The 54,549-nt window shown below is 70.3% G+C and carries 52 protein-coding genes, 1 tRNA gene and 2 pseudogenes; 25 read left to right on the forward strand and 30 right to left on the reverse strand.

Translation table 11 applies throughout. The features are described from left to right. Positions 1–218 precede the first annotated feature (218 nt). A complete protein-coding gene (locus tag ACZ6KY_RS31470) occupies positions 219–512 on the reverse strand; it encodes a hypothetical protein (RefSeq protein WP_469313662.1) in 294 nt (97 codons plus the stop codon). A 72-nt stretch (positions 513–584) separates the two neighbouring features. Then, positions 585–1,205 (reverse strand): hypothetical protein, encoded by a 621-nt coding sequence (locus tag ACZ6KY_RS31475; RefSeq protein ID WP_469313663.1) that lies wholly within the window; start codon positions 1,203–1,205, stop codon positions 585–587. Positions 1,206–1,669: 464 nt separating this feature from the next. Between ACZ6KY_RS31475 and ACZ6KY_RS31480 the strand changes: the two genes are divergently transcribed. From ACZ6KY_RS31480 to ACZ6KY_RS31490, 3 genes are all read left to right on the forward strand, one after another. Further along, positions 1,670–2,140: a hypothetical protein gene (locus tag ACZ6KY_RS31480; RefSeq protein WP_469313664.1), complete on the forward strand. Its 471-nt coding sequence runs from the start codon at positions 1,670–1,672 to the stop codon at positions 2,138–2,140. A gap of 191 nt (positions 2,141–2,331) precedes the next feature. Further along, on the forward strand, positions 2,332–2,610 hold the full coding sequence (locus tag ACZ6KY_RS31485; RefSeq protein ID WP_469313665.1) for a hypothetical protein: 279 nt from the start codon (positions 2,332–2,334) through the stop codon (positions 2,608–2,610). A gap of 223 nt (positions 2,611–2,833) precedes the next feature. Beyond that, a complete protein-coding gene (locus ACZ6KY_RS31490) occupies positions 2,834–3,121 on the forward strand; it encodes a hypothetical protein (RefSeq protein WP_469313666.1) in 288 nt (95 codons plus the stop codon). 352 nt (positions 3,122–3,473) lie between these two features. Here ACZ6KY_RS31490 and ACZ6KY_RS31495 read toward each other — a convergent pair whose 3' ends face one another. From ACZ6KY_RS31495 to ACZ6KY_RS31505, 3 genes are all read right to left on the reverse strand, one after another. Further along, on the reverse strand, positions 3,474–3,818 hold the full coding sequence (locus ACZ6KY_RS31495) for a hypothetical protein (protein ID WP_469313667.1): 345 nt from the start codon (positions 3,816–3,818) through the stop codon (positions 3,474–3,476). 230 nt (positions 3,819–4,048) lie between these two features. Next, positions 4,049–4,546: a hypothetical protein gene (locus ACZ6KY_RS31500; RefSeq protein WP_469313668.1), complete on the reverse strand. Its 498-nt coding sequence runs from the start codon at positions 4,544–4,546 to the stop codon at positions 4,049–4,051. Positions 4,547–4,712: 166 nt separating this feature from the next. After that, the gene (locus tag ACZ6KY_RS31505; RefSeq protein ID WP_469313669.1) at positions 4,713–5,054 is read right to left on the reverse strand and encodes a hypothetical protein; all 342 of its coding nucleotides are present in this window, start codon (positions 5,052–5,054) and stop codon (positions 4,713–4,715) included. A 146-nt stretch (positions 5,055–5,200) separates the two neighbouring features. On the opposite strand from ACZ6KY_RS31505, the pseudogene ACZ6KY_RS31510 reads away from it, so the two are divergent. Continuing rightward, positions 5,201–5,575: pseudogene (locus ACZ6KY_RS31510) on the forward strand (transposase family protein); the annotation flags it as partial. 96 nt (positions 5,576–5,671) lie between these two features. Here ACZ6KY_RS31510 and ACZ6KY_RS31515 read toward each other — a convergent pair. From ACZ6KY_RS31515 to ACZ6KY_RS31540, 6 genes and pseudogenes are all read right to left on the reverse strand, one after another. Then, on the reverse strand, positions 5,672–5,917 hold the full coding sequence (locus ACZ6KY_RS31515) for a hypothetical protein (protein WP_469313670.1): 246 nt from the start codon (positions 5,915–5,917) through the stop codon (positions 5,672–5,674). A gap of 353 nt (positions 5,918–6,270) precedes the next feature. Then, positions 6,271–6,483, reverse strand: a pseudogene (locus ACZ6KY_RS31520) (transposase); the annotation flags it as partial. A 25-nt stretch (positions 6,484–6,508) separates the two neighbouring features. Then, entirely contained in the window at positions 6,509–7,039 is a 531-nt protein-coding gene (locus ACZ6KY_RS31525) for a YbaK/EbsC family protein (RefSeq protein ID WP_469313671.1), read from the reverse strand. A 109-nt stretch (positions 7,040–7,148) separates the two neighbouring features. Further along, positions 7,149–8,819, reverse strand: coding sequence for a penicillin-binding transpeptidase domain-containing protein (locus ACZ6KY_RS31530; RefSeq protein ID WP_469313672.1), 1,671 nt, complete (start codon positions 8,817–8,819; stop codon positions 7,149–7,151). A 104-nt stretch (positions 8,820–8,923) separates the two neighbouring features. Then, complete coding sequence (locus ACZ6KY_RS31535; protein ID WP_469313673.1) at positions 8,924–10,555, reverse strand: penicillin-binding transpeptidase domain-containing protein; 1,632 nt, start codon at positions 10,553–10,555, stop codon at positions 8,924–8,926. Positions 10,556–10,863: 308 nt separating this feature from the next. Then, positions 10,864–12,603 (reverse strand): dolichyl-phosphate-mannose--protein mannosyltransferase, encoded by a 1,740-nt coding sequence (locus tag ACZ6KY_RS31540; RefSeq protein WP_469313674.1) that lies wholly within the window; start codon positions 12,601–12,603, stop codon positions 10,864–10,866. A gap of 96 nt (positions 12,604–12,699) precedes the next feature. On the opposite strand from ACZ6KY_RS31540, the gene rsmI reads away from it, so the two are divergent. The 10 genes from rsmI to ACZ6KY_RS31590 all read left to right on the forward strand — a co-directional run bounded on the left by rsmI (position 12,700) and on the right by ACZ6KY_RS31590 (position 26,432). Continuing rightward, on the forward strand, positions 12,700–13,557 hold the full coding sequence (gene rsmI, locus ACZ6KY_RS31545) for a 16S rRNA (cytidine(1402)-2'-O)-methyltransferase (RefSeq protein WP_261703927.1): 858 nt from the start codon (positions 12,700–12,702) through the stop codon (positions 13,555–13,557). A 228-nt stretch (positions 13,558–13,785) separates the two neighbouring features. Beyond that, positions 13,786–14,256: a hypothetical protein gene (locus tag ACZ6KY_RS31550; protein WP_469313675.1), complete on the forward strand. Its 471-nt coding sequence runs from the start codon at positions 13,786–13,788 to the stop codon at positions 14,254–14,256. Between the two features lie 82 nt (positions 14,257–14,338). Further along, entirely contained in the window at positions 14,339–15,229 is an 891-nt protein-coding gene (locus ACZ6KY_RS31555) for a TatD family hydrolase (RefSeq protein ID WP_469313676.1), read from the forward strand. A 742-nt stretch (positions 15,230–15,971) separates the two neighbouring features. Beyond that, the gene (locus ACZ6KY_RS31560) at positions 15,972–17,288 is read left to right on the forward strand and encodes a ubiquitin-like domain-containing protein (RefSeq protein WP_469313743.1); all 1,317 of its coding nucleotides are present in this window, start codon (positions 15,972–15,974) and stop codon (positions 17,286–17,288) included. Positions 17,289–17,314: 26 nt separating this feature from the next. Continuing rightward, entirely contained in the window at positions 17,315–18,268 is a 954-nt protein-coding gene (gene rsmA / locus ACZ6KY_RS31565) for a 16S rRNA (adenine(1518)-N(6)/adenine(1519)-N(6))-dimethyltransferase RsmA (RefSeq protein WP_469313677.1), read from the forward strand. Further along, positions 18,265–19,164 carry a 4-(cytidine 5'-diphospho)-2-C-methyl-D-erythritol kinase gene (locus ACZ6KY_RS31570; RefSeq protein WP_469313678.1) on the forward strand — a complete coding sequence of 300 codons (900 nt, stop codon included), beginning with the start codon at positions 18,265–18,267 and terminating at the stop codon, positions 19,162–19,164. Before rsmA ends, ACZ6KY_RS31570 begins: the two co-directional genes overlap by 4 nt. A gap of 197 nt (positions 19,165–19,361) precedes the next feature. Further along, positions 19,362–21,167: an ABC-F family ATP-binding cassette domain-containing protein gene (locus tag ACZ6KY_RS31575; RefSeq protein WP_469313679.1), complete on the forward strand. Its 1,806-nt coding sequence runs from the start codon at positions 19,362–19,364 to the stop codon at positions 21,165–21,167. A gap of 391 nt (positions 21,168–21,558) precedes the next feature. After that, the gene (locus tag ACZ6KY_RS31580) at positions 21,559–23,496 is read left to right on the forward strand and encodes an outer membrane protein assembly factor BamB family protein (RefSeq protein WP_469313680.1); all 1,938 of its coding nucleotides are present in this window, start codon (positions 21,559–21,561) and stop codon (positions 23,494–23,496) included. Positions 23,497–23,575: 79 nt separating this feature from the next. Next, positions 23,576–25,453: an outer membrane protein assembly factor BamB family protein gene (locus ACZ6KY_RS31585; protein ID WP_469313681.1), complete on the forward strand. Its 1,878-nt coding sequence runs from the start codon at positions 23,576–23,578 to the stop codon at positions 25,451–25,453. 277 nt (positions 25,454–25,730) lie between these two features. Next, positions 25,731–26,432: a helix-turn-helix transcriptional regulator gene (locus ACZ6KY_RS31590; RefSeq protein ID WP_469313682.1), complete on the forward strand. Its 702-nt coding sequence runs from the start codon at positions 25,731–25,733 to the stop codon at positions 26,430–26,432. 62 nt (positions 26,433–26,494) lie between these two features. On the opposite strand, the gene ACZ6KY_RS31595 is transcribed toward ACZ6KY_RS31590, so the two are convergent. The 4 genes from ACZ6KY_RS31595 to ACZ6KY_RS31610 form a co-directional block, all read right to left on the reverse strand. Then, positions 26,495–27,391, reverse strand: a complete 897-nt coding sequence (locus ACZ6KY_RS31595) for an NAD(P)-dependent oxidoreductase (RefSeq protein WP_469313683.1) — start codon at positions 27,389–27,391, stop codon at positions 26,495–26,497. A 38-nt stretch (positions 27,392–27,429) separates the two neighbouring features. Then, on the reverse strand, positions 27,430–28,707 hold the full coding sequence (locus ACZ6KY_RS31600; RefSeq protein WP_469313684.1) for an ATP-binding protein: 1,278 nt from the start codon (positions 28,705–28,707) through the stop codon (positions 27,430–27,432). A gap of 102 nt (positions 28,708–28,809) precedes the next feature. Beyond that, positions 28,810–29,013: a DUF397 domain-containing protein gene (locus ACZ6KY_RS31605; protein WP_469313685.1), complete on the reverse strand. Its 204-nt coding sequence runs from the start codon at positions 29,011–29,013 to the stop codon at positions 28,810–28,812. An 8-nt stretch (positions 29,014–29,021) separates the two neighbouring features. Continuing rightward, positions 29,022–29,873, reverse strand: a complete 852-nt coding sequence (locus ACZ6KY_RS31610; RefSeq protein ID WP_469313686.1) for a helix-turn-helix domain-containing protein — start codon at positions 29,871–29,873, stop codon at positions 29,022–29,024. A 235-nt stretch (positions 29,874–30,108) separates the two neighbouring features. Here ACZ6KY_RS31610 and ACZ6KY_RS31615 point away from each other — a divergent pair, with 235 nt between their 5' ends. After that, positions 30,109–30,510: an ATP-binding protein gene (locus ACZ6KY_RS31615; protein ID WP_469313687.1), complete on the forward strand. Its 402-nt coding sequence runs from the start codon at positions 30,109–30,111 to the stop codon at positions 30,508–30,510. A gap of 61 nt (positions 30,511–30,571) precedes the next feature. Beyond that, positions 30,572–30,826, forward strand: coding sequence for a hypothetical protein (locus tag ACZ6KY_RS31620; protein ID WP_469313688.1), 255 nt, complete (start codon positions 30,572–30,574; stop codon positions 30,824–30,826). A gap of 59 nt (positions 30,827–30,885) precedes the next feature. Here the strand turns inward: ACZ6KY_RS31620 and ACZ6KY_RS31625 are convergent, their stop codons facing one another. Continuing rightward, positions 30,886–31,200, reverse strand: a complete 315-nt coding sequence (locus ACZ6KY_RS31625; RefSeq protein WP_469313689.1) for a hypothetical protein — start codon at positions 31,198–31,200, stop codon at positions 30,886–30,888. Positions 31,201–31,240: 40 nt separating this feature from the next. After that, the gene (locus ACZ6KY_RS31630; RefSeq protein ID WP_469313690.1) at positions 31,241–32,947 is read right to left on the reverse strand and encodes a sodium:solute symporter family protein; all 1,707 of its coding nucleotides are present in this window, start codon (positions 32,945–32,947) and stop codon (positions 31,241–31,243) included. Positions 32,948–33,126: 179 nt separating this feature from the next. On the opposite strand from ACZ6KY_RS31630, the gene galT reads away from it, so the two are divergent. The 3 genes from galT to galK are packed head-to-tail and all read left to right on the forward strand — an operon-like array spanning position 33,127 to position 36,358. Then, positions 33,127–34,242 (forward strand): galactose-1-phosphate uridylyltransferase, encoded by a 1,116-nt coding sequence (galT, locus tag ACZ6KY_RS31635; protein ID WP_469313691.1) that lies wholly within the window; start codon positions 33,127–33,129, stop codon positions 34,240–34,242. Then, on the forward strand, positions 34,239–35,204 hold the full coding sequence (gene galE / locus ACZ6KY_RS31640; RefSeq protein ID WP_469313692.1) for a UDP-glucose 4-epimerase GalE: 966 nt from the start codon (positions 34,239–34,241) through the stop codon (positions 35,202–35,204). The genes galT and galE overlap by 4 nt, the downstream gene beginning before the upstream one ends. A gap of 11 nt (positions 35,205–35,215) precedes the next feature. Beyond that, entirely contained in the window at positions 35,216–36,358 is a 1,143-nt protein-coding gene (gene galK, locus ACZ6KY_RS31645; RefSeq protein ID WP_469313744.1) for a galactokinase, read from the forward strand. 114 nt (positions 36,359–36,472) lie between these two features. On the opposite strand, the gene ACZ6KY_RS31650 is transcribed toward galK, so the two are convergent. Beyond that, positions 36,473–36,925 (reverse strand): GNAT family N-acetyltransferase, encoded by a 453-nt coding sequence (locus tag ACZ6KY_RS31650; RefSeq protein WP_469313745.1) that lies wholly within the window; start codon positions 36,923–36,925, stop codon positions 36,473–36,475. A gap of 256 nt (positions 36,926–37,181) precedes the next feature. On the opposite strand from ACZ6KY_RS31650, the gene ACZ6KY_RS31655 reads away from it, so the two are divergent. Then, positions 37,182–37,949, forward strand: coding sequence for a response regulator transcription factor (locus ACZ6KY_RS31655; protein WP_351859695.1), 768 nt, complete (start codon positions 37,182–37,184; stop codon positions 37,947–37,949). Here ACZ6KY_RS31655 and ACZ6KY_RS31660 read toward each other — a convergent pair. Continuing rightward, entirely contained in the window at positions 37,908–38,405 is a 498-nt protein-coding gene (locus tag ACZ6KY_RS31660; RefSeq protein ID WP_261703948.1) for a MarR family winged helix-turn-helix transcriptional regulator, read from the reverse strand. The genes ACZ6KY_RS31655 and ACZ6KY_RS31660 overlap by 42 nt on opposite strands. 175 nt (positions 38,406–38,580) lie before the next feature. On the opposite strand from ACZ6KY_RS31660, the gene ACZ6KY_RS31665 reads away from it, so the two are divergent. Beyond that, positions 38,581–39,396, forward strand: a complete 816-nt coding sequence (locus ACZ6KY_RS31665) for a trans-aconitate 2-methyltransferase (protein ID WP_469313693.1) — start codon at positions 38,581–38,583, stop codon at positions 39,394–39,396. Further along, positions 39,396–39,764 carry a VOC family protein gene (locus ACZ6KY_RS31670; RefSeq protein WP_469313694.1) on the forward strand — a complete coding sequence of 123 codons (369 nt, stop codon included), beginning with the start codon at positions 39,396–39,398 and terminating at the stop codon, positions 39,762–39,764. Before ACZ6KY_RS31665 ends, ACZ6KY_RS31670 begins: the two co-directional genes overlap by 1 nt. A gap of 69 nt (positions 39,765–39,833) precedes the next feature. Here the strand turns inward: ACZ6KY_RS31670 and ACZ6KY_RS31675 are convergent, their stop codons facing one another. Beyond that, positions 39,834–40,514 (reverse strand): TetR/AcrR family transcriptional regulator, encoded by a 681-nt coding sequence (locus ACZ6KY_RS31675; protein ID WP_469313695.1) that lies wholly within the window; start codon positions 40,512–40,514, stop codon positions 39,834–39,836. Continuing rightward, positions 40,511–41,524: an acyl-CoA desaturase gene (locus ACZ6KY_RS31680; protein WP_469313696.1), complete on the reverse strand. Its 1,014-nt coding sequence runs from the start codon at positions 41,522–41,524 to the stop codon at positions 40,511–40,513. The genes ACZ6KY_RS31675 and ACZ6KY_RS31680 overlap by 4 nt, the downstream gene beginning before the upstream one ends. Positions 41,525–41,874: 350 nt before the next feature. Between ACZ6KY_RS31680 and ppc the strand changes: the two genes are divergently transcribed. Next, positions 41,875–44,607, forward strand: coding sequence for a phosphoenolpyruvate carboxylase (gene ppc, locus ACZ6KY_RS31685; protein ID WP_469313697.1), 2,733 nt, complete (start codon positions 41,875–41,877; stop codon positions 44,605–44,607). A gap of 119 nt (positions 44,608–44,726) precedes the next feature. Here ppc and ACZ6KY_RS31690 read toward each other — a convergent pair whose 3' ends face one another. The 7 genes from ACZ6KY_RS31690 to ACZ6KY_RS31720 form a co-directional block, all read right to left on the reverse strand. Then, on the reverse strand, positions 44,727–45,224 hold the full coding sequence (locus ACZ6KY_RS31690) for a hypothetical protein (RefSeq protein ID WP_469313698.1): 498 nt from the start codon (positions 45,222–45,224) through the stop codon (positions 44,727–44,729). Positions 45,225–45,327: 103 nt separating this feature from the next. Beyond that, positions 45,328–45,939: an aminoacyl-tRNA hydrolase gene (gene pth, locus ACZ6KY_RS31695; protein ID WP_469313699.1), complete on the reverse strand. Its 612-nt coding sequence runs from the start codon at positions 45,937–45,939 to the stop codon at positions 45,328–45,330. 72 nt (positions 45,940–46,011) lie between these two features. Further along, positions 46,012–46,596 carry a 50S ribosomal protein L25/general stress protein Ctc gene (locus ACZ6KY_RS31700; protein WP_469313700.1) on the reverse strand — a complete coding sequence of 195 codons (585 nt, stop codon included), beginning with the start codon at positions 46,594–46,596 and terminating at the stop codon, positions 46,012–46,014. A gap of 186 nt (positions 46,597–46,782) precedes the next feature. Continuing rightward, positions 46,783–47,757: a ribose-phosphate diphosphokinase gene (locus ACZ6KY_RS31705; protein ID WP_469313701.1), complete on the reverse strand. Its 975-nt coding sequence runs from the start codon at positions 47,755–47,757 to the stop codon at positions 46,783–46,785. Positions 47,758–47,887: 130 nt separating this feature from the next. Then, positions 47,888–49,336: a bifunctional UDP-N-acetylglucosamine diphosphorylase/glucosamine-1-phosphate N-acetyltransferase GlmU gene (glmU, locus tag ACZ6KY_RS31710; RefSeq protein WP_469313702.1), complete on the reverse strand. Its 1,449-nt coding sequence runs from the start codon at positions 49,334–49,336 to the stop codon at positions 47,888–47,890. 118 nt (positions 49,337–49,454) lie between these two features. Beyond that, positions 49,455–49,526, reverse strand: a tRNA-Gln gene (locus ACZ6KY_RS31715). Between the two features lie 14 nt (positions 49,527–49,540). Next, positions 49,541–50,401, reverse strand: coding sequence for a helix-turn-helix domain-containing protein (locus ACZ6KY_RS31720; RefSeq protein WP_469313703.1), 861 nt, complete (start codon positions 50,399–50,401; stop codon positions 49,541–49,543). Between the two features lie 167 nt (positions 50,402–50,568). On the opposite strand from ACZ6KY_RS31720, the gene ACZ6KY_RS31725 reads away from it, so the two are divergent. Further along, positions 50,569–51,876 (forward strand): sensor histidine kinase, encoded by a 1,308-nt coding sequence (locus ACZ6KY_RS31725; RefSeq protein ID WP_469313704.1) that lies wholly within the window; start codon positions 50,569–50,571, stop codon positions 51,874–51,876. Between the two features lie 297 nt (positions 51,877–52,173). Here ACZ6KY_RS31725 and ACZ6KY_RS31730 read toward each other — a convergent pair whose 3' ends face one another. Together ACZ6KY_RS31730 and ACZ6KY_RS31735 are read right to left on the reverse strand one after the other, a co-directional pair. Then, complete coding sequence (locus tag ACZ6KY_RS31730; protein WP_469313705.1) at positions 52,174–52,704, reverse strand: SUKH-3 domain-containing protein; 531 nt, start codon at positions 52,702–52,704, stop codon at positions 52,174–52,176. A 78-nt stretch (positions 52,705–52,782) separates the two neighbouring features. Then, positions 52,783–53,286, reverse strand: a complete 504-nt coding sequence (locus ACZ6KY_RS31735; protein ID WP_469313706.1) for a YwqJ-related putative deaminase — start codon at positions 53,284–53,286, stop codon at positions 52,783–52,785. A 229-nt stretch (positions 53,287–53,515) separates the two neighbouring features. Here ACZ6KY_RS31735 and ACZ6KY_RS31740 point away from each other — a divergent pair. After that, a partial coding sequence (locus ACZ6KY_RS31740) for an SMI1/KNR4 family protein (protein WP_469313707.1) occupies positions 53,516–54,549 on the forward strand: 1,034 nt, incomplete at its 3' end.

Below are 54,549 nucleotides of genomic sequence, written 5' to 3' on the forward strand. Positions count from 1 at the left end.
CCCCCCCCCCCCCCCCCCCCCCCCCCCCCCCCCCCCCCCCCCCCCCCCCCCCCCCCCCCCCCCCCCCCCCCCCCCCCCCCCCCCCCCCCCCCTCCGGGCAACCCGATGCGGAGATGGTGCCGACCGAATCGGAAGGGTATGCGGGTAAAAGGCCTCGCGCCGCCCGTGACCGCGGTGGCATTGCGGCGACGGAACGGTGGGGGCGAGTGGGCGGTCGGTCAGAGCGCCCGGCTGTTGCAGCCCATTTCGGAACCGAGGTGGCTCTTCTGCGCGCCCGCGGCCCCTTCTCCGTTCAGCAGGTTGCCGGCCAGGCCGGTGAGGGCGCCGACGCTGCCGAGCACCTCGATGTTCATGTCGTGCGAGCGGCACTCGACGCCCTGCGTGACGCCGATGTTGTCGCTGCCGCCGCCGTCGTGGCCCTCATCGCCGTACGCGAAAGCGGTGTTGGCGCCCAAGGAGCCGACACTGCAGAGGAGGGCGCTCAGAAGTACTGCCTTGTGCAACTTGCGCATGTGAAGCTCCAGGGGGGAAGTGCGGGGATCCGGCCTGTTGAGTCAGGACGGCGGATGTGCGGGGGCGGGCTGTCAGCCGAGTCGGGGAAGTCCCAGCTGCCCGACGGGAGGTGCCGCGATCTGCCCGAGGGCGACCGGAGCCAGTTGCGGTGCGCTCTCGGGCGTGATCGTCGGGTTGACGAGCGGGTTCACCTGAGGGTTGAGCTGAGGGTTCACCTGGGGGGCGACAACCATCGGGGCCGCTGAGTCGACTACCGGGGGTACTGCTACCTGCGGGGCCACTTGGGGCATGACCTGGGGCATGACCTGAGGCACGATCTGCGCCGGGGCGGCCTGCGCCGGGGCGGCCTGCGCCGGGGCGGCCTGCGCCGGGGCGGCCTGCGCCGGCTGTGCGGGTGCGGCCTGCGCGAACCGCTCGGGTGCGGCCTGTTGCGGGTTCGACGAGCTGGAGGCCTGGGCCGTTCCCTGTGATGAGGCCGAGGCCGAGGCGTATCCGGTCTGCTGTGGTCCTGACGGGGCGGCCTGTGCGGCCGGTTGGGGAGCCGCGGCCGGGGCAGCCGGCTGATCCGGAACCGATGCCGGGGTGGTACCGGGGCGCCCCTCCGGCGAGTTGGCATAGCTGCCGCCGGCGCCGATGCCGGCCAAACCGCTGGCCGCCGCGACGACGAGCGCGGCCTTGTGAAGCTTCCGCATGAAACCCTCGGCCCTTCGTTAACCTGAGAAGTGAGTCCATTGCATTCAATGCGGTCACGCGTGCAGTTGGTGCGTCACTCGCATCGCGCCGGAGGCTACGGTTGTCTCGAGGAGCACGCGGACTTCGTATCGGAGCTGGCAGCGGATCCTCTACCTGTCAATGGTTTACGGTCGCTGCCCGCACCTCCGGGGAACGAGATTTCGGCGCCGTGGTCACGGCACTCGACGGGCCGTCACCCATTTGCCGTCTACCGGCCCCGGCGTCACGGCTCGCACGCCGCACCGAATGGGTGACCACGCCCCCGCACCCGTTTCGAGCCCGTGTTTTTTTCGTTCCCCACGGGGCGATAGGGATGGCCCATCGCGGCCGAATGGAGCAGCGAGGACAGCGAAGACTGCGCTGCCGTATCGGCACAACAGCTCCCGTGCACAGGTCAATTGAAGAGCCGAGGAAACTCATGCGTATGCTCCACAAGATCGCGCTCGTCGCCGCAACGGCCGGCGGCCTGGCCGGCGTAGGCGCCGGCACAAGCTCCGCCGTCACCTCGTTGGCGCCCAACGGCGTTGCGCCGCACCCGGTTTCGCAGCCCGACGCCCAGGCGGCCTCGGCGTCCTCCGCTCAGGCGACCACGCAGACCTATGGCTCGCCGGCTTCGCAGCAACTGGCACCGTCGCGTGGCGCCCAGGTTTCCCCGCAGCTCAGCCCGCAGCTGAATCCGCAGCTCAGCCCGCACATCTCTCCTGAAGCGCCGCAGAAGGACCAGGGCGCTTCGGCGGGGCAGGCCAACCTGTTCCGTCCGTACCAGGAGTGCAGCCCGCAGAGCCTGCTCGATGCGAACGTCCCGGTTGCACTGCTGGCCTCATCCCAGACCCATGGCATCGAGTGCACCCAGGCCAACAGTCAGACGAACTCTTTCGCCAACGTGCAGCACTGACGGACGACCACGTCGATGCCGGGCACGGGCGGCGGCCGGACCCGGACCTGCTCGCCCCGTAATACGGCTTTCGGTGGGTCTTCGGCGACATGAAGCCAAAGAGTTGTTCTTTTCAGGGCTTTTGTCGCTAATGTTCCACCTGTAACCGCGATCCAACGGATCGCAAAAACTCACCCCCACACGGAGATGAAATGCGCAAGCTTCGCAACGTTGCGGTCCTGGTCGCTGCCATCGGCAGCATCGGGCTCGTTGGCGGCACGGCCTACGCCGGCGGCGGTCACGGCGGCGGCGACCAGTTCAGCGTCACGCAGAGCTCCAACTGCAAGTCGCACGACCTGAACCTCGACGTCCTCGGCCAGGTCGGCGTGCTGAACGGCCTGCTGGGCAACGCCCTCAACGGCGAAGGCAACCCGGGCGCCCAGTCGACCTCCCTCGGCTCCACGATGGGCTGTAACAACAGCGCCTTCTGAAGTCCCCTCAGGCGTAAGTAAAGACGCCGAACCATGAACGGTCCCGGCACTGGGCCTCAGGCAAAGTGCCGGGACCGTTTCACGTGCGCCAAACCACTTCCGAGGCGGCACAGCGAAGCGCTGGACCTTTCCGGACACTCCGTTCTGGCGCCGTTGAACTCTTCGCGTCACACAGAGGCGATCCCTCGCGGATCGCATTCACCTGACTTCTTCTGGAGATGACATGCGCAAGCTCCGTACGGCCGCTGTCCTGCTGGCCGTCCTCGGAAACGTCGGACTTCTGGGCGCCAGCGTCGCCCACGCGGATGAGGGCTGGGACCGGGGCGGCGACAGCTTCACCATCTCGCAGCACAGCTCCTGTGAGTCGCACGACCTGAACCTCGACGTCCTCGGTCAGGTCGGCATCGGCAACGGACTGGGCGGCAACCTGCTGGGCGGCGAGGGCAACCCGGGAGCCCAGAAGACGTCGCTGGGCTCGTCCGCGGGCTGCAGCAACCGCTCCAACGGCTAAGAGCTCACCACGAACAACCTGTGGGCGAGTGACTCATTGACCTGCAAGGTCAAGTCTCAAGGCCCACAGATCGGCTGTCCGCAAGCCCTGAGCCTGGCGTTTCGGGCCTGTCGTCGAACGGCCCCGAACATGCCCATGGGTTTGCCTGAGTTCCGCACACAGCAGCGGCCTTCGCCTGATCCTGTGCTCCGTCACGGAAGCATGGGATCAACGCGAAGGCCGTAGCCGTGAGGCTGTCGCGGGTCCGCGAGCGGGAAACCCGGGCGGGTCACGTCGTAGCCGGCATCAAAGACGACCAAAACGAAATGCTGGTCCGGGAACCCTTCCCCGGACCAGCATTTTCCGTGAGCGCTCAGTTGCCGAAGTGCGGCTTCTTGAACCCCGCAGGCAGCTTGGCCGTGTTGGAGCACTCCACGACCGGCCCCACTTTCGCAGGTGCGCTTTCGCTTCCCAGGAGCTGGTCCTGCTGCGTGACGACGTGCGGCTGGTCCTTTGTCGAGCACTTCTGGTCCTGCTTGATGACGTGTGTGCCGTCCTTGTCGATGTACGTCTCATTTTTCTGAACGCACACGACGTCGTTCTGCGCGCTGGTGGGACAGGCGCCTGGGTTTCCCTCGGCATGTGCGGTGCCGAGGCAGATGGCGGCGAGGCTTCCGGCGAATGCGGCGACGGCCGCAGTCTTCTGCGAAAAGAGCATGTGCTGCATTCCTTTGTGGTGAAGAATCGGACATTCTTTTATCGGTCGGCGTTGCCCGCGCCGATAAATCATGCAATTAAATCTCTGTCCGCTCACGGGATGGTTGTAGCCCGGACGCGAAATCGGCGTCCGGGCTACCTGCGCCACGGCGTATCACTCAGCGCACCGCTCGGTCCGTATCCCCGACGCTGGGTGAGGCCGCGGCGGGCCTTGACTCGGAGCTCTCGCTCTCAGCCGTTACCGCCCTGGTCCTGCGCCTGGGGCTGAGCCTGGTCCTGGGGCTGGTCCTGCGTCTGGGGCTGCGCCTGGTCCTGTGCCACGGGCTGAGCCTGGTCCTGCGTCTGGGGCTGAGCCTGGTCCTGCACCTGCGGCTGGGCCTGGTCCTGCACCTGCGGCTGGGCCTGCGCCTGGTCCTGCATCTGGGGCTGGGCCTGGGGCTGAGCCTGGTCCTGGGGCTGAGCCTGGTCCTGCACCTGCGGCTGCACCTGGGGCTGAGCCTGCTCCTGCGCCTGCTTCTGCGCCTGGCCCTGCTCGTCCGCCTGGCCCTGCTCCTGCGGCTGGGAGTAGTAGCCACCCCCGAAGGCCACGGCGTTGGCGGACGAGTTGGCGACGGCGCTGAACGGTACGGGCACGCCGCCGCTACCGTCGGCGAAGCTGATGCCGGCGCCGAGGGCGGACAGCCCCGCGATGGCCGCCGCTACGACCACGGCACGCTGAAACTTACGCATGGATGACCCTTTCCTGATCCGGGCATACCACCCGGAATGACCACTTGCGTAAACGTAAGCACGCCCGTTGCGGTCAATAGGGGATTTGTACCCTTATGTCGCTCCGGAGCCCCGTACGGGGTAGAGCGCCATTACGGCCATATGGCACGGTTCAGCCGTCGCGCCCTCAGGGGAGGAGGGTGGGCAGTTCCCGCTTCTCGTCGATCGGTCGAGGTGCTCCGGACGTGGTGGGCGAACAGGTCACCTGAGGGCCGATTTGTGTCGTGCCGTTGCCCGTGGCGGCGGGCACCGTCACGGCCTGCACCGGCATGCAGGTCTCCTGGTGAGGAATGGCGCCGTGCTCCGCGCTCCCACCTTCGATGTGCTGCACGCAGGTGACGTCCCCCTGGGGGCTCCGAGTGCAATTTGTCGGGCCTCCCGCGGCGTGCGCATGGGTGATGCCCATGGATGTCAGGGCGAGTCCGCCGATGAGCCCCGAGAGGGCCGCGATCTTTTTCCTGCTGAACATGTGATGCGTGTCCTTAGTACGGGCGCCCCGGGCGCCGCTCCCTCACGATCGGCCGCGCCGCAGGCGTGGTCTGCGGCACTGGGCCTTCCAACTTTCCGCGTCGGCTGGACAGTTGGCCTGACAGGCGGATGAAGCTGCTGGTAACGGTGAACGTGCAGGGCGCAGCCGACCCGAAAGGCCGTCCCTCTGGGCTTCACCGGCCCTGGCCGGCGCCGTCATGGCGCTGGGGCAGCACGCGAGCACGGCGTCATCGACGCCCTCGCCGAGACCGGCATCACCTGCCGGTCGGACACGGGCTACCACGGTGCGGGCGGCTCAGTCCTCTCCCCTGCCGTGGTCGACGGGACGCCCTCGCGGCCGGTCGGCAGGCCGTCAACCTGTCCCGTGCGAGGTCCGGGCGCTGGTCGAACGAGCCATCGCCACCCTCGAATCCTGGCTTGCCTCTCCGTAAACTCCGCTGCTCGACGGCCGGGGTCACCGGTCTCGTCCAAGCGGTCCTCGCCCTCCATCCGGCCGGCTCGCACCGAGATCGAGGCAGCCGGCTGCCGGCATTCGATCCCTTCGGGTCAACCCGAAGGGATCCCGTACCGACCGTCGCGATGATGACGTCGCTGACCTCAGCCCGTGAAGGCGCGGTTGTGCTGGCCGCAGGTGGTGTCCAGGGTCTGACCGAAACCGAGCACTCCGATCGGGATGTCGTTCTCCGACACCGTCTGCGGGCTGCACTCCTGGTAGGGGCGGTAAACGTCCACCGCCCGCGGTCCGTTGTCATGGGTGTCGGCGACAGCCGTTCCGGCGCCGACGGCGGACAGGCCACCGGCCGCCGCCACTGCTGCGATCACGATCTGCTGAAACTTGCGCATGGAACCCTCGGTTCTGCATTGCTTGCACATGATGGCTAGTTGCCTAGCGTGACTGGATGAACACTAGCAGTAGCGTCTGGTGGTCGGCGCACGGAGGTCGTACGTGTTCTACGGAGGGGCCGGACTCGGCGTGGACGCCAACTGGCTCTGCGGAAGGACGCTTTGCCATTCGGCATACGGTATGGGTGCGCCGCGGGCGAGGGCCCGCCCCGGCGTGCCGTCGCATCAACTCAATTGCCTGGAGCTGGAGTTGGGGCATGCGGACTGTTGACCCGCTGTCCCGCGTCTTTGGCGGCAGGGTGATGCCGAGGCGGGGGCTGCCAAACGAGCGGTGCAACTGGGGGTAGTTGGGGTTACTGACGGGCCGCTGGGAGGTGTCCCTCGAAGGTGATGCCGAAGGCGTTCGGCGCGGTCTTCCAGCGCATGGTCCAGCGAGCCTGGTCCTTGCCGGTGGGATCGCGCGAAATGATCGCCATGTAGACATACTTCAACGCTGCTTGCTCGCTCGGAAAGCGCCCTCTGGCCCTGACCGCCCGGCGGATCCGCGCGTTCACCGACCGGCGAGCAGCACGGCCGTGGTGACGGGCGGTGTCACGCGATCGGCTCGCGCACATCCACCAGCGTGCCGTCCGCGTGGGCGATCAGGCTCTTCGGGTCCATCGGGAAGACGGTGAACGGGGTGCCCGCCGAGGTCCACACCGTGTCGTGGCCGAGCAGCGAACGGTCCACCAGGACACGGGTCTTCGTACGGTGCCCGAAAGGCGGCACGGCGCCGGGCCCGTACCCGGTCGATTCCCGTACGAGGTGGGCCCCGGCCCGGGTGAGCTTCTCGGCGCCCAGCTCCCGCCGTACGAGCTCCATGCCGACGTGTGCCGAGCCGTCCAGGAGCACCAGCACCGGGACGCCGTCCGCCGCGAAGAACAGCGACTTGCAGATCTGGCTCGGATCGCAGCCGATCGCCGCGGCGGCCTCGGCGGTGGTGCGGGCGGTGTCGGGGAAGCGCCGGACCCGTCCGATCACCTCGTCCAGCCCCAGCTTCCGCAGGGCCTCGGCGAAACGGGGGTCGGCGGCGTTCGCGGCGGCGGACCGCTCCGCGCCGGCGTTCTCATCGGTGGCGTTCATGCACAGCACGCTAGCGGTCGGTGTAAACGCCACGCGACCGGGTTCCGATCGGGGCGTCGGGGCGCTTTTGGGACCGCGGGCGTTTCCAGGAGCCGGCTGTTTCCGGGAGTCAGCTGCCGGCCTTCAAAAGGGCTGCCACGATCGGGCCCGCCGTGGTGCCGCCGTGGCCGCCCTGCTGGACGACGCCCGCTCCCGCCAGGTCGCCCTTCCAGGCCGTGAACCAGCCGTTGGGCTGCTTCTGGTTGTCGACCTCGGCGGAACCGGTCTTGGCGCCGAAGTCGGGGCCGAGGCCGGCCATGGCCTCGGCGGCGGTGCCGGCGGTAGCCGTGTACTGCATGACCTCGCGCAACTGGGCGAGCGTGGTCGCGGACAGGGTGCGGGACGCGGTGGCCAGCGTGCGGTGATCGACCGACGCGTCGACCAGGAACGGCTGGTGGAAACTGCCGGACTGGACCGTGGAGGCGACGGACGCCATGTTCAGCGGGTTCATGCGGACCCCGCCCTGGCCCATCAGCGACGCGGCCATCTGCGCGGCGCTCTGTACCGGCACCGAACCGTCGAACGACGGCACACCGATGGCCCAGTTGTCCCGGCTCAGTCCGAAGACCTGCTGGGCCTGCTTGGTCAGGTCGTCGTTCCGCAGCTTCTTCGCCTGCGTGATGAAGGCCGTGTTGCAGGACCGCGCGAAGCTCGCCTTGAACGTGCCGTTCTTGATCTCGAAGTCGTCGTCGTTGTGGAACTTCCAGCCGCCGTACGTGGCCGTCTTGGGGCAGGGGTGCGGCTTGTCGGGGGAGGCCAGGCCCTTCTCGAAGAGCATCGACGCCGTGATGACCTTCATCGTGGAGCCGGGCGCGAGGGAGCCCTGGAAGGCGGTGTTGAAGCCGTGGTCCGTGTTCGCGACGGCGAGGATCTCGCCCGTCGAGGGGCGCATCAGGACCACCGACGCCTTCGGCTTGGCGGCCACCAAGCGCTCGGCATCCGCCTGGAGGACCGCGCTGAGCGTCGTTTTCACGGTGCCAGGCGTGCCCGCGCTGAGCGTCACCAGGGTCTTGTCGGGGGTCTTCTGGGCGCCCTTCGCCGCGGCCTTGCGGACCACGCGCAGCTCGATGCCCGCCTTGCCGCCGGCCGTCTTGCCGAACTTCTCGCGCAGTCCGTCGAGGACCGTGCCCAGGGAGGGGTACTTGGCGGCGGTCAGCTCGCCGCCGTGGCGGTCGAGGGCGGTGATGGGCGGCGTCCCTGACTCGCCGGTCACCAGGCGGTCGCCGTCCTGGAGGTCCGGGTGGACGACGGACGGCTTCCAGCCGACCAGCGCCGCACCGTCCTTGGCCCGGCGCACGACCGTCAGCTTCGACGTGTACGCCAGGGGCTCGGTCCTGCCCTTGTAGCTGACGGTCGCCTTGACGGTGAAGGGGACGTCCGCACCCGAGGGCTTGCCGCGCGTCAGGGTCACGCCGCTGATGTGGGCGTCCTTGCCGAAGCCGGTCAGCGTGGTCGTGGCGGCGGCCGAGTCGTCGGTCGCCGCGGCCGCCCGGGTGACATCGCCGCTCTGCCAGGCGGTCAGGAAGGCGGTGGACGCCATGCTGATCTCGGCCGCCGACAGCGGGCCCGACTTGACGGCCTCGCGGGTGGTGGCCGTGATGCCGTCCTCGGCCGCCGCGCCACTGCCGTACAGGCTGTAGGCGCCGAACGCCCCGCCGACGACGGCCACGGCGATCACCCCGCCGAGTACGGCGGGCTGCTTCGTCTTCCGTCGCTCGGCGACGCGTCTTCTCTTGCCCACAGCTTCCCGTCCTCCGCCGTCCCCTGATGCCCCGTGATGCCCTCGCGCCCCTCGCTCCTCAACGAGGAGCACCACCCTAGGGTCCCGTCCTGTGCGGAGCGACTTCAGCCGCCTGTTCGTAGCACAGCTGCGACGATCGGGCCGGCCGCCTCTCCGCCGTGTCCACCCTCCTGGGTCATGGCGGCGGCCGCCATGTCGTTGCGGTACCCGGTGAACCAACTGTTGGACTTGGTCTGGCCGTCGACCTCGGCGGAGCCGGTCTTGGCTCCGACGCTGCCGCCGAGCCCGGCCATCACCTGGGCCGCGGTGCCGCTGACGGCCGTGCGGTTCATCATCGCGCGCAACTGCGCGACCGTACCGCTGGACAGGCCCTTCGCGGTGGCCAGTTCACGGTCGTCGAGGGCGCGCGGCACGAGGACCGGCTGCCGGAAGACGCCCGTCATCGCGGTCGCCGTCACCGACGCCATGTTCAGCGGGCTCATCTGGACCTGGCCCTGGCCGATCATGTTGGCCGCCGTGTTCGGGCCGCCGGAGGCGGGCACCGAGCCGTCGAAGGACTCGATGCCGGTCTTCCAGTTGTTCTGCCCGAGTCCGAAGCGCTGCTGGGCCTCGTCGGTCAGCGAGTCGACCTTCACATCGTCCGCGTACTTCACGAAGGCGGTGTTGCACGAGCGCGCGAAGCTGTCGGAGAGCGTGGCGTCCAGCTGCGGCTTCATGCCCACGAGGTTGTGGAAGGTCTGGCTCTGCCAGGTCGCGGTGGGCGGACAGGTCGCGGGCCCGTCGGCCGTGGTGATGCCGTTGTCGATGAGGGTCGCCGCGCTGATGATCTTCATCGTGGAGCCGGGCGCGAGTTTGCCGAGGAAGGCCGCGTTGAAGCCGTCCGCGCGGTGGTTGGCGACGGCCAGCACCTCGCCGGTGCTCGGCTTCACCGCCACCACGGAGGACTCGGCGAACCGGGTGACCGCCTTCTCGGCGGCGGCCTGCGCGCTCGCGCTGAGTGTCGTACGGACCTTGCCCGCCCGCCCCTTGGCGAGGGTGACCAGGGTCGTGTCGCCGCTGCCCTCGCTCCCGTGCCGGATCGCCAGCTCGACGCCGGGCGAGCCGCCCGCCGTGTCGCCGTACTTCTCGCGGAGCGCGTCCAGGATCGGCCCCAGGGACGGGTACTTCTCCTTCGTCAGGACAACGTTGTTCCGGTCCACCGCCTCGATCGCCGGGCTCGCCGACTCGCCCGTGACCAGGGTGTCCCCGTCCTTCAGCTCCGGGTGGACGACGGACGGCTTCCAGTCGACCAGCGCCTTCCCGGTGGTCTCCCCGCGTACGACGGTCAGTTCGGAGTCGTACGCGAAGGGCTTGCTCTTCCCGTCGTAGGACACCGTCGCCTTGACGGAGAACGGCACGGTCGCCCCGGACGGCGCGCCCGGTGTGATCCTCACGTCGGTCAGATGCGCGTCGTCGCGGTAGCCGGCGAGCAGCCCCTCGGCGTTCGACGCGTAGTTCGTGTACGCGGCAGCCTTGGCCGCGTCGCCCTTCTCCCAGGCCGCGAAGAACGCGCGGCTGGCCGCCTTGACCTCGGCGCCGCTCGGCGGCCCGGTCTTCACCGGAGCGGGCCCGGCGGTACCCCCGCCCCCGCCGTCCCCGCTGATCGAGGTCACCACGTTGTAGGCGCCGTACCCGGCGCCGCCCACCATCACCGCGAACACGCCGCCGATGACGGCAGCCCTGGCCCCCTTGCGCATCGCGCGAATCCCTCCCCGTGAACCCTCCCCTGAACTTCTGAACGCGTTCAGAAAATCCGGTTCACCTCGCACTCTAGGCGCGGGTGGGGCTCATGGCGCAGCCCTTCGCCGAATCGTTAGCCCCAGGCGACGAGCCGCATCCGTGAACGCTGTTCACGGATGTCGACTCCGCAGCTCTACCGGCAGGTCAGGTCCACGAGGAGATCGCGGTGCGAGGTGACGCGAGGGCGACGTGTGCGACCGGAATCGGCCAATGACCACCATGAGGGCGCGGCAGTTCGCCGCGCCCTCATGGGATATCCGCCCGGCTAGACCCAGGTATCCAGCCACATCCGCGACCGCCACTGGTCGATCGGGATGGCGGTTCCCGTGTACAGGGGCCAGAAGTAGATGAAGTTCCAGACGATCAGGAGAACCAGGACTCCCGCTCCCGCCGCGCCGATGACGCGGCGGCGTTCTCCGGAGCCGGGTGGGCCGAGGATGGCGCCGATCATCATCGTGACGGCGAGGCAGAGGAACGGGACGAAGACGACGGCGTAGAAGAAGAAGATCGTGCGCTCCTGGTACATGAACCAGGGGAGGTAGCCGGCCGCGACGCCGCAGGCGATGGCGCCCGCCCGCCAGTCGCGGCGGAAGGCCCAGCGCCACAGCACGTAGACGAGCGCGAAGCAGGCGGCCCACCACAGCAGCGGCGTGCCGAGCGCCAGCACCTCACGGGCGCACTTGTCGCCCGCGTCGGCGGGGCAGCCGTCCTTGCCGGGCAGCGGGGACTCGTAGAAGTACGAGACCGGGCGGCCGAGGACGAGCCAGCTCCACGGGTTGGACTGGTAGGTGTGCGGCGACACCAGCCCGACGTGGAACTTGTAGACCTCGTGCTCGTAGTGCCACAGGCTGCGCAGCCAGTCCGGGAGGAAGGTCCAGTTGCCGCCCTTGCCGTCGGTCACGGCCCAGTTGCGGAAGTAGCCGCCCTTGCCGTTGTCCGGCGACAGGATCCAGCCGGTCCAGGAGACCAGGTACACGGCCAGGGCGACCGGGACCGTCGCCAGGAACGCCAGGCCCGTGTCGTGCTTGAGCGCCGCCAGGTAGGGCTGCCGGGCGCCCGCGACCCGGCGCGAGGCCGCGTCCCACAGGACCGCCATCACGCAGAACGCGGCCAGGACGTACAGCCCGTTCCACTTGGTGCCGATGGCCAGGCCCAGCATCAGGCCCGCCGTCCAGCGCCAGGGCCGCCAGCCCAGGCGGGTGGTCTCGGCGACGTGCGCGTCGGGGCGGGCGACGCCGTCGGTGTCGGTGGGCAGCGCCGCCGCCAGCCTGGTCCGCGCCTTGTCGCGGTCGACGACCAGGCAGCCGAAGGCCGCCAGCACGAAGAACATCAGCACGCCGTCCAGCAGCGAGGTGCGGCTCATCACGAAGTGCAGGCCGTCCACCGCCATCAGCGTGCCCGCGAGGCAGCCGAGGAACGTCGAGCGGAACAGCCGCCGCCCGATCCGGCACAGCAGCAGCACCGACAGCGTGCCGAGCAGCGCCGTCATGAAGCGCCAGCCGAAGGGGTTGAACCCGAACATCCACTCGCCGAGCCCGATGACGTACTTGCCGATCGGCGGGTGCACGACATAGGCGGCGTCGCTCGGGACCCGCACATGCCCGTTGTGCTGGAGGATCAGGTCGTTGGCGTCCTTCGACCAGTTGACCTCGTAGCCGCGGTGGAAGAGCGCCCAGGCGTCCTTCGCGTAATACGTCTCGTCGAATATCACCGCCTTCGGGCTGCCCAGGTTCCAGAAGCGCAGCAGCCCGGCGAGCAGGGTCACCAGGAGCGGCCCCACCCAGCCCGACCAGCGGTTGAAACGGTCGGCGACCTCCTGACGCAGCCCGAGAGCGCCCCAGATCCCGGGGCCGGGCTCGGCGTACGGCGGTACGAGCCGGTCGCGCACATCACTTCTGGGCGGCGCCGTGTAGCCGAATCGGCGCAGCCGCTGCTGCCACGACGGCCGCTGCGTGTCGGCGGCCTGGCCCTGCCGGGTGTCCGTGGAGGACGCGGTACTGGTCACCGCGCCATCGTAGGGAACAGGTCTGTGGGAGTCCCGTGCATGGGCCCCTTCCGGTCGGATGAGCTTGTCGGGACGTGCCCCTGCGAGGATGGAACCGTGACAGGAATCCTTGTGTTGGCAGGCACCCCCATCGGCGACATCTCCGACGCGCCGCCACGGCTCGCCGCGGAACTGACCGGGGCCGATGTCGTCGCCGCGGAGGACACCCGCAGGCTCCGCCGGCTCACCCAGGCGCTGGGCGTCCAGACGACGGGGCGTGTCGTGTCGTACTTCGAGGGGAACGAGGCCGCCCGGACCCCCGAACTGGTCGAGGCGCTCGTCGGCGGGGCGCGGGTCCTGCTCGTGACCGACGCCGGGATGCCGTCCGTGTCGGACCCCGGGTACCGGCTGGTCGCGGCCGCGGTCGAGAAGGACATCAAGGTCACCGCCGTACCCGGCCCGTCCGCCGTGCTCACCGCGCTGGCACTGTCCGGCCTGCCCGTCGACCGCTTCTGCTTCGAGGGCTTCCTGCCCAGGAAGGCGGGCGAGCGGCTGTCCCGGCTGCGGGAGGTCGCCGAGGAGCGTCGGACGCTCGTCTACTTCGAAGCCCCCCACCGGCTCGACGACACCCTCGCCGCCATGGCGGAGGTCTTCGGCACCCAGCGGCGCGCCGCCGTCTGCCGCGAACTGACCAAGACGTACGAGGAGGTCAAGCGCGGCCCGCTCGGTGAGCTGGCCGCCTGGGCCGCCGAGGGTGTCCGCGGCGAGATCACCGTCGTCGTCGAGGGCGCCCCCGAAAAGGGTGCCGAGGAACTGGACGCCGGCGAGCTGGTGCGCAGGGTGCAGGTGCGCGAGGAGGCGGGGGAGCGGCGCAAGGAGGCCATCGCCGCCGTCGCCGCCGAGGCCGGAATTCCCAAGCGGGACGTCTTCGACGCGGTCGTCGCGGCGAAGAACGCCGCGCGAAGCGGCCCATAGAAGGGCAAAGGACTTTCGTGAAAAGCAAAGATCAGGCCGCGTAACAGGAGCCTTCCGACAAGGAAAGGCCAAAACGACTCCAACACTCGACAGGCCGGATGCGTTCGCGTCGGGAGGGGCGTCCACTGGACGCAGGGACGTACCCGTCCCTCGCCTTCGGCGAATCGATGGAATTCAGGGGGAATTCCGTCGACGAGGGTGCTTGTCCAGCGGACAAGAGGAGCTGGCATGAGTGAGATCACAGGACACACCGGCGGTATCGCCGCTGGTCAGGTCACCGAACAGACCGGGCATCGCGGCACGGCGACGGCCGTGGTTCACGAATCGTATTCTTTCGCCTGCATGCGCTGTGGGCACGGCTGGGAACAGTCGTACGAGATTGAGCACCACCGCGACGCGGAAGGCGGCGAGTACGTGGTGTACGTGGCGAACGGCCATGTCGTGCCGTCGCCTCTCAGCCGGCCCACCTGCCTGAACTGCGACAGCCACGTGGTGCGCATCATGCGCGCCGGTCAGGTGTCCTCCGTTCTCGACTCCATGCACTCCATGACGCACCGCCAGCACCGTCCGGTGCCGCGACAGCCCGAGGACGGCCCGGAGGGGGAGACACCGGGAGGGACGTCCGACGCCCCGAAGGAGCCGCACCACTGGCATCTGTCGGACCTGCTGCACCCGTTCCAGCACCGCCGGGCGAGCTGACCGGGCCGGGCGGGACCCACGGGACGGCCTCCCGGCTCCCCGCGAGGTGAGGCCGGGCATGCCCCCTTCGTAGGATCGGGGCATGCCTTCCTCCGCTTCCGACGCCCCCGGCAAGAACGCCGCGCCTCCGCTCCCCGAGCCCCTGCGGGTTCCCGTGGCCGACTCGCACACCCACCTCGACATGCAGTCCGGCACGGTCGAGGAAGGTCTGGCGAAGGCCGCGGCGGTCGGTGTGACGACGGTCGTCCAGGTCGGCTGCGACGTGAAGGGCTCGCGCTGGGCGGCCGAGACGGCGGCCGCGTACGACGCCGTCCACGCGACCGTCGCCCTGCACCCCAACGAGGCACCCCGCATCGTGCTCGGCGACCCCGACGGGTGGTCCCGGCAGGGGGCCAGGCGGCCGGGCGGCGACGCCGCGCTGGACGAGGCGCTCGCGGAGATCGACGCTCTCGCCGCCCTCCCGCACGTCAAGGGCGTCGGCGAGACCGGCCTGGACCACTTCCGCACCGGTCCCGAGGGCAAGGAGGCGCAGGAGCGCTCCTTCCGCGCCCACATCGAGATCGCCAAGCGGCACGGCAAGGCCCTGGTCATCCACGACCGTGACGCCCACGCCGACGTCCTGCGCGTCCTCCAGGAGGAGGGCGCCCCGGAGCGGACCGTGTTCCACTGCTACTCCGGCGACGCCGAGATGGCCGCGATCTGCGCCCGCGCCGGCTACTTCATGTCCTTCGCCGGCAACATGACCTTCAAGAACGCCCAGCCGCTGCGCGACGCGCTGGCCGTGGCCCCGCTCGAACTCGTCCTCGTCGAGACCGACGCGCCCTTCCTGACCCCCGCGCCGTACCGCGGACGGCCCAACGCGCCGTATCTCATTCCGGTCACGGTGCGCGCCATGGCCGCGGTGCGGGGGATCGACGAAGACACGCTGGCGACCTCGATCTCCGCCAACACCGCGCGCGCGTTCGATTACTGACCCGTAACGGTTCCTGGGGTTTTCCCCGGCCGGACAGGGGTCTTCCGCGAAGGAGTGTCGCGACACGACGTAGCCGCGTTGCTTGGGAGAGTGACGACCGCTCCGCTAGGTTCTGGTCGCCCCGATCCGGACCCTGGAGCGTGTCGTCGTGAGCAGCTCGCGGTACGAGCAGTACGAGACGTATGGACCGACCGGTGGCGCCGAGGCCACCACCGTCGTCGGTGTCGCCGGCGCCACGGCCGTGCCCGGCGGGTCCGCCGCAGCCTTGCACGGCGCGCCCGCCGCGCCGGACCCGCTCGGCGCGCCTGGCGAGCCAACGCCCGTCGTGCCCGGGCCCGGCTTCGAGGAGCACCCCGGCTTCGGGGAGCACCCCGGCCACGACGGCGACGGGTCCTCCGGCCGTGAGGGGCATCCCGGCTACGACGGGTATCCGGGCCGCGACGGGCATCCCGGTGGCGGCGGGGATTCCGGTCGCGACGGGTATCTGGGCCGCGTCGGCCATCTGGGCCGCGACGGGCATCCCGGTGGCGACGGGTATCCGGGCCGAGACGGCTACCCGGGTCGCGACGGGGGTCCCGGTGGCGTCGGGTACTCCGGCTACGGCGGGGATCCCGGTCGCGACGGGTACTCGGGCTACGACGGGTACTCGCCCGCCGAGCCGTACGGCCAGGGCTCCCCCGACCCCTACCGCCCGGCGTACGAGATGCGTCCTCCCGAGCCCGCGGCGCCGAGGGCGACCCGCATGCCGGGAGTACCCGGCGCACGCGGTGTGCCCGCGTCGCCCGACGCGCCGACCGAACCCCGGCTGCCGCGTCAGCAGGCGGACACCTTGACCATCGCGACCATCGCGACCCCCGCAGGCGGCCTCGGCGGCTTCGGCGGCGGTTACGGGCCTGACGCCGGGCGGGTGACGGGCGGGCGGGCCGAGGCGCGTCGCGCGGCCCGGCGCCGACGCGCCCCCGAGCGCCCCGAATCCCTGCGCCGGCTGATCCCGCAGGCCCTGGTCGTCGCCTTCCTGGCCGGCGGCACCTCCGCGTTCGTCGCCAACGACAAGGCGATCGAGCTCAGCGTCGACGGCAGACCGCGCACGCTGCACACGTTCGCGGACGACGTGACGGAACTGCTCGCCGACGAAGGCGTGAAGGTGGGCGCGCACGACATGGTCGCGCCCACCCCCGGCACCGCCCTCACCAGCGGGGACGAGGTCGCGGTCCGCTACGGGCGCCCGATGCACCTCACCCTCGACGGCGAACGGCGCAGGGTGTGGACGACCGCGCACACCGTGGAAGGGGCGCTCAGCCAACTGGGGGTGCGCGCCGAGGGCGCGTACCTGTCGACGTCGCGGTCGCAGCGCATCGGGCGCCAGGGACTGGCGCTGGACGTGCGGACCGAGCGCGCGGTCACGATCATGGCCGACGGCCGGGCGCGGACGATCCGTACGAACGCCGCGAGCGTCGCGGAGGCCGTCGAGGAGGCCGGGATCACCCTGCACGGAGAGGACATGACCTCCGTGCCGGCCGCGAGCTTCCCGCGGGACGGGCAGACCGTCACCGTCCTGCGGATCACCGGGGCCAAGGAGGTCCGCGAGGTACCGATTCCGTTCGAGGTGCGGCGGGCGGACGACTCCTCGCTGTTCAAGGGCACCGAGGTCGTCGAACGCCCCGGCCAGTACGGAGCGCTGCGCGTCACCTACACCCTGCGCACCGTCAACGGCGTCAGGCAGAGGCCGCGCCTCGTCCGGTCCGAGGTGGTGCGGCAGCCGCAGGCCCAGCGCGTCAGGGTCGGCACGAAGCCGCATCCCCCGGCCACCGGGGGCGCCGACCACCTGAACTGGTCCGGTCTCGCCGCGTGCGAGTCCGGCGGCCGGCCCGCCGCGGTGGACCCCTCAGGCACCTACGGCGGGCTCTACCAGTTCGACACCCACACCTGGCACGCCCTCGGCGGCAGAGGGCGCCCCCAGGACGCCCCGGCCGCGGAGCAGACCTTCCGGGCGAAGAAGCTGTACGTGCGCCGGGGGACGAGTGCCTGGCCGCACTGCGGGCCACGGCTGCACGGCTGAGGCCGGAGCCCCCGTACCCTTGGCTCGTGACCAGCCCCACCTCCGACGCCCTCCTGGGCCCCGCCGAGATCCGCGAACTCGCGGCAGCCCTCGGCGTACGGCCCACCAAGCAGCGCGGCCAGAACTTTGTGATCGACGCCAACACGGTGCGCCGTATCGTGCGGACCGCGGAGGTGCGGCCCGACGACGTGGTCGTGGAGGTGGGTCCCGGCCTCGGTTCGCTGACGCTCGGCCTGCTGGAGACGGCGGACCGGGTCGTCGCCGTCGAGATCGACGACGTCCTCGCGAGCGCGCTCCCCGCGACGGTCGCGGCCCGGATGCCGAAGCGGGCCGACCGGTTCACGCTGGTGCACTCGGACGCGATGCAGGTCCGGGAACTGCCGGGCCCGCCCCCGACCGCGCTGGTCGCGAACCTCCCGTACAACGTCGCCGTGCCCGTCCTGCTGCACATGCTCGACACCTTCCCGACCATCGAGCGGACCCTCGTGATGGTCCAGGCGGAGGTCGCGGACCGGCTCGCCGCCCCGCCCGGCTCGAAGGTGTACGGCGTGCCGTCCGTGAAGGCGAACTGGTACGCCGACGTGAAGCGGGCCGGCTCCATCGGGCGCAACGTCTTCTGGCCGGCGCCCAACGTCGACAGCGGACTCGTGGCGCTCACCCGGCGTGCCGAGCCGATCAGGACCACCGCCACGAAGAGCGAGGTGTTCGCCGCGGTGGACGCCGCCTTCGCCCAGCGGCGCAAGACGCTGCGCGCCGCCCTCGCCGGGTGGGCCGGTTCGGCCCCCGCCGCGGAGGCCGCGCTCGTCGCCGCCGGGGTCTCGCCGCAGGCCCGCGGGGAGTCGCTGACGGTCGAGGAGTTCGTCCGCATCGCGGAGAACCGCGGCCGGGCGAACGGCGGGGACACCAAGGGCGCCCGCCAGTACCGTGACGCGAACGCCGGTGACGGCGGCGCCGAGAACGAGGAGCCGACCCAGCCGTGACGGAGACGGTGACGGTACGCGTCCCTGCCAAGGTCAACGTCCAGCTCGCGGTCGGCGGCGCACGCCCCGACGGCTTCCACGGCCTGGCCAACGTGTTCCTCGCGGTCGGCCTGTACGACGAGGTGACGGTCACCGCCGCGGACGAACTGCGCGTCACCTGCGCGGGCCCGGACGCCGGCCAGGTGCCCCTCGACCGTACGAACCTGGCGGCCCGCGCGGCCCTCGAACTCGCCCGCAGGTACGGCATCGACCCCGCCGTCCACCTCCACATCGCCAAGGACATCCCCGTCGCCGGTGGCATGGCCGGCGGCAGCGCGGACGGGGCCGGCGCGCTGCTCGCCTGCGACGCGCTGTGGGGCACGAACGCCTCGCGCGACGAACTCCTCGACATCTGCGCTGAGTTGGGCAGCGATGTGCCGTTCTCCCTGGTGGGCGGGGCGGCGCTCGGTATCGGACGGGGCGAGCAGCTGCGCGCCCTGGAGGTCGGCGGGACCTTCCACTGGGTCTTCGCGATGGCCGAGCGCGGCCTTTCGACCCCGGCGGTCTTCCGCGAGTTCGACCGGATGAACGAGGGCGTACGCGTTCCGGAGCCGGTCGCCTCGCAGGACCTGCTGGACGCGCTGGCCAAGGGGGACGCGGGCGCTCTCGCGCGCACCGTCTCCAACGACCTCCAGCCCGCGGCCCTCTCCCTCTTCCCGGCCCTCGCCGACACCCTCGCGGCGGGCCGCGCGGCCGGCGCCCCGGCCGCGCTCGTCTCCGGCTCGGGCCCGACCACGGCGTTCCTCGCCCCCGACGCGGGGTCCGCGAGGACGATCGCCGAGGCCCTGCTCGCGTCGGGCACCTGCCGTTCGGCACGCGTCACACAGAGCCCGGCGCCCGGCGCGACCGTGCTCTGACCCCGGCCCGGGGGGTGGTCCGGCGACGCGTACGGCGATGCGCGGGTCGTACGGATGCCGCCCCGCCGACCGGGGTGCGCGGGCGAATACCGGGCCCCGGATGCGGGGGCGGGACGGGCCGGCGTACGGCACGGCTCGGCGCCCGCACCGCGCGGACTACCCTTGAGGGTCGATCGTCCCCCTTGTTCAGGAGAGAAATGGCCGTCAACCTGGTCAATGTCGAGTCCGTCAGCAAGGTGTACGGCACCCGTGCACTGCTCGACGGAGTCTCCCTCGGCGTCAGCGAGGGCGACCGGATCGGCGTGGTCGGCCGGAACGGGGACGGCAAGACCACCCTGATCCGCATGCTCGCCAAGCTGGAGGAGCCCGACACCGGCCGCGTCACCCACTCGGGCGGCCTGAACGTCGGCGTGCTCACCCAGCACGACTCGCTCGACCCCACGGCCACCGTCCGCCACGAGGTCATCCGGGACATGGCCGACCACGAGTGGGCGGGCAACGCCAAGATCAGGGACGTACTGACGGGTCTCTTCGGCGGTCTCGACCTGCCCGGGTTCCCGCAGGGCCTCGACACTGTGATCGCCCCGCTCTCCGGTGGCGAGCGGCGCCGTATCGCGCTGGCGAAGCTGCTCATCGAGGAGCAGGACCTGATCATCCTCGACGAGCCCACCAACCACCTGGACGTCGAGGGCATCGCCTGGCTCGCCCAACACCTGCGCGAGCGCCGTTCCGCCCTCGTCTGCGTGACGCACGACCGGTGGTTCCTCGACCAGGTCTGCACCCAGATGTGGGACGTGCAGAAGGGCGCGGTGTACGAGTACGAGGGCGGCTACACCGACTACGTGTTCGCCCGGGCCGAGCGCGAGCGCATCGCCGCGACCGAAGAGGTCAAGCGGCAGAACCTGGTCCGCAAGGAGCTGGCGTGGCTGCGCCGCGGGGCGCCCGCCCGTACGTCCAAGCCGCGCTTCCGCGTCGAGGCCGCCAACGAGCTGATCGCCGATGTGCCGCCGCCCCGCGACAAGAGCGAGCTCATGAAGTTCGCCAACTCGCGGCTCGGCAGGACCGTCTTCGAACTGGAGGACGTGACCGTGCAGGCCGGGCCCAAGGTGCTGCTCAAGCACCTGACCTGGCAGCTCGGCCCCGGCGACCGCGTCGGTCTTGTCGGCGTGAACGGCGCGGGCAAGACCTCCCTGCTGCGGGCCCTGGCCGAGGCCGCCCGCAGCGACGGCGACCAGCAGCCCGCCGCCGGCCGGATCGTCACCGGCAAGACCGTCAAGCTCGCCTACCTCTCCCAGGAGGTCGCCGAACTCGACCCCACCTGGCGGGTCCTCCAGGCCGTCCAGTCGGTCCGCGACCGCGTCGACCTCGGCAAGGGGCGCGAGATGACCGCGGGGCAGCTGTGCGAGACGTTCGGCTTCAACAAGGAGAAGCAGTGGACGCCGGTCGGCGACCTCAGCGGTGGTGAGCGACGGCGTCTCCAGATCCTGCGCCTGCTGATGGACGAGCCCAACGTCCTCTTCCTCGACGAGCCCACCAACGACCTCGACATCGAGACCCTCACCCAGCTGGAGGACCTCCTCGACGGCTGGCCCGGCTCCATGATCGTGATCTCCCACGACCGCTTCTTCATCGAGCGCACCACGGACAACGTGTTCGCGCTCCTCGGCGACGCCACCCTGCGGATGCTCCCGCGCGGGATCGACGAGTACCTGGAGCGGCGCAAGAGGATGGAGGAGGTGGCCGCGGCCACCGTGCTCGCCGCCGCCCCCGCCCCGGTCAAGGCCGCTTCCGCCGCCGACGCCCGCGCCGCCAAGAAGGAACTCCAGAAGATCGAGCGCCAGCTGGACAAGATCTCCGAGAAGGAGACCAAGCTGCACGCCCAGATCGCCGACAACGCCACCGACTTCGGGAAGGTCGCCCAACTCGACTCCGAGCTGCGCGAGTTGGCGGGGGAGCGCGAGGAACTGGAAATGCGCTGGCTGGAGCTGGCCGAAGACGCGTGACCCGGAGGGGCCCACGCCCCTCGTCGAACCCGCGGTGCCTCCTGGGGCGCGGAGGCGCCGCGAGAGGGCGCGCCCGTGCGGCGCGCACGGCCCGTCACGGGGCGTGTAATTCCCGCCAGGCGCCCCTGAGTTGGGGGAAGCGCCCCTCCTGACGGCGGCCTTCGCCGCGTCGAACTCACCTTGCACGGCCGGCGTGAAGGGCCCGTGAAGGCGCGTAACGACGGCATCACAGCCCGGTCCTCCCTTGGGAACAGGGCGCGCACCGACCCCCTGCACACGCCCCCCAAAGTGATAGAAAGAGCGGTCTGAGAACAGTCTGAGAACCATCGGACGGGGCGCGAATCCAGCGCCGCCGGTGGGGCGTGACATCAGTGAAGAGGGGGAAGCGCTGATGAGTCAGCCACCGAGTCATCCGCCGCAGGGCGGTTTCGGAGCACCGCAGGACCAGCCGCCGACGGGTGGTGCCGACACTCCGCGGGACCCGCGGTCGCAGGGAGGTTTCGGCGCACCCCAGGGCGTACCGCAGGGCCCGCCGAGCAGTGCGCCGCAGGGCACTCCGCAGGACCCGCGTCCGCAGGGCGCGCCGCCCAACACGCCCCCCGCGCCCCAGGGCGCGCCCCCACCTCCCGCGCAGCCGCCGCAGGCGCCCGCGCCCCAGCACGCTCCGCCCGCCGGGCCCCCGCAGCCCGGCTACGGATACCCCCAGCAGCCCGGCCCCTACGCCCAGCCGCAGCCGGCGGGTCCGTACGGCCAGCCGCAGCAACCGGGCCCGTACGGCCAGCCGGGCCCCTACGGATACGGGCAGCAGCCGGGATACGGGTATCCGCCCCAGGCGCCGTACCCGGGCGCGCCCGGCACCCCGCCGCCCGGTGGTCAGGGCGGGAGCTCGAAGAACCCGTTCAAGGGCAGGCCCGCGCTCGTCATCGCCGCCGCGGTGGCCGGACTGCTCGTCGTCGGCGGCACCGTATGGGCCGTCACCGGCGGTGGTGACGACGGGAAGAAGCCCGTCGCACGGCAGAGCCAGAGCCACAGCCCGACCGCGTCCGCGTCGGACGACCCGGTCAACCCCGGTGACGGCAGCGGGGACGGCGGCCAGGACAGCGAGAACCTCAACGCGGGCCGCAAGGCGGGCGATGCGAAGGTGCTCTGGTACAAGTCGGCACCCGACGCGCCCGGTGCGGGCGCCGACGCCTCCGGGATGTGGATCACCGGCAAGACGGCCGTGAAGACGGCCTACAAGCAGGTCTTCGCGTTCAACGTCGGTGACGGCAGGCCCACTTGGGCCGCGCTGACGTTCCCGCAGAAGATCTGCGCGGTCACCCCGCAGAAGACGGCCGACGACAAGGTCGTCATCGCCTACATGAGCAGTGCCGCCAGCAGCGCCAAGTGCGACCAGCTCCAGCAGATCGACCTGGACACCGGCGCCAAGGGCTGGAGCGGGAAGGTCGCGGACGGCTCCCTGTTCGACAGCACGATCTCCGTCGAACTGTCCATCACCGGCCACACGTTGACGGTCGGCCGGTCGATGTCGGGAACGGGGTACGACGTCTCCAGCGGCAGGAAGCTGTGGGACAAGGAGAAGTACGGCGCCGGCTGCTACCCGGCGGGATTCGCGGGCGGCTCCAAGCTGCTGGCCGTCTCGTCCTGCGGGGTCGGCAGCGACACCGAGCACGACGAGGTGCAGGCACTGGACCCGGCCACCGGCAAGCCCAGGTGGACGACGAAGATTCCCAAGGGCTGGCGGGTCGAACGCGCCTACTCCGTGGACCCGGTGGTGCTCTACCTGACCAACGAGGCGAAGAAGACGGTGAACATCACCGTGCTGAAGGACAACGGCGGCCTGCGCTCGCAGCTCAAGAGCGACGACGGCTTCGCGCCCGAGTGCGGCTTCGCGATCCTCAACCGCGACCTGACCGGCTGCTTCGGCGCCGTCGCCGACGCCGACGCCGACACGCTCTACCTGCCGACCGAGGCGAAGAGCGGCCCCAACCAGGTCGTCGCGTTCAGTCTGGCCACCGGCAAGGAGAAGTGGCGCGTCAAGTCCCCGGCGGACGCGGCGATGATGCCGATGAAGACGGACGGCACCCACCTCATCGCCTACGTCGAGGCGTCGTACGACGGCGGCGGCCGCATCGTGTCGGTTCCGACGGCCGGCGGCAGTCACCCCCTCACCAAGCTGCTCCAGAACCCGCAGGGCACCGCGAACATCGAGGCCGGCTTCTACTCCAAGGCCGTGGACTACGTGGACGGGCGCTTCTACATCTCCACCACCCGGCTGACGGGCAATGACCAGGCGAAGGAGAAGCTGATGCTGGCCTACGGCAAGTGACCGACGCCCACCCACCGTTCCGTCGTGCCCCGCACGCGTACAGGCCCGCCGTCCCTTCGCATTCCGAGGTAATCACGTCATGAGCCAGCCGCCCCCGCCACCGCCGAACGAGCCCCCGAAGGGCTTCGGCGCGCCGCAGGACCCTTCCCCGAGCTCTCAGGAGAGTTCGAGCGGGGGAGACCCCGACCCGGGCGGCTTCGGCGCGCCGACGCCTCCGCCGCCGGCCCCGGGCCCCGGCTACGGCTATCCGCAGACGCCCCCGCCGCCGTCCCCGCACACCGCTCCGCCCGCTGCCCCGCCGCAGCAGCCGTACGGCTACCCGCAGACGGCGCCCCCGGCCCAGCCGGGCTACGGCTACCCGGCCCAGCCCGGCTACGGCTACCCGGGCCAGCCGCAGCCGCCGTACGGCGCCCCGGGCCAGCAGAGCCCGTACGGCTACCCGCAGCCCCCGACCATGCCGATGCAGCCGCAGGCTCCGCAAGGAGGCGGTGGCGGGCGGAAGTTCAACAGCCAGGTGGTCATCATCGTGGCGGCCGTGGTGGCCGTCGCGCTGATCGTCGGCGGCGGCGTCCTGTACTCCCAGCGCTCCAAAGCCAACGGCGACAAGAACAACTCCGCGGGGTCGAGCGGCGGCACCGGCGGCAAGGGCGGTGACAGCAAGGGCGGCGGCGCCACCGGCTCCAACGGCAAGGAGAAGGTGCCGGGCAACACCAGCTCCACGCCGCTGTTCCAGATCCCCGCGCCGGCGGTGGCCAAGGACATCGTGAGCGTGACGACGGTCGGCTCCTGGCTCACCGACAAGGTGTACGCCAAGACGGGCGTCGCCGAGATCAACGGCTACGACCCGGATTCCGGCGCCAAGACCTGGACGATCAAGCTCCCAGGACCGGTGTGCCAGGCCAGCCGGCACACCACGGACGCCGACCGTACGGCGATCATCTACGAGCCGGCCATGCCCACCAAGGCGCAGCCCTCGCACGGGTGCAGCCAGCTCGCCGCCATCGACCTCGACGCCGGCAAGAAGCTGTGGACCCGGACGGTCAAGTCCGGCGACGAGCCGATCAGCCTCGACAACGTGACGGTCAGCGGGAACACGGTCGCCGCGGGCAGCACCAGCGGGGGCGGCGCGTTCGACATCTCCACCGCCAAGCCGCTGTGGGCGCCGAAGACGGGCGACAGCTGCTACGACTCCGGCTACGGCGGCGGCGCCAAGCTGGTCGCGGTCCGCAAGTGCGGCGAGTACGGCAGTACGCGCCAGCTGCACATCCAGACCCTCGACCCGAAGTCCGGGAAGGTGATCTCCGACTACAAGATGTCGCCCGGCATCGAGTACGCCAGCGTCGTCTCCACCGACCCGCTGGTGGTGGCCGCCGACGTCGGCGACTCCGCCGGTGACGGCAGCGGTATCTCGGACTTCTTCTCCGTCGACAACAGGACCGGCACGCTGCGGTCGAAGATCTCGGCCCCCGGCAAGACGTACGCGGCCCGCTGCGACGGCATCACGAGGATCGAGTACTGCTCCGGGATCGCCGTCGGCAACGACAAGCTGTACATCCCGACGGAGGAGCACGACGGCACCGGCGACTACAGCCGGACCAACGAGATCGTCGCGTTCGACCTGGCCACCGGGAAGCAGACCGGCCAGCGCGCGGACGCGGGCGACGGTTACAACATCTTCCCGCTGCGCATGGACGGCACCAACGTCCTCGCGTACAAGCGGCCGCCGTACGACAAGGGCGGGCAGATCGTCACGATCGACGGGACCTCCTTCAAGGAGACCGTGCTCATGGAGAACCCCTCGACCCAGGCGACGCGCGACGCGGAGACCAGCATGCTCCCGGAGTACGCCGAGATCCTCTACGGCGACGGCCGGCTGTACATGTCCCAGGTCTACGCGGACAAGCCGACCTCCGCGGACGACAAGTCGTACCTGGCGATCGCCTTCGGAACGAAGTAAGGCGATCATCTTCGTAAGAACACGGTGATCGTTCTCCGAATTAATTCGTTCGGGCCGAAAACATCGCGTGCGGCCCCGTCCCTGCTCAGGGGCGGGGCCGCACACGTACCCCTCATCCCTCCCTATTGGGAGGGATTTCGATATTCCGGGGCACTTCTCTCCAGTAGGGGAAGCGCAACGTCGAACAAGCGTGTAGCTTCCGGGGGATGGAGAGCCGGGGGGCTCCTAATCCACGGGGAACCAGTGGGGATGCTTGGGGGGACTGGGGGGTTGCCTGATGGGAGTGCGGCTCATGGTGGTCGACGACCACCGACTGCTCGCCGAGGCGTTGGCCTCGGCATTGAAGCTGCGCGGGCACCGGGTGCTCGCCGCGGCGGCGCCCGCCGCGGGGGCGGCGGAGCTGGTGATCACACGGGCACCCGAGGTGTGCCTGATCGGTACGGCGACACCCGCCGAGCCGGGGATCTTCGACCCGGTGGTGCGGATCAAACGGGAGCGGCCCCAGGTGGCGGTCCTGGTGCTCGGCCCGGTACCGAACCCGCGCGGGATCGCCGCCGCGTTCGCCGCCGGCGCCTCCGGTTACGTACGCCATGACGAACGCATAGAGGGCGTCGAGCGCGCGATCATGAAGGCGAGGGCGGGCGAGGCGGCCGTGGCCCCGCAACTGCTGCAGAGCGCCTTCAGTGAACTGCTCAACCCCGCCGCCCAGCCCGACGACGAGGGCCAGCGGCTGCTCCAGATGCTCACACCCCGCGAGGTGGAGGTCCTGGTGCGGGTCGCCGACGGCGAGGACACCCGGCTCATCGCGGCCGGCATGGGCATCGCGCCGTCCACGGCCCGCACCCATGTCCAGCGGGTCCTGATGAAACTGGGCGTGGGGTCGAGGCTGGAAGCGGCGGCACTCGCGGCCCGCACGGGCCTGCTGGACCGGGCGGCCCCGATCCCGGCACAACAGGGAGGCCTGGACAACTCCCTCTGAGACGTACGGGGTTCGCGGGGGCAGTGGGGCCTACGGCTCCGCGGCTCCGCGGGTCCACGGCGCTACGGGGAGGGGGGCTTCCCCTCCTCGAAGCTCGCGAAGTAGGCGGCGGCCATGTCCTCGTGGCCGTGGCCGAGGGCGCCGGCGCGGCCGAGGCGGTCGGCGGTGGCCTCGGCGACGTCCAGACGCACGCCGTGCCGCTGCCCCGCCCGCACGATCAGGCGGGCGTCCTTCTCGGCGGTGGTGACGGCGAAGCTGGCCGGGGACAGCCGGTCCTCCAGGACGAGGGCGGCCTTGGCGTGCAGATAGCCCATGTCGAGCGGGCCGCCGGCGATGAGGTCGAAGAAGTCCTGCGGGTCCACGCCGAGGCCCTTGGCCAGGGCGAGGGCCTCGCCGGTCGCGGCGGTGGCGGCGAGGACCCAGCTGTTGGCGACGAGCTTGAGCCGGGTGGCGCTGCCCGCCGAGCCGTCCTCGCCGGTCCACACGGTACGGGCGCCGACGGCGTCGAAGACGGGCGTCACGGTGTCCCGGGCCGCGCTCGGACCGGCGGCGAGCACCGTCAGCTGTCCGGACTCGGCGGGCGCGCGCGTTCCGAGGACGGGCGCGTCGAAGAAGACGAGCCCGTGCGCGCGGGCGAACTCGGCGAGCTCGCCGAGTGCCTCGGTCCCGGCGGTCGTGGACTGTACCCAGACGGCCCCGGAGTCCAGCCCGGGTGCCGCCCGGCGCATGACGTCGAGGACGGCGGGGCCGTCGTGGAGCATGGTCAGGACGACATCGGCGCCCCGCACGGCCTCCTCCGGGGTGTCCGCGACGTACGCGCCGTCGGCGGCCAGTGGCTCGGCCTTGGCGCGGCTGCGGTTCCAGACGCGGACACGGTGCCCGGCGCGAGCGAGGTTGCGGGCCATGCCGGCCCCCATGATTCCGGTGCCGAGGACGCTGACGGTCGGTTTGTCGGTCATGACGTCAGCTTCCCCCCTCCGGGTGGGAGAGCCAGGCATCACATGCGGACGTGGTGCTCGATGTCCTCCCGGAACTCGGTGAGCGCCTGGGCGGTGAGGGAGGGACGGGTGTCGGCGATGGCGGTGAGGTAGTCCTCGGTGCCGGCCGGTGCGCCCCGGCGGTCGGTGACTTCGCGTTCGAAGGCGGCCTGGGAGCCCTTGAGCGCGGCGAACTCGATGTCGGCGGGGGTGAACATCTCGCTGGCCGCCACCAGCCGGCGCACCTCGACCCCGTCGGCGGCGGGGCCGAGGTAGCGCCGCCAGATCGCTTCCCTGGCGGACGGATCGGGGGGCCCGACCGGGATGACGTAGTCGAACCGGCCGGGGCGCAGGAACGCCGGATCCAGGGAGCGGACGGAGTTGGTGGCGCAGATCAGCAGGCGGTCGTCGTGATCGCGGAAGCCGGGGATCAGCTTGAGCAGTTCGTTGGTGACTCCGTGGCCCGGGTCGACGGCCGTGCCGGACCGTACGCCGGCGATCTCCTCGACTTCGTCGATGAACAGGAGAACGGTCTCCAGCCCGGCCAGGTCGGTGAACGTCTCCCGCAGCGAGGTGGCCAGGCTCCCGTCTCCCGCGGCGAGCCGGGAGGGGAAGAGTTCCACGAACGGCCACTCCAGCCGGGAGGCGACGGCCCTGGCGAAGCTGGTCTTGCCGGTGCCCGGCGGGCCGAAGAGGATGACCGCCTTCGGCGGCCTCACCCCGTACCGGTCGGCCAGCGCGGGCTCGGCCAGCGGCAGCACGATCCGCCGCTCGATGGCTTCCTTCTCCCGTTCCATCCCGGCGAGGGAATCCCAGAGTCCCTGGGGCTGGACCCGCCCGCCGAGCTCGGCGAGGAGACCGGCGTCGCTCGCGCCGAGATGTTCGACCTTCTCGTAGAAGACCAGCCCCTCACGGGTCCGGTAGCCGGAGTTCTCCAGGGCCGCGGTGCCGGTGGCCTCCGGGGCGAGCAGCGCGCCGATCCGGCGGATCCCCCGCTCGCGCAGCCGCCGTTCCAGCTCGGCGATCAGGGCGCTCCCGATGCCACGGCTGCGCCAGTTCCCCGCGAGCGCCACCAGCGTGATCCAGGCCCGGTCGCCCTGGGCCTGCGCCACGGCCATGCCCACCAGGTCGTCGCCGACGACCGCGACCACCGCGGGCCCGCCGGTCCGGGCGGCGGCCATGACCTCGGACACCGGGAACACGGGAGGCGCGTCGTCCCTCTGCCGGTCCTGGTCCCAGATCTGGATGGCACGGTCGAGATCGTCGTCGCGGAAGTCCCGCAATCGCCACGTCGGCATCATCGCCACCTCGCCGAGTACCCATTCTCCGCGCAGATCGGATCAGCGGCGACCGGGCGGCCCGGTCGCCACCGGAGGCGTGATCAGCCGCGACTCCGCCGCTCAGACCGCGGGTGCGCCGAGTCCGCCGGACTTTATGTGGTGCAGGAGTTGGGCGAGGGGTCCGGGGGCGGTCGAGAGACGGGTCGCGGGGGCGTCGCTCTCGCGGAGGTGGATGGTGCGAGGGGTGGCGGCGAGTTCGACGCAGTTGTTGCCGTCGCCGCTTCCCGAGAAGGACGACTTCTGCCAGTTGTCGGGGGTGGTCACGGCGGGCCTCACAGTTCCTTCGTCAGCTGGTGGATGAAGTCGCGCGAGCGTGTGGGTTCGAGGGATACAGCCTCCACCATATGGAAGAGCGTTCGAAAGGTGCCGAGTTGGGCCTCAGAGTCGATGAAGCCCGCACCCTGAGGTGCGTCGCGTACGGCTGTGTCCAGCTTGGGTACGGCACCGCCCACGTACATCATCGCGTTCGTGGCTCCAGCGAAGCCGTCGAGCTCGAACGGGATGACGCGCACGGTGATGTGGTCCGCTTCGGAGAATTCCAGAATGCGGGCGAGCTGGGTCCGAGCCTCTGCCCGGTCGCCGACCCTGATGCGCAGGGCCGCCTCATGGATCACCACGTCGTACGGGGTGGGGGCGGGGTCCACGATGACCGCCTTGCGTTCCATTCGGTGGCGGACGCGCAACTCAAGCTCGCTGAAGGGTAGTTCGGGGACTCGGTACGAGAAGACGGCGCGTGCGTAGTCCTCCGTCTGGAAGAGGCCGGGGACGTGCAGGAACTCCACATCGAGCCGGTATGCGGCATGGTGCTCCAGCTCGGCGAGGTCTAGGAAAGGCGTGGGCAGCAGGCCCCGGTACTGCTCCCACCAGCCTCGGGTCCGATCGGTGGCCATCGCCGCCAGTGCCTCGACCAACTCCTCGTCCGCGCAGGAGTAGTGAGCGGCGAGACTGCGTACCCGCTCTTCGCTCACCCCCGCGATGCCGGACTCCATCTGGCTCATCTGGGCGGAGTCGGACCCGACCAGTGCGGCAGCCTCGCGCGCCTTGAGTCCTGCGGCCTCACGCAGTTTCCGCAGTTCGATGCCCAGGCGCTCCTGGCGTGCGGTCGGCTGCCGTCTGCGCGGCATGGCTTCCTCCCTCGCCCCAACTGGCATGGGGCAGTGACTCCTTCGAGGGGAAGATTACGGCAGCGGCTTGCGCGGGCCCAAATTTTACCCATACCGTCAGTGATGCGACGCACACGCTGCGGTACCCGGGACCCCGGAAGCGCACCACTCCGTCCTGCCGTGACGGCTGTGACACTGCCACCGCCCGCGACCGAGGCGAACTCTCGACTCCCCACACCTGAACCGGAGTTCACGCATGCCCGAAACCGAACCCTGGAACTACGCCCTCCACATCCCGCAGGACGTCCGCGCGGTCACGGTCTGCCGCCGCACCGTCCGTCTGATCCTGACCCTGCATGGCCTGATCCGTCTCGTGGACGTCGCCGAGCTGCTGGCGGCGGAGCTGGTCTCCAACGCCGTACGGCATACGAAGGGGCCGGCGGCCCTGCGGCTGCACTGGCGGGGCGGGGTGCTGCGGATCGGCGCGTGGGACGCGAGCCCGGTGCCACCGCCGTACGACCCGGCGGCGACCTCCGACGCGGAGGCGGGCCGGGGTCTCGTCCTGGTCCGGGCCTGCGCCGACGACTGGGGCTGGCATCCGCTGCGCCAGGGCGGGGACATCGGCAAGTACGTGTGGTGTGACCTGGCCGCGGCGTAGGTCGTTGATCACGTCGGGGCGCCTGGTGGATTCCCGGGCGAAGGAGATTTGGAGGGACCTGATGGCTCCGGTGAACTACTTCTTCCAGAATCCGGTTGCTGATCAGCTGAGGGATGAAGGACGTGTCGAAGGGCGCATCGAAGATCGCATCGAGATGATCCTGAGGATCCTGGAGTTGCGCGGCATCGAGGTGTCCGGTTCCGTCCGGCTTCGCGTACAGGCGTGTTCCGACCTGGACCAGCTCAAGGCCTGGTCGGAACGGGCCGTCCACGTGGCCGACGCGGAGGGCCTGTTCACCCCCGAGCAGCCCGAGTAGCCCGAGCGGCCGCCAAGGGCCGGAGTCCTCTGAGTGAACCCCGGCCCTCTGTAAGGGTGTTACTTCAGCGGACCCTCGTTCTCGGCCGGTACCTCCGGCACCGGCGGTGCCAACGGCCGCAGCCACAGCCACGCCAGGAAGAACAGGCCGAGGGCCAGCATGCCGAGGCCGGTCCAGAGGTTGATGTTGATGCCGCCCGCCTTGGCGAGGTCGGCGTCGGAGGCCGTGATGCCGGCGATGGTGACGATGACGCCGTAGAGCACGAACAGGCCGCCGATGATGCGGCGGATGTCGAACAGCCGAGCGGCGGTCGCGGACTGCTTCTCGAGTTCCGAGACATCGCGCTGGGCGTCGTGTTCCGAATAGTCGGACATGGTTTCTTGATTCTCCCTCGTCGGAACCGGTCGGAACTCGTCAGAACGAGAACGAGAACGGGATGTAGCAGGCGGCCGCCAGGATCAGCGCGCCCCAGCCCAGCAGGGCGGGCCTGCGGTACCAGGCGTCGTCTCCGGCGGCCGGCGGCTCGGCCATGCCGGGGGACACCGTGCCGTAGACCAGGCCCCGCAACTCCTCCGCGGACTTGGGGGCGGTGAAGATCGAGACACCCACCATGACCACGCCACCGGCCACGAAGGCGATGATCGCGGAGACGAAGTTGGCGCCCTGGTCGGAGGGGAAGCCGATGATGTCCTGCTTGTAGAGGACGAAGTAGTTCACCATCGCGGCCGTCGTGCCGGCCAGCAGACCCCAGAAGCCCGACTTCACCGACGCCCGCTTCCAGAACATCCCGACGATGAAGACCGCGAACATCGGCACGTTGAAGAAGGAGAAGAGCGTCTGGAGGTAGCTCATGATGTTGGAGAAGGACGAGGCCAGGAAGGCCGTGCCGATCGACGCCAGGACGCCGACGACCGTGATCAGACGGCCGAAGCGGACGTAGTAGGAGTCCTCGCGGTCCGTCACCACGTACTTCCCCCAGATGTCCGTGGTGAACACCGTGTTGAAGGACGAGACGTTGGCCGCCATGCCCGCCATGAAGGCGGCCAGCAGACCGGTCACCGCGATGCCGAGGACACCGTTCGGCAGCAACTCCTGCATCAGGTACGGGATCGCGTCGTTGTACTGGAGACCCGAACCGCTCGTGCCGATCTTCGGGACCAGGACGGCCGCCACCAGACCCGGGATCATCACCAGGAAGACGATGAAGATCTTCGGGTAGGCCGCGATGAGCGGGGTCCGCTGGGCCGCGGAGAGGTTCTTGGCCGACAGCGCGCGCTGCACCTCGGCGAAGTTCGTCGTCCAGTAGCCGAAGGACAGCACGAAGCCGAGACCGAGCACGATGGTCAGCCAGTTGGCGCCGAGCGGGTTGGCGCTGCCGATGCCCGTGCCGCCCCAGGCCGTCGTGAAGTCGGCGCCGTGGGTCTTGTCGAGGGAGTCCGTCAGACCGCCCCAGCCGCCCACCCGGTTCAGGCCGAGCACGGTGATCGGGATCAGCGCCGCCAGGATCACGAAGAACTGGAGCACCTCGTTGTAGATCGCGGAGGAGAGACCGCCGAGCGTGATGTAGGCGAGGACGAAGAAGCCGGCGACCACGATCGCCACCCACTGCGGCCAGCCGAGCAGGGCCTCGACCACGATCGCGAGTGAGTACAGGTTGACGCCGGCGATGAGGACGGCGGCGAAGGCGAACAGGATCGAACTCAGCAGGTGCGCCCATTTGTCGAAACGCAGCAACAGGAACTCGGGCACCGAGCGGACCTTGGAGCCGTAGTAGAACGGCATCATCACCAGGCCGAGGAAGACCATCGCCGGGATGGCGCCGATCCAGTACCAGTGCACGGTGTAGACGCCGTACTGGGCGCTGTTGGCGGCCATGCCGAGGATCTCGGTGGCGCCCAGGTTGGCCGAGATGAAGGCCAGGCCGGTGATCCAGGCGGGCAGGGAGCGCCCGGACAGGAAGAAGTCGAGGCTCGTCTTCACCGAGCGGCGGGCCGCGAAGCCGATGCCCAGCACGACCACGAAGTAGATGCCGAGGATTGTGTAGTCGAGTGCGTTTGTGGGGAGCCGCAGCTCGACGGCGAGCAGGGTGCCCGGTTGGGGCGGATATGTGGGGGACTGCATCACAACTCACTTCGTCGCATGAACCTATCGGACCGGAACCTATTCCTCCGCCTTCAGGAGGCATGCCCTTCCGGTGGTGTCCTTTGTTTGATTGTGACGTTGACTGTGGTGGTGGCTTGTGGTTTGTTGTGTTCGGTTATGTTTGAAGGTTTGATCGGGTGTGGATGGGGAGTCCGACTGTGAAGAAGACCTCGACCCGGCTCGCCGACGGTCGTGAGCTCATCTATTACGACGCGGTCGACGACAAGGTCCGCGACGCGGTGGACCGGCGCCCGCTCGACCCGACCGTCACCACCTCGGAGGTGCGCCGCGACCCGCTGCTCGGCGACTCGGTGGCGATCGCCTCGCACCGGCAGGGGCGCATCTACCACCCCCCGGCGAACGAGTGCCCGCTGTGCCCCTCCTCCGGCGACCGGCTGAGCGAGATCCCCGACTCCTCGTACGACGTCGTGGTGTTCGAGAACCGCTTCCCCTCGCTGGCCGGTGACTCCGGCCGCTGCGAGGTCGTCTGTTTCACCTCCGACCACGACGCCTCCTTCGCGGATCTGACGGAGGCGCAGGCCGGCCTCGTCCTGGAGGCGTGGACGGACCGCACCGCCGAACTTTCGCATCTGCCCTCCGTGGAACAGGTCTTCTGCTTCGAGAACCGTGGCGCCGAGATCGGTGTGACACTCGGTCACCCGCACGGGCAGATCTACGGCTACCCCTTCACCACCCCCCGTACCGCACTGATGTTGCGCTCGCTCGCCGCGCACAAGGAGGCGACCGGCGGGGAGAACCTGTTCGACGAGGTCGTCGCCCGTGAGCTGGCGGACGGCTCGCGCGTCGTCCTGTCGGGCGAGCACTGGGTCGCCTTCGTCCCGTACGCCGCCCACTGGCCGTACGAGGTCCACCTCTACCCGCGCCGCCGTGTGCCGGACCTGCTCGGCCTCGACGAGGACGCGCGCACAGAGTTCCCCCAGGTCTATCTGGAACTCTTGAGGCGCTTCGACCGGATCTTCGGCGGACCGGACGGTGGGAAGGAAGGGAAGGAAGGGAAGGAAGAGACGGAAGGGGCGGGCGAGCCGCAGACGCCGTACATCGCGGCCTGGCACCAGGCTCCCTTCGGCCCCCTGGAGGAGTTCGAAGGCGTCAACCGGGACGACTTCGCGCTCCACCTCGAGCTTTTCACCATTCGCCGCACTTCCGGCAAGCTGAAGTTCCTCGCGGGTTCCGAGTCCGGCATGAACGTGTTCATCAACGACGTGCCGCCGGAATCCGCGGCTCAGCGACTGCGAGAGGTAGCGAGTTCATGAGTGGGAAGTATCTGGTCACGGGTGGAGCGGGCTATGTGGGCAGCGTGGTCGCGCGCCACCTGATCGAGGCGGGCCACGAGGTCACCGTCCTCGACAACCTCTCGACGGGATTCCGCGAGGGCGTGCCCGCCGGTGCCGCCTTCATCGAGGGCGACATCCGAGACGCCGCCAAGTGGCTGGACCCCTCGTACGACGCCGTCCTGCACTTCGCCGCGTTCTCGCAGGTCGGCGAGTCCGTGGTGAAGCCCGAGAAGTACTGGGACAACAACGTCGGCGGCACCATGGCGCTGCTCGCCGCGATGCGCGAGGCGGGCGTGCGCAAGCTCGTCTTCTCCTCCACGGCCGCGACCTACGGCGAGCCCGAGACCACCCCGATCGTCGAGTCCGCGCCGACCCGGCCCACCAACCCCTACGGCGCCTCCAAGCTCGCCGTCGACCACATGATCACCGGCGAGGCCGCCGCCCACGGGCTCGGCGCCGTCTCCCTGCGGTACTTCAACGTGGCCGGCGCGTACGGCGAGAGCGGCGAGCGGCACGACCCCGAGTCGCACCTCATCCCGCTGGTCCTCCAGGTCGCGCAGGGCCGCCGCGACGCGATCTCCGTCTTCGGCGACGACTACCCGACGCCGGACGGCACCTGTGTCCGCGACTACATCCATGTCGCGGACCTCGCCGAGGCGCACCTGCTCGCGGTCGAGGCCGCCACCCCGGGCGAGCACCTGATCTGCAACCTCGGCAACGGCAACGGCTTCTCCGTCCGCGAGGTCATCGAAACGGTGCGCCAGGTGACCGGGCACCCGATCCCCGAGGTCGTGGCACCGCGCCGCGGCGGGGACCCGGCGGTCCTGGTCGCCTCGGCCGAGACCGCCCGCAAGCGACTCGGCTGGAACCCGTCCCGCGCGGATCTCGCGGGCATCGTCGCGGACGCGTGGGAGTTCGCACAGAACGTAGCGAAGGGGTAGCAGTGGATCAGGTGGGGGTACGTGAGGGCTTCGAGGAGCTGTACGGTGCCGCGCCCGAGGGCGTCTGGGCGGCACCGGGCCGGGTCAACCTGATCGGCGAGTACACGGACTTCAACGAGGGGTTCGTGATGCCGCTCGCGCTGCCGCACACGGCGGTCGCGGCGGTGTCCCGCCGTTCCGACGGGGTGCTGCGGCTGCACTCGGCCGACATCGACGGACCGGTCGTCGAACTGCGCGTCGACGAACTGGTGCCCCGGTCGGACACCGGCTGGGCCGCCTACCCGGCGGGTGTGGTGTGGGCGCTGCGCGAGGCGGGCCACGCCGTCGGCGGCGCGGACATCCACCTGGCCTCCACGGTCCCCACCGGCGCCGGGCTGTCCTCCTCGGCGGCCCTGGAGGTCGTCACGGCCCTCGCCCTCGACGACCTCTACGGACTCGGGCTCACCCGCCCGGAGCTGGCCCTGCTCGCCCAGCGTGCCGAGAACGACTTCGTCGGCGTGCCGTGCGGGGTCATGGACCAGACGGCCTCGGCGTGCTGCACCGAGGGCCACGCCCTGCACCTCGACTGCCGTGACCTGTCGATCCGCCAGGTCCCCTTCGACCTCGCCTCCCAGGGACTCGAACTCCTCGTCGTCGACACCCGGGTGAAGCACGCGCTCGGGGACGGGGCGTACGCCGAGCGGCGCGCGGGCTGTGAGGAGGGGGCGCGGCAGCTCGGCGTGTCCCATCTGCGCGATGTCGCGTACGACGGCCTCGACGCGGCCCTCGCCCGCCTCTCCGACGAACGCGTCCGCCGCTACGTCCGCCATGTCGTCTCCGACGACCACCGGGTCGACCTGGTCATCGCCCTGCTGGACGCGGGCGATGTCCGTGCCATCGGGCCCATCCTGACGGACGGTCATGTCTCGCTGCGCGACGATCTGCGGATCTCCTGCGCCGAGCTGGACCTCGCGGTCTTCTCGGCGAACGCCGCCGGTGCGTTGGGGGCCCGTATGACGGGCGGGGGCTTCGGGGGCTCCGCCGTCGTGCTGGTGGAGTCCACCGACGTGGACAGCGTCACCAAGGCCGTCTTGGAGGCTTTCGCAGCGGCCGGATTCACGGCACCCCGGGTGTTCCCGGCGGTCCCTTCAGCCGGGGCCCGGCGCCTCGACTGACCACGGCTTCTTTCGCCCCCTCCGCCCCTTCCCGTCCCGTACTCGGGGGCTCCGCCCCCGAACCCCCGCTCCTCAAACGCCGGAGGGGCTGAGACCCTCGCCCGAGGGGTCGGCTCACCAGCGCTTCGTCAAGGTGTACTCCGTGATGCCCGGGGGGTAGTCGGGGATCACGGAGACCACCTCGTAGCCCTGTTTCCGGTAGAAGTCCGGGGCCTGGAAGTCCCAGGTCTCCAGGCGGGCGGCGTGACAGCCCCGTTTCTCGCGCGCGACGCGCTCGGCCTCCGCCAGGAGGCGGCTGCCGAGGCCCGTGCCCCGGATGCGGCCGTCGACCCACAGGTACGTGACGTGCAGCCAGGTCGTCCAGGTGTGCCCCACCAGACCGCCGGCCAGGGCGCCGCCCTCGTCCAGGGCCCAGACGTGGAGCGGAAGTTCACGTTCACCGGGGGTTCCGCGCAGCGCGCGCAGCACCGGGGACGCCGCCGTGTTCGTGTCCAGCAGTCGTCTGCGGAGCAGATCCCGACGGTCTTTGTCGTCTCCTGTCTCGATACGAAACATACGGCTCACCATAAACGTGCTGGCCAACCAGTTCTGCAAATTGCCTTCCGCTCCCGGCCCCCGGCCGTACCCTGATGAACAGTGCCGGTGGGGGCCGGTGCTGATCAGGGGGCGAGACAGTCGGGTACGACGCCCGAAGTGGGGGTACCACTTCCAGCACGGCGGCGGCCGTGCGGCGGCGGCACCTCGGTTTCCGGGTCGTAATCAGGCTCGGGATCACCTCGGGCGCCGTACCCGTACGGACCGTCCCCCGACAGTGGGGGTTTCTGTGGTTCGCATCCGAGTACTGGTCGTCGACGACCATCGCATCTTCGCCGAGTCGCTCGCCGCGGCTCTCGCGGCCGAGCCCGACGTCGACGTGTCCGCCGCGGGCAGCGGTCCCGCCGCGCTGCGCTGCCTCGAGCGCGCGGCGGCGGAGGGCCGTCGCTTCGACGTGCTGCTCGTCGACGCGGACCTGGGCGGCAATCTGCCCGGCATGCGTCCGGCGGTGCCCGTCCAGGAGAGCAACGAGGACGGTCTGGTGGACGGCATCTCGCTCGTCGCCGGGGTGCGCTCCGGCCAGCCGAGCGTACGGACCGTCGTCCTGGCCGAGAAGGACGATCCGCGCCGCGCCGCGCTCGCCCTGCAGGCCGGGGCCTCGGGGTGGGTCGCCAAGGACTGCTCGCTGTCGCGGCTGCTCACCGTCATACGGGGGGTGCTGCGCGACGAGACCCATCTGCCGCCCGCCCTGCTCACCGGGGTGCTCCGGGAGCTCACCGCCGCGCGCAAGCACCGGACCGAGAGCGAGCGGCTCGTCGAGTCGCTGACGCCCCGGGAGCGCGAGGTGCTGCGGTGCATGGTCGCGGGGCTCGGGCGCAAGGCGGTGGCGGAGCGCCTCTTCCTCTCCCCCCACACCGTCCGCACACACATGCAGAACGTGCTCGGGAAGCTCGGTGTGCACTCCACCCTCGCCGCCGTGGCCCTGGCCAGGCGCGCCGGGGTAGGACCCGTCGACCTAACCGGGGATGTTGTCGAACGGGGCGGTCAACTGGCGTAGCAGTCCGGCCAGTTCACCGCGCTGCGCCCTGCTCAGCTCGGCGAGGATGGCCCGCTCCTGGTCGAGCAGACCGGCCAGCGCCTGGTCGGCACGGTCGCAGCCCTCGTCCGTGAGACGGACGAGCACGCCCCTGCGGTCGCTCGGGTCCGGGAGTCGCTCCACCAGACCCTTCTTGGTCAGGCGGTCGATGCGGTTCGTCATCGTGCCCGAGGTGACGAGCGTCTGGGTGAGGAGCTGTCCGGGGGAGAGCTGATACGGGGATCCCGCGCGCCGCAGCGCCGTCAGGACGTCGAACTCCCAGGGCTCCAGGCTGTGCTCGGCGAACGCCAGCCGACGCGCACGGTCCAGATGCCGGGCCAGCCTGCTCACCCGGCTGAGCACCTCGAGCGGTTCCACGTCGAGGTCCGGGCGCTCCCGGCGCCACGCAGCGACCAGCCGATCGACCTCGTCCTCCATGACGATCAGTGTAGTGGTTGTGTCGACATGAAGTCTCTTGATATGGAGTCTCTCGATATGAAGTCTCTTGACGTCGAGATACTTTTCCTGTGAGGCTGGAGACCCGAACGGTCCGGCCGCCGCCGCCCCTTTTGCGGTCCGCGACCTCTCCGCCGACTTTCGAGGAGGCCACCCCATGGCTGCCACCACCCCCACCTGGGACCCCGGCCAGTATCTGCGCCACTCCCGGCACCGAGCCCGCCCCTTCGCCGACCTCCTCGCCCAGGTCCCGGAACTCCCCGGCGACCCGGCCCGCATCGCCGACCTCGGCTGCGGCCCCGGCAACGTCACCGTCCAGCTCGCCGACCGCTGGCCCACCGCCCGCATCACCGGCTACGACAACTCCGCCGACATGCTCGCCCGGACCGAGGAGCACGCCGGTCCCACGGCCGGCGGCGGACGCCTCGACTTCGCCCACGCCGACCTCACCGGCTGGGCCCCCACCGAGACGTACGACCTGATCACCTCGAACGCCGCGCTCCAGTGGGTGCCGGGACACCTGGAGTCCTTCCCCGGCTGGCTCGACGCGCTCGCGCCCGGCGGCACCCTCGCCTTCCAGATGCCCCGGAACACCGACGCCCCGCTGCACGTCCTGCTGCGCGAACTCGTCGCCTCCCCGCGCTGGAAGGGCCGCCTCGGCGACACCCCGCGCCGCACGGACTCGGTCCACGACCCGCTCGTCTACCTCGACCGGCTGGAGGACCTCGGCTGCCGGACGGACGTCTGGGAGACGACGTACCTGCAACTGCTGACCGGACAGGACCCGGTGCTCGACTGGGCGAAGGGGACCGCGCTGAGGCCCGTGCTGACGGCCCTCGCGGACGATCCCGAGGCCCTGGACGCCTTCGTCGCCGAATACCGCGACCTGCTGCGCGACGCCTACCCGGCCGAGCCGTACGGCACGGTGCTGCCGTTCCGGCGGCTGTTCGCCGTGGCCCGGAAGGAGGCCTGATGCTCGCCGCCCTCGACCATGTCCAGCTCGCCGCCCCGCCGGGCTCCGAGGACCGCCTGCGCGCGTACTACGTCGACGCCCTCGGCATGACCGGGATCCCCAAGCCGCCCGTCCTCGCCGCCCGCGGGGGCTGCTGGTTCCGGGCGGGAGACGTCCACCTGCACCTCGGGATCGAGGACCCCTTCCGTCCCGCGAGGAAGGCCCACCCCGGACTGCGCGTCACCGGCATCGACGCCTGCGCCGCACGGATCGCGGCCACCGGCGCCCCCGTCACCTGGGACGAGGAGCTGCCCGGCCACCGGCGCTTCTTCTCCGAGGACCCGGTCGGCAACCGCCTCGAATTCCTGGAACCGCTCGTCCGCACATGACGAAGGGCCCCGGGGGCTCGGCTTCAGCTCCCCGGGGCCCTTCGTCGCCCTCGCGAGGGCCCGCGCTCTCTAGGCCTTGCGATGCCCTATCAGCCGCGGCTTCGGCTCCAGGCCGTCCAGACCGTGCCACGCCAGATTCACCAGATGCGCGGCCACCTCCGCCTTGCGCGGCTTGCGGACGTCCAGCCACCACTGGCCCGTCAGCGCGACCATGCCGACCAGGGCCTGGGCGTACAGCGGCGCCAGCTTCGAGTCGAAGCCGCGGCTCTTGAACTCGCGGCCCAGGATGTCCTCCACCTGGGTGGCGATGTCCGAGATCAGCGACGCGAACGAACCCGTCGACTGGGGGATCGGGGAGTCGCGGACCAGGATCCGGAAGCCGTCCGTGTACTCCTCGATGTAGTCCAGGAGGGCGAACGCGGCCTGCTCGCACAGCTCGCGCGGATGGCCCGCCGTCAGCGAACCGGTCACCATCTCCAGCAGCCGGCGCATCTCGCGGTCCACCACCACCGCGTACAGGCCCTCCTTGCCGCCGAAGTGCTCGTAGACCACCGGCTTGGAGACCCCGGCCTTGGCCGCGATCTCCTCCACCGACGTGCCCTCGAAGCCCTTGGCCGCGAACAGGGTGCGGCCGATCTCCAGCAGCTGCTGACGGCGCTCGGCGCCGGTCATGCGGGTGCGGCGCGCACGCCGCGGCTTTTCACTGCTGCTCGGGGTGCTGCTGGAGTCGGTCGCCACGCCGTCAATCATGCCGCTTCAGCGGTTTCCGTCTTGCGCCGGGAGCTGTTCCCGTCGTCGCTGCGGCGCGAATCGATACGCGAGCGTGAAGGCCAGCGCACGTCGTACGCCCAGCCGAGCTGCTCGCACCAGCGGATGATCCGGGCCGATGAGTCGATCTGGCCACGGTCCACACCGTGCCGGGCCGACGTCGGGTCGGCGTGGTGCAGGTTGTGCCAGGACTCGCCGCACGAGAGCACCGCCAGCCACCACACGTTGCCCGAGCGGTCACGCGACTTGAAGGGGCGCTTGCCGATCGCGTGGCAGATCGAGTTGATCGACCAGGTCACATGGTGCAGCAGGGCCACCCGGACGAGGGAGCCCCAGAAGAATCCGGTGAACGCCCCCCACCACGACATCGTCGCCAGACCGCCGATCAGCGGCGGCAGGGCCAGCGAGAGCAGGGTCCAGAAGAGGAACTGACGCGAGATCGCCCGGATCACCGGGTCCTTGACCAGATCCGGCGCGTACTTCTCCTGAGAGGTCCGCTCCTCGTCGAACATCCATCCGATGTGCGCCCACCACAGGCCCTTCATCAGCGCCGGAACCGTCTCGCCGTAACGCCACGGCGAATGCGGGTCACCCTCCGCGTCGGAGAACTTGTGGTGCTTGCGGTGATCGGCGACCCAGCGCACGAGAGGGCCCTCGACCGCCATGGAACCCGCGACGGCGATCGCGATCCGCAGCGGCTGCTTCGCCTTGAAGGAGCCGTGCGTGAAGTAGCGGTGGTAGCCGATCGTGACGCCGTGGCATCCCAGGTAGTAGAAGAAGACCATCAGGCCGAGATCCAGCCAGCTCACCCCCCAGCCCCAGACCAGCGGCACCGCCGCGAGCAGCGCCAGGAACGGGACAGCGATGAAGAGAAGAAGAGTGATCTGTTCGAGCGACCCCTTCTTCTCGCCGCCGAGGGTGGCGGCGATGAGCGAGGTGTCGTCGTTGTCCGCCCGCGGGGCGTCGTCGATCACATCGGAACTCGTGGTCATGGGCGTCCCCTGTGGGGTTCGAGGATGAGGAAGGGCGGGGAAGGGTGTCCGGGTGCGAACCCAGGGTGCCCCCGTCGTCCAACGGGAATACCTACGGGTCCGTAACCTACGGCGTCGTAAGTATGTCAGCGCGTAGCCCGGCGGCAAGAGCCCGTGAGCCTGCGCGTCCGAGGGGACACCTATCCTTGGAGTCGGTCGGACAGCGCGGTCCGTTCTGATTTCTTCCCGGATGCCACCTCCCTAAGCGGCACCCGCCGCGCGCGGTCGCCACCCGGGTTCCCTCCCAGACGAGCTTCAGACGAGATTCCCCACTCTTCAGACGAGCTTCAACACTGCAAGGAGCCGCACCTGTGAGCAGTGCCGACGACCAGACCACGACGACCAGCAGCGAACTGCGCGCCGACATCCGCCGCCTGGGCGATCTGCTCGGTGAGACCCTCGTACGTCAGGAGGGCCCCGAGCTCCTGGAACTGGTCGAGAAGGTCCGCCGCCTGACCCGCGAGGACGGCGAGGCCGCCGCCGAGCTGCTGCGCGGCACCGAGCTGGAGACCGCCGCCAAGCTGGTCCGCGCCTTCTCGACCTACTTCCACCTCGCCAACGTCACCGAGCAGGTGCACCGCGGACGCGAGCTGCGCGCCAAGCGCGCCGCCGAGGGCGGCCTCCTCGCCCGTACGGCCGACCGGCTCAAGGACGCCGACCCCGAGCACCTGCGCCAGACGGTCAAGAACCTCAACGTGCGCCCGGTGTTCACCGCCCACCCCACGGAGGCGGCCCGGCGCTCGGTCCTCAACAAGCTGCGGCGGATCGCCGCGCTCCTGGAGACCCCGGTCATCGAGGCCGACCGCCGCCGCTACGACACCCGCCTCGCCGAGAACATCGACCTGGTGTGGCAGACGGACGAACTCCGGGTCGTCCGCCCGGAGCCCGCCGACGAGGCACGCAACGCCATCTACTACCTGGACGAGCTGCACGCCGGCGCCGTCGGCGACGTCCTGGAGGACCTCACCGCCGAACTGGAGCGGGTCGGCGTCGTCCTTCCGGACGAGACCCGGCCCCTCACCTTCGGCACCTGGATCGGCGGCGACCGCGACGGCAACCCGAACGTCACCCCCGACGTCACCTGGGACGTCCTGATCCTCCAGCACGAGCACGGCATCAACGACGCCCTGGAACTCATCGACGAGCTCCGGGGCTTCCTGTCGAACTCCATCCGCTACACCGGCGCGACGGAGGACCTGCTCGAATCCCTCCAGACCGACCTGGAGCGCCTGCCGGAGATCAGTCCCCGCTACAAGCGCCTCAACGCCGAGGAGCCCTACCGCCTCAAGGCCACCTGCGTCCGGCAGAAGCTGGAGAACACCAAGCTCCGGCTGGCCAAGGGCACGCCCCACGAGGACGGCCGCGACTACCTCGGCACCGCCGAGCTGCTGCGCGACCTCAAGCTCATCCAGACCTCGCTGCGCGAGCACCGCGGCGGCCTGATCGCCGACGGCCGCATGAACCGCACCATCCGCACGCTGGCCGCCTTCGGCCTCCAGCTCGCCACCATGGACGTACGCGAGCACGCGGACGCCCACCACCACGCCCTCGGCCAGCTCTTCGACCGCCTCGGCGAGGAGTCCTGGCGCTACGTGGACATGCCGCGCGACTACCGCGCCAAGCTCCTCGCCAAGGAACTGCGCTCCCGGCGCCCGCTCGCCCCGACCCCCGCGCCGCTGGACGCCGCCGGCCACAAGACCCTCGGGGTCTTCGAGACCGTCAAGCGCGCCCTGAAGATCTTCGGGCCCGAGGTCATCGAGTCGTACATCATCTCGATGTGCCAGGGCGCCGACGACGTCTTCGCCGCCGCCGTCCTCGCCCGCGAGGCCGGACTGCTCGACCTGCACGCCGGCTGGGCGAAGATCGGCATCGTGCCGCTCCTGGAGACCACCGACGAGCTCAAGGCCGCGGACACGATCCTGGAGGACATGCTCTCCGACCCCTCGTACCGCCGTCTGGTGGCACTGCGCGGGGACGTCCAGGAGGTCATGCTCGGCTACTCCGACTCCTCGAAGTTCGGCGGCATCACCACCTCGCAGTGGGAGATCCACCGCGCCCAGCGCCGGCTGCGCGACGTCGCCCACCGCTACGGCGTACGCCTGCGCCTCTTCCACGGCCGCGGCGGCACCGTCGGCCGCGGCGGCGGCCCCTCGCACGACGCGATCCTCGCGCAACCCTGGGGCACCCTGGAGGGCGAGATCAAGGTGACCGAGCAGGGCGAGGTCATCTCCGACAAGTACCTGGTCCCCTCGCTGGCCCGCGAGAACCTGGAACTGACGGTCGCCGCCACCCTCCAGGCGTCCGCCCTGCACACCGCGCCCCGCCAGTCCGACGAGGCGCTGGCCCGCTGGGACGCGGCGATGGACGTCGTCTCCGACGCCGCCCACTCCGCCTACCGGCGGCTCGTCGAGGACCCGGACCTGCCGACGTACTTCCTCGCCTCCACGCCGGTCGACCAGCTCGCCGACCTGCACCTGGGCTCGCGGCCCTCCCGCCGCCCCGGCTCGGGCGTCTCGCTCGACGGCCTGCGCGCCATCCCGTGGGTCTTCGGCTGGACCCAGTCCCGGCAGATCGTGCCCGGCTGGTTCGGCGTCGGCTCCGGCCTCAAGGCACTGCGCGAAGCGGGCCTGGACACCGTGCTCGACGAGATGCACGGGCAGTGGCACTTCTTCCGGAACTTCCTCTCGAACGTCGAGATGACCCTCGCGAAGACCGATCTGCGGATCGCCCGCCACTACGTCGACACCCTCGTCCCCGACGAGCTCAAGCACGTGTTCGACGTCATCGAGGCCGAGCACGAGCTCACCGTGCGCGAGGTGCTGCGCATCACCGGCGGGGAGAAGCTGCTCGACACCCAACCGGTGCTCCAGCAGACCTTCGCCATCCGCGACGCCTACCTGGACCCGATCTCCTACCTCCAGGTCGCCCTCCTCAAGCGCCAGCGCGACGAGGCGGCGGCGGGACAGCACCCGGACCCGCTGCTCTCGCGGGCCCTGCTGCTGACGGTCAACGGTGTGGCGGCGGGACTGCGCAACACCGGCTGAGCACACATGAAGGCGCCCTCCGCACTCGTGTCCGTACGAGCGCGGAGGGCGCCTTCACGTGTCTGCGCGGGCGCCTGCGGGGCAGGGGAGGGTGTGCCCACAGGGCCAGGAACGTGGTCCTAGAGAGTCAGGAAGGCGGCCGTCAGCAGGGCGATCCCCGTGCCCGCCATCAGCCAGGCCACGCGGGTCAGCCGCAGACCGCCCGCGACCACCACCGAGGCGAGCAGCAGGGCGCCCGCGAGCGGGACCCAGGCGTACAGCAGGCCGGCCGGACCACTGCGGACGACCTCGTCGCTGCCGGGCTTCACCGTGACCGTGTACGTCCGGCCCTTCTTCACCGCCACCGACTGGTCGATGACGACGCGGGCCCGCGCCCGTGAACCCGGCGACAGCGGCGTGTACGGCCCCGTGCACACCTCGCCCGAGCAGGCCCGCACGGCGATCGTGCCCTGCTCCCGGCCCTTGCTCAGCATCACGTGCTGCGCGGTGCCCCAGGAGGCCCAGACGCCCGCGATCAGGATGAGCCCGGTGACCAGGCCCATCGCCGCGAGCTGCCCGAACCGCAGCGCCGCGTACACGCTCTGACTGGAGGTGACGGCACGCATGGCGGGGATCATTGGCCATGGCCGCGCGCTCGGTCAACTCCGGTGGGGGACAAGTCGGCAGTTGTACGAGTACATCGACCGCCCGGCCGTCCCGCGCGGGCTCCCGGGCCGTCCCTCAGGAGTTGTACGTGCTCTGGGCCCGTTCCAGGCCCTCGATCACCAGGCACTGCGCCGCGTCCGCCGCCCGGTCCACGAAGTAGTCCAGCTCCTTGCGCTCGGCCGACGCGAAGTCCTTCAGTACGAAGTCCGCGACCTGCATACGGCCCGGAGGGCGCCCGATGCCGAACCGCACCCGGTGATAGTCCGCGCCCATCGCCTTCGTCATGGACTTCAGCCCGTTGTGGCCGTTGTCGCCGCCGCCCAGCTTCAGCCGCAGCACGCCGTAGTCGATGTCGAGCTCGTCATGGACCGCCACGATGTTCGCCGTCGGCACCTTGTAGAAGTCCCGCAGCGCGGTCACCGGGCCACCCGACAGGTTCATGTACGACATCGGCTTGGCCAGGATCACCCGGCGGTTCGCCGGACCGGGCGGTCCGATCCGCCCCTCGATCACCTGCGCCTGCGCCTTGCCCGCCCGCTTGAACTTCCCGCCGATCCGCTCCGCCAGCAGATCGGCCACCATGAAGCCCACGTTGTGCCGGTTCATGGCGTACTCGGGGCCCGGGTTGCCGAGGCCCACGATCAGCCAGGGCGCGTTGGCGTCGGTCGTCACGTCCGTGTCTCCCATGTGTCCTTGATACGCGGCAGCCGCCGCTCCCGAAGGAGCGGCGGCTGACACAGATGAAGATTCCCGGGGGGATCAGGCCTCGGCGGCCGCGGTCTCGCCCTCGGCGGCCGGCTCCTCGGCCTGCGCCGACAGGACCTGGATGACGACCGCGTCCTCGTCGATCGCCAGCGTGGTGCCCTTGGGGAGCTTGATGTCCTTGGCGTGGATGGAGGCACCGGCCTCCAGGCCCTGGATGGAGACGGTGACCGACTCCGGGATGTGGGTGGCCTCGGCCTCGACCGTCAGGGTGTTCAGCACGTTCTCGAGGAGGAAGCTGCCCGGGGCCAGCTCGCCCTCGGTGTGCACGAAGACCTCGACGGTGACCTTCTCGCCGCTCTTCACGAGGAGCAGGTCGACGTGGTCGAGGCTGCCCTTGATGGCGTCACGCTGGACGGCCTTCGGGATCGCGAGCTGGGTCTTGCCCTCAAGGTCCAGGGTGAGCAGGACGTTCGCGGTACGCAGGGCGAGCTGCAGCTCGTGGCCCGGGAGCGTGATGTGGAGCGGCTCGGTGCCGTGACCGTAGACGACGGCGGGGACCTTGGCCTCGCGGCGGATGCGGCGGGCGGCGCCCTTGCCGAACTCGGTGCGGGTCTCGGCGGCGAGCTTGACCTCGGACATTTTCACTCCTCGTAGATCCTGGGGAAAGAGGTCACCCGGCCGAACCATCGGCCTGCTACGAAGAGCGCGTCGATAACGGACCGCCGCACAGAAAAGTGCGGCCTCCCTCGCCGAGCAACTGTGACAGCTTACGGGGCGGGGAGGCCGTACATGAAATCGATCTAGGCGACCGGCGGGACCGGGGGCCTACTGCTCCTCGAACAGGCTCGTGACCGAGCCGTCCTCGAAGACCTCACGCACCGCGTTCGCGATCGTCGGCGCGATCGAGAGCACCGTGATCTTGTCGAGCTCCAGCTCGCCCGGGGTGGGCAGGGTGTCCGTGAAGATGAACTCGCTGACCTTGGAGTTCTTCAGACGGTCGGCCGCCGGGCCGGAGAGCACGCCGTGCGTGGCCGTCACGATGACGTCCTCCGCGCCGTGCGCGAAGAGCGCGTCGGCGGCGGCGCAGATGGTGCCACCGGTGTCGATCATGTCGTCGACGAGCACACAGACGCGGCCCTCGACGTCACCGACCACCTCGTGGACGGTGACCTTGTTGGCGACGTCCTTGTCGCGGCGCTTGTGCACGATGGCCAGCGGAGCGTCGAGGCGGTCGCACCAGCGGTCGGCGACCCGCACGCGGCCGGCGTCCGGGGAGACGACCGTCAGCTTGGACTTGTCGACCTTGGCGCCCACGTAGTCCGCGAGGATCGGCAGCGCGAACAGATGGTCCACCGGACCGTCGAAGAAGCCCTGGATCTGGTCCGTGTGCAGATCGACCGTGAGGATGCGGTCCGCACCGGCCGTGCTCATCAGGTCCGCGATCAGACGCGCCGAGATCGGTTCACGTCCGCGGTGCTTCTTGTCCTGACGGGCGTAACCGTAGAAGGGCACGATCACCGTGATGCTCCGGGCGGAGGCCCGCTTCAGGGCGTCGATCATGATCAACTGTTCCATGATCCACTTGTTGATCGGAGCCGTGTGGCTCTGCATCAGGAAGCAGTCGGCGCCCCGGGCGGACTCCTGGTAGCGGATGTAGATCTCGCCGTTCGCGAAGTCGAAGGCCTTCGTCGGGACGACCCCGACACCCAGCTTGTGGGCGACCTCCTGGGCAAGCTCGGGGTGGGCGCGGCCGGAGAAGAACATCATCTTCTTCTCGCCGGTCGTCTTGATCCCGGTCACAGCACTGTCTCCTCAGAGGTCATCTCAGTGGGCGGAGAGGTCTTCTCAGCTGGGTTGCGAGAGGCCTTCTCAGCTGGGGTGCGGGTGTGCACTTATCACGGTACGCCGTCCCGGACGTGCCGATTTCCGGTCAGCCTTCGCCTTCCGGCTCCCGGGAAGCGGTCTCCGCGGCCTTCGCCGCCGCGCTTCCGGGACGCTTGCGGGCCACCCAGCCCTCGATATTCCGCTGCTGGCCACGGGCCACGGCCAGCGAACCGGGCGGCACGTCCTTGGTGATGACCGAGCCCGCCGCGGTGTACGCGCCGTCCCCGACCGTGACAGGAGCCACAAACATGTTGTCCGAACCCGTACGGCAGTGCGAGCCGATCGTCGTGTGGTGCTTGTCCTGTCCGTCGTAGTTCACGAAGACGCTGGCGGCACCGATGTTCGAGTACTCGCCGATCGTCGCGTCGCCCACGTACGACAGGTGCGGGACCTTCGTGCCCTCGCCGATCGTCGCGTTCTTCGTCTCGACGTACGTACCGACCTTCGCCTTCAGGCCGATCCGCGTTCCCGGACGGAGATACGCGAACGGCCCGACACTGGCCTGCGGACCCACCTCGGCGGTGTCGGCCACGGTGTTGTCGATCCGCGCGCCGGCGCCCACCCGGGTGTCCTTCAGGCGGCAGTTGGGCCCGACCTCGGCGCCCTCGGCCAGATGCGTGGCGCCCTGGAGCTGGGTGCCCGGGTGCACGATCGCGTCCTGCTCGAAGGTGACCGTCACGTCGACGAAGGTCGTCGCGGGGTCGATGACGCTGACGCCGGCCAGCATGGCCCGGGTGAGCAGCCGGTCGTTCAGGATGCGGCGGGCCTCGGCGAGCTGTACGCGGTTGTTGATGCCGGCGATCTCGCGGTGGTCGGCGGCGACGGCGGCACCGACGCGGTGACCGGCCTCGCGCAGGATCCCGAGGACGTCCGTCAGGTACTCCTCGCCCTGGCTGTTGTCCGTCCGCACCTTGCCGAGCGCGTCGGCGAGGAGCTGTCCGTCGAACGCGAAGACACCCGAGTTGATCTCACGGATCGCGCGCTGCGAGTCGCTCGCGTCCTTGTGCTCGACGATCGCGGTGACCGCGCCGCTGGCGCCGTCCCGCACGATGCGGCCGTAGCCGGTGGCGTCGGGGACCTCGGCGGTCAGCACGGTGACGGCGTTGCCGTCGGCGCTGTGGGCCGAGGCGAGCGCGAGCAGGGTCTCACCGCTGAGCAGGGGGGTGTCGCCGCAGACCACGACGACCGTGCCGTCCACGCCCTCGCCGAGCTCTTCGAGGCCCATCCGTACGGCGTGCCCGGTGCCGTTCTGCTCGGCCTGCACCGCGGTCCGGACACCCGGGTCGATCTCCGTGAGGTGCGCGACGACCTTCTCGCGGGCGTGCCCCACGACGACGACCAGGTTCTCGGGGTCCAACTCGCGCGCGGCGGCGAGCACATGACCGACGAGGGAACGTCCACAGATGTCGTGCAGGACCTTGGGTGTGGCCGATTTCATACGGGTGCCCTCACCCGCTGCGAGAACGACGACGGCTGCCGGGCGATTGGCGCTCACGGGTTTGCCCTTCGGCTTCGGATGGCTGGGGGGTGGACATCCGCAGGATACCGGGGCGAATCAGGAGGCATGTGGGAGAGGGCCCTGATGGCACTGTCAGGGCCCGAATCGACCGAGGCTCCCCCGCCAGGACTCGAACCTGGAATACATCATCCAAAGTGACGTGTGTTGCCGATTACACCACGGGGGATAGCCTTTGAGACCTTACCCGAGTCGGGCCTGTGTCTGGGCCACGATTCTGCCCCACCAACCTTCGATGCGGCAGTAGAGCTCGGCCCCCTGCAGAACCCGGATGACGAGGCAACCGCGGTACCCGGTGCCGACGTTCTTGCGGACAGTCTTGGGATTGTGTTTCTTGAGTGTCGTCGGCTGGAGGGCGGCGGCGTCGATGTCGACGAGGTCGGCCCAGTACTGCTCGGCGGTGGCCACATCCGCGGATTCGTGGATCATGACGCGGAAGCGCAGCCGTTCTCGTGGCACGTCCAGCAGATCCAGCCATGCGAGGTAGACCTGGATCACTCCGGGGTCGCTGTTGATGAAGATGACGGATTCCCGGCGCTGGTAAGGCTTGCTCTTCTGTCCCTCGGCCCAGTAGAGGGCCACTCCTGCCATGAACAATTCCCGGTCGGACAGTTCCCCGACGGACTCGGCGGCCTGCCGCTTGGTTTCCTCGCGTACCTGATCCTGCTCGGCGCGTAGCCGTGCGAGCCCCGCGTTCATGCGGGCCCGCTGCTCCTCCGGGGTGCAGTGGGGTTCCGGATGGGCCAGATCCCGTACCCAGAGTGATACGGAACTCTTCGAGCAGCCCAGCTCCGTCTGGATCTCGCTGTATGTCCAGCCCTGCCCTCGCAGCTCACGCGCCCTCGCCCGCAGGTCGTCCTTCGCGTTCGGGCGCTTCGTCCACTCCGGGGGTGGCTCGCCCGCGACGAGGCGTTGGAGGGTCTCCTTGTTGTGGACCTGGAGTTCGTCCCTGATCTGCCGGAGGCTGAGTCCCGCCCTGCGCAGAGAGATCGCCTGCTCTCGTAGCGCTTCGAAATCCGCGTACTTGTTCAGTGAATGTGCCATAGGCATACCGTCGCGCCGGAATGCAGGCCTCTGAGGTCGAACGGTGATCGATTCAGTAGTTCGAGTGATATCGGTAGGTTTCGCTTCTGTTCGATGGCGGGGTGTGGTGTAGGCCAGTAGGCAAAACTCACCGGAAATGGGCCGGGGGGCGACCGTAGGCTGGAGGCATGACCACGACGGGGGAAGAGCACACCGCGGCCGGGACCGGGCCGTGGTGGTGGGTCGGATGGCGTAGTGCGGTGCTGGACTCGGGGCTCGCTCTGGTGTCCGCGGTCGAGTGCGGCGGCGAGGGGGTCCGCTTCGCGCACGACGCGGGGCTGCCCGCCGCGGTGGGCGTCGTGTTCGGGACGATCGCCGGGTCCGCGCTGCTGGTGCGGCGGAAGTGGCCGATCGCGGTCGTCCTGGTGTCCATCGCGATCACGCCCGCCCAGATGGGCTACCTGATGGGACTCGTCGGGCTGTACACGCTCGCCGCGTCCGAACTGCCGCGGCGCATCATCGCGGCGCTGGCGGGGATGTCCTTCGCCGGCATGCTGATCGTCACGTTCGTCCGGGCGCACCAGGGCGTGGTGCGCGGGGATGTGGCGATGGGGGACTGGTTCGTCCCGTTCGCCTCCCTCACCACGGCGATCGGGATGACCGCGCCGCCCGTGCTGCTCGGGCTGTACATGGGGGCCAGGCGGCGGCTGATGGAGAGCCTGCGGGAGCGGGCGGACTCGCTGGAGCGGGAGCTGCAACTGCTCGCGGAGCGGGCCGAGGAGCGGGCGGAGTGGGCGCGCAACGAGGAGCGCACCCGGATCGCGCGGGAGATGCACGACGTGGTCGCGCACCGGGTCTCGCTGATGGTCGTGCACGCGGCCGCCCTTCAGGCGGTCGCGCGGAAGGATCCCGAGAAGGCCGTGAAGAACGCCGCCCTGGTGGGGGACATGGGGCGTCAGGCGCTCACGGAGCTGCGGGAGATGCTGGGCGTGCTGCGTACGGGCGGGCTGGACGCGCGGGTGCCGTCGGTACCGCTGGCGGCGGTGGGGGCGGCCGCGGCTGCCGCCGCCTCGCGGGCGGCGGACGACTCCGGGGCCGGTGAGGGGCCGAGTCTGGCGGAGATCGACGAGCTGATCGGGCAGTCGGCGGCGGCGGGGATGGTCGTGGCGCTGTCGGTCGAGGGGGACCTGCGCGCGTACGCCCGGGAGATCGAGCAGACCGCCTACCGGGTGGTGCAGGAGGCGTTGACGAACGTCCACAAGCACGCGGCGGGGGCGAAGACGTACGTCCGGCTGGCGCATCGGGTGTCCGAGATCGCGATGCAGGTGGAGAACGAGTGTCCGCCGGAGGTGGCGGTGGGGTCGTCGGTCGGGCTGCCCAGTGGGGGGAACGGGCTGCTGGGGATGAAGGAGCGGGTGGCCGCTCTGGGGGGTGTGTTCGTGTCGGGGCCCACGGACGCCGGTGGGTTTCGGGTGTCGGCGGTCATCCCCGCGTAGCTCGCCTCCGGCGTTTCGCGGTTCGGGTGCGGTGGGTGGGTCGGGGCCGGGCCGGTACATCCGCCCGCATCCGAACGGATCCCGCCGGCGTCGCGAAGCAGCCGTGGGCGATGATCCGTCCGGCCTGCGGGCATTTGATGTACCGGCACGTCCCCTCCCGCGCGTACCCGGCTGCGGCTGGTCTGTGGTCGCCCGGGGAAAATTCAGCCCCTCCGGCGCTTGAGGAGCGGGGGCTGGGGCCGGAGCCCCGGGGTGGGACGGGCAGGGGCGGAGGGGGCGAAAAGAAACCGGCCGGGGTCAGGGGGTGGTCAGGCGGAGTGGGGCCGTGCCGGTGAGGAGGGTGGTGAGGGCGGCGTCGATGTGGGAGCCGAGGTACCAGTCGCCGGTGTGGTCGAGGGTGTAGACCCGGCCCTCGGCGTCGATGGCGAGCAGGGCGTGGGAGTCGGACTCCTCACCGAGGGGGCAGACCTCGCTGTCGAGCGCGCGCCCGAGATCGCCGAGGGTGCGCGCCATGTGCAGCCCGTGCAGGGGGTCGAGATGGAGCAGGGCGGGGGCGAGTTGGCGCCCGGGTCCCTTCGCGCCGACGCGCAGCCCCCCGAACTCCGCCCATGCCTCGACCGCCGCGGGAAACACGGCGTGCCGGTGCCCGGCCGGCGACGCGTGTCCGCGCAGCTCGTCGGCCCAGTACTCGGCCTGCTTTATGTCCCAGCGTCCCGGCTGCCATCCCGCCGAGCGCAGTACGGCGTCCACGGGTTCGGGGAAGCGTGACGTGGGTCCCCCTTGTCCGGGAGGGGAGAAGAGGCTGGAGGAGGAGCGTTCGGAGTGCATCTGCCCTTCGTTCGTCGAGGGTTGGGGCATCGGCGTCGCGGGACGCCGTCATCAGTACGTATGCGGGAAAGGGGTAGTTCAGGCGTCCGGTGCCGCCGGGTCGACGACGCGTACGCCGAAGTGGTCGCTGAGCGCCGTGCAGGAGCGGCAGGGCGCGGCGAAGCTGCCGTGCAGTGGGTCGCCGTCCTCGCGGATGCGGCGCGCGGTGAGCTTGGCCCCCTTGAGGGCCTTGCGGGCCTCTCCGTTGGTCATCGGCTTGCGGGTGGCGCGCTTGCTGCGTTCGGCGTCGACGGTCGCGATGTGCCGGGAGATCAGGATGGCCTCGGCGCAGCGGCCGGTGAAGCGGTCGCGTTGTGCGTTCGTGAGGGTGTCGAGGAAGTCCTGGACCAGCGGGTGAAGAGCGGGTGGCTGGTCGCCGCGGGCGGCCGTGCCGGTGAGGGTGGCGCCGCGGACGGAGAGGGCGGCGGCGACGGTGGGAAGTATGCCGTCGCGGCGGTACAGCAGGGTGGGGGCGTGCAGCGCCTCGGCGCTGCTCCAGCCGACCCGGGGGTCCCCGGACGTGCCCGTATGCGTCGCGTTCATGATCGCTTTTTCCTCCCGTGCATCCCCCGGTGCGGAGACAGACTGCCAAATGCGGTGGCGGGAGCGATAGCTGGGGCGCCGCGACACGCCAGGTCTTCGGCTTACGGTCACGGCGGGGTGACGGCTGGTCACGGAACCGGAGGCCCGGTGACCGGTGTCGTACAACCGAATAGGCTGTCGACATCCGCGCTCCATCCAGCTACTGAGAACGCCGCAGGGGGCAACCGCCATGACGACAGGTCGGCTCGGGCCGGGGGCACCTCCCAGCCGCCAGGCTGGGGGACAAGCCGCGCCGCCCAACGCGGCCTACGCCGGGCAGGTCGTGCACTTCCCGGATCCGGTCCGGGCCGCGCGCCATCCCAGAGGTGTACGGATCGACGAGCGCGGCTATCCCGACTTCTCGCTCTACGCGCGCGGCGCGGTGGAGATCGCCGAGCCCCCGGAGGGTTTCGGCGTCGACGAGTTGAGGCTGACGGACTACGTCTCCGCGAACGCCGCTCTCGCCGCGTCGGGGCACGATCTGTGGGACACGATTCCGTCGGTGGCGACGCCGCACGGCTGGACGTGGCATCACGTGGCGGGCACCCGGCGGCTGGAGTTGGTGCCGGTCGAGGTGAAGGCGCTGCTGCGGCATCACGGTGGTGTCGCGACCACGGCGGTCGACCATTCCAAGCGGGGGACGCGGCCTTTGCAGGAGACGCGGCCCGCGCACTTCGGGCTGCCGAAGTCGTCGGTCGCGGTGACCGAGCAGCAGGTGCTGGGGGTCGAGGAGGACCTCGGCTACCGACTGCCGGGCGCCTACCGGTCGTTCCTGAAGGCGGCGGGCGGGTGCGCGCCGGCCGGCGCGGCGCTCGACGCCGAGCTCGGACTGCTGGTGGACCAGCCGTTCTTCACCGTGCGCGACGAGGCGGCCGTCAATGACCTCGTGTACGTCAACAAGTGTCTGCGCGACCATCTGACCAAGGATTACCTGGGTGTCGGGTTCGTGCAGGGCGGTCTGCTGGCCGTCAAGGTGAAGGGCGACCGGATCGGTTCGGTCTGGTTCTGCGCCTTCGACGACGCCCGTGACCAGGACGTCTGGCCGCCGGACGAGCGGGTGCAGCGGCTTCTGCTGCCGTGCGGTGACGACTTCGACCAGTTCCTGTCCCGGGGGGGGGGGGGGGGGGGGGGGGGGGGGGGGGGGGAGGAGGGGGGGGGGGGGGGGGGGGTTGCGTATGACGTGTCCGCCTCCTCGGTGTCTTCGTTTGCTTCGTTGTGTTTGCT

It is taken from the genome of Streptomyces sp. NPDC042002 (assembly GCF_055588305.1).

What these genes read in the sequence shown, in the direction of transcription:
- ACZ6KY_RS31535 (WP_469313673.1), bottom strand. Translation starts at nt 10,555, where the DNA reads ATGCGCAAGGGGGCCAGGGCTGCCGTCATCGGCGGCGTGTTCGCGGTG.
- ACZ6KY_RS31665 (WP_469313693.1), top strand. Translation starts at nt 38,581, where the DNA reads ATGGCTGCCACCACCCCCACCTGGGACCCCGGCCAGTATCTGCGCCAC.
- ACZ6KY_RS31555 (WP_469313676.1), top strand. Translation starts at nt 14,339, where the DNA reads ATGCCTTCCTCCGCTTCCGACGCCCCCGGCAAGAACGCCGCGCCTCCG.
- ACZ6KY_RS31675 (WP_469313695.1), bottom strand. Translation starts at nt 40,514, where the DNA reads ATGATTGACGGCGTGGCGACCGACTCCAGCAGCACCCCGAGCAGCAGT.
- ACZ6KY_RS31735 (WP_469313706.1), bottom strand. Translation starts at nt 53,286, where the DNA reads ATGAACGCGACGCATACGGGCACGTCCGGGGACCCCCGGGTCGGCTGG.
- ACZ6KY_RS31610 (WP_469313686.1), bottom strand. Translation starts at nt 29,873, where the DNA reads ATGCCGCGCAGACGGCAGCCGACCGCACGCCAGGAGCGCCTGGGCATC.
- ACZ6KY_RS31480 (WP_469313664.1), top strand. Translation starts at nt 1,670, where the DNA reads ATGCTCCACAAGATCGCGCTCGTCGCCGCAACGGCCGGCGGCCTGGCC.
- ACZ6KY_RS31580 (WP_469313680.1), top strand. Translation starts at nt 21,559, where the DNA reads ATGAGTCAGCCACCGAGTCATCCGCCGCAGGGCGGTTTCGGAGCACCG.
- ACZ6KY_RS31600 (WP_469313684.1), bottom strand. Translation starts at nt 28,707, where the DNA reads ATGCCGACGTGGCGATTGCGGGACTTCCGCGACGACGATCTCGACCGT.
- ACZ6KY_RS31560 (WP_469313743.1), top strand. Translation starts at nt 15,972, where the DNA reads ATGCCGGGAGTACCCGGCGCACGCGGTGTGCCCGCGTCGCCCGACGCG.
- ACZ6KY_RS31515 (WP_469313670.1), bottom strand. Translation starts at nt 5,917, where the DNA reads ATGCGCAAGTTTCAGCAGATCGTGATCGCAGCAGTGGCGGCGGCCGGT.
- ACZ6KY_RS31630 (WP_469313690.1), bottom strand. Translation starts at nt 32,947, where the DNA reads ATGCAGTCCCCCACATATCCGCCCCAACCGGGCACCCTGCTCGCCGTC.
- ACZ6KY_RS31595 (WP_469313683.1), bottom strand. Translation starts at nt 27,391, where the DNA reads ATGACCGACAAACCGACCGTCAGCGTCCTCGGCACCGGAATCATGGGG.
- ACZ6KY_RS31585 (WP_469313681.1), top strand. Translation starts at nt 23,576, where the DNA reads ATGAGCCAGCCGCCCCCGCCACCGCCGAACGAGCCCCCGAAGGGCTTC.
- ACZ6KY_RS31485 (WP_469313665.1), top strand. Translation starts at nt 2,332, where the DNA reads ATGCGCAAGCTTCGCAACGTTGCGGTCCTGGTCGCTGCCATCGGCAGC.
- ACZ6KY_RS31490 (WP_469313666.1), top strand. Translation starts at nt 2,834, where the DNA reads ATGCGCAAGCTCCGTACGGCCGCTGTCCTGCTGGCCGTCCTCGGAAAC.
- ACZ6KY_RS31590 (WP_469313682.1), top strand. Translation starts at nt 25,731, where the DNA reads ATGGGAGTGCGGCTCATGGTGGTCGACGACCACCGACTGCTCGCCGAG.
- ACZ6KY_RS31700 (WP_469313700.1), bottom strand. Translation starts at nt 46,596, where the DNA reads ATGTCCGAGGTCAAGCTCGCCGCCGAGACCCGCACCGAGTTCGGCAAG.
- ACZ6KY_RS31575 (WP_469313679.1), top strand. Translation starts at nt 19,362, where the DNA reads ATGGCCGTCAACCTGGTCAATGTCGAGTCCGTCAGCAAGGTGTACGGC.
- ACZ6KY_RS31670 (WP_469313694.1), top strand. Translation starts at nt 39,396, where the DNA reads ATGCTCGCCGCCCTCGACCATGTCCAGCTCGCCGCCCCGCCGGGCTCC.
- ACZ6KY_RS31505 (WP_469313669.1), bottom strand. Translation starts at nt 5,054, where the DNA reads ATGTTCAGCAGGAAAAAGATCGCGGCCCTCTCGGGGCTCATCGGCGGA.
- ACZ6KY_RS31680 (WP_469313696.1), bottom strand. Translation starts at nt 41,524, where the DNA reads ATGACCACGAGTTCCGATGTGATCGACGACGCCCCGCGGGCGGACAAC.
- ACZ6KY_RS31550 (WP_469313675.1), top strand. Translation starts at nt 13,786, where the DNA reads ATGAGTGAGATCACAGGACACACCGGCGGTATCGCCGCTGGTCAGGTC.
- ACZ6KY_RS31620 (WP_469313688.1), top strand. Translation starts at nt 30,572, where the DNA reads ATGGCTCCGGTGAACTACTTCTTCCAGAATCCGGTTGCTGATCAGCTG.
- ACZ6KY_RS31730 (WP_469313705.1), bottom strand. Translation starts at nt 52,704, where the DNA reads ATGCACTCCGAACGCTCCTCCTCCAGCCTCTTCTCCCCTCCCGGACAA.
- ACZ6KY_RS31720 (WP_469313703.1), bottom strand. Translation starts at nt 50,401, where the DNA reads ATGGCACATTCACTGAACAAGTACGCGGATTTCGAAGCGCTACGAGAG.
- ACZ6KY_RS31495 (WP_469313667.1), bottom strand. Translation starts at nt 3,818, where the DNA reads ATGCTCTTTTCGCAGAAGACTGCGGCCGTCGCCGCATTCGCCGGAAGC.
- ACZ6KY_RS31525 (WP_469313671.1), bottom strand. Translation starts at nt 7,039, where the DNA reads ATGAACGCCACCGATGAGAACGCCGGCGCGGAGCGGTCCGCCGCCGCG.
- ACZ6KY_RS31690 (WP_469313698.1), bottom strand. Translation starts at nt 45,224, where the DNA reads ATGATCCCCGCCATGCGTGCCGTCACCTCCAGTCAGAGCGTGTACGCG.
- pth (WP_469313699.1), bottom strand. Translation starts at nt 45,939, where the DNA reads ATGGGAGACACGGACGTGACGACCGACGCCAACGCGCCCTGGCTGATC.
- ACZ6KY_RS31475 (WP_469313663.1), bottom strand. Translation starts at nt 1,205, where the DNA reads ATGCGGAAGCTTCACAAGGCCGCGCTCGTCGTCGCGGCGGCCAGCGGT.
- ACZ6KY_RS31615 (WP_469313687.1), top strand. Translation starts at nt 30,109, where the DNA reads ATGCCCGAAACCGAACCCTGGAACTACGCCCTCCACATCCCGCAGGAC.
- ACZ6KY_RS31470 (WP_469313662.1), bottom strand. Translation starts at nt 512, where the DNA reads ATGCGCAAGTTGCACAAGGCAGTACTTCTGAGCGCCCTCCTCTGCAGT.
- ACZ6KY_RS31660 (WP_261703948.1), bottom strand. Translation starts at nt 38,405, where the DNA reads ATGGAGGACGAGGTCGATCGGCTGGTCGCTGCGTGGCGCCGGGAGCGC.
- ACZ6KY_RS31650 (WP_469313745.1), bottom strand. Translation starts at nt 36,925, where the DNA reads ATGGTGAGCCGTATGTTTCGTATCGAGACAGGAGACGACAAAGACCGT.
- ACZ6KY_RS31500 (WP_469313668.1), bottom strand. Translation starts at nt 4,546, where the DNA reads ATGCGTAAGTTTCAGCGTGCCGTGGTCGTAGCGGCGGCCATCGCGGGG.
- ACZ6KY_RS31725 (WP_469313704.1), top strand. Translation starts at nt 50,569, where the DNA reads ATGACCACGACGGGGGAAGAGCACACCGCGGCCGGGACCGGGCCGTGG.
- ACZ6KY_RS31625 (WP_469313689.1), bottom strand. Translation starts at nt 31,200, where the DNA reads ATGTCCGACTATTCGGAACACGACGCCCAGCGCGATGTCTCGGAACTC.
- galE (WP_469313692.1), top strand. Translation starts at nt 34,239, where the DNA reads ATGAGTGGGAAGTATCTGGTCACGGGTGGAGCGGGCTATGTGGGCAGC.